Annotated in this window: 43 protein-coding genes (1 of these 43 cut by a window edge); 13 read left to right on the top strand and 30 right to left on the bottom strand. The window is 71.2% G+C overall.

The features are described from left to right. Window positions 1-40: 40 nt before the first annotated feature. The 5 genes from ACXYMW_RS01015 to pip form a co-directional block, all read right to left on the bottom strand. Window positions 41-1,594, bottom strand: coding sequence for an ABC transporter substrate-binding protein (locus tag ACXYMW_RS01015; protein WP_459033416.1), 1,554 nt, complete (start codon window positions 1,592-1,594; stop codon window positions 41-43). Between the two features lie 60 nt (window positions 1,595-1,654). Continuing rightward, window positions 1,655-3,292, bottom strand: a complete 1,638-nt coding sequence (locus ACXYMW_RS01010) for an ABC transporter ATP-binding protein (RefSeq protein ID WP_459033415.1) — start codon at window positions 3,290-3,292, stop codon at window positions 1,655-1,657. Window positions 3,293-3,294: 2 nt separating this feature from the next. Further along, window positions 3,295-4,464, bottom strand: a complete 1,170-nt coding sequence (locus ACXYMW_RS01005; protein WP_459033414.1) for an ABC transporter permease — start codon at window positions 4,462-4,464, stop codon at window positions 3,295-3,297. Further along, entirely contained in the window at window positions 4,461-5,456 is a 996-nt protein-coding gene (locus tag ACXYMW_RS01000; protein ID WP_459033413.1) for an ABC transporter permease, read from the bottom strand. Before ACXYMW_RS01000 ends, ACXYMW_RS01005 begins: the two co-directional genes overlap by 4 nt. A gap of 114 nt (window positions 5,457-5,570) precedes the next feature. Further along, window positions 5,571-6,548, bottom strand: a complete 978-nt coding sequence (gene pip / locus ACXYMW_RS00995; RefSeq protein ID WP_459033412.1) for a prolyl aminopeptidase — start codon at window positions 6,546-6,548, stop codon at window positions 5,571-5,573. A 52-nt stretch (window positions 6,549-6,600) separates the two neighbouring features. On the opposite strand from pip, the gene ubiG reads away from it, so the two are divergent. Then, window positions 6,601-7,347, top strand: coding sequence for a bifunctional 2-polyprenyl-6-hydroxyphenol methylase/3-demethylubiquinol 3-O-methyltransferase UbiG (gene ubiG, locus ACXYMW_RS00990; RefSeq protein WP_459033551.1), 747 nt, complete (start codon window positions 6,601-6,603; stop codon window positions 7,345-7,347). On the opposite strand, the gene ACXYMW_RS00985 is transcribed toward ubiG, so the two are convergent. The 5 genes from ACXYMW_RS00985 to ACXYMW_RS00965 all read right to left on the bottom strand — a co-directional run bounded on the left by ACXYMW_RS00985 (window position 7,344) and on the right by ACXYMW_RS00965 (window position 13,868). Next, window positions 7,344-8,072: a ZIP family metal transporter gene (locus tag ACXYMW_RS00985; RefSeq protein ID WP_459033550.1), complete on the bottom strand. Its 729-nt coding sequence runs from the start codon at window positions 8,070-8,072 to the stop codon at window positions 7,344-7,346. The genes ubiG and ACXYMW_RS00985 overlap by 4 nt on opposite strands. Window positions 8,073-8,470: 398 nt before the next feature. Continuing rightward, window positions 8,471-11,035 carry a penicillin-binding protein 1A gene (locus ACXYMW_RS00980; protein WP_459033411.1) on the bottom strand — a complete coding sequence of 855 codons (2,565 nt, stop codon included), beginning with the start codon at window positions 11,033-11,035 and terminating at the stop codon, window positions 8,471-8,473. Window positions 11,036-11,118: 83 nt separating this feature from the next. Then, window positions 11,119-12,351 carry an N-acetylmuramoyl-L-alanine amidase gene (locus ACXYMW_RS00975; RefSeq protein WP_459033410.1) on the bottom strand — a complete coding sequence of 411 codons (1,233 nt, stop codon included), beginning with the start codon at window positions 12,349-12,351 and terminating at the stop codon, window positions 11,119-11,121. Window positions 12,352-12,444: 93 nt separating this feature from the next. After that, complete coding sequence (locus tag ACXYMW_RS00970) at window positions 12,445-12,603, bottom strand: hypothetical protein (RefSeq protein ID WP_459033409.1); 159 nt, start codon at window positions 12,601-12,603, stop codon at window positions 12,445-12,447. 119 nt (window positions 12,604-12,722) lie between these two features. Then, complete coding sequence (locus ACXYMW_RS00965) at window positions 12,723-13,868, bottom strand: pyridoxal phosphate-dependent aminotransferase (protein WP_459033408.1); 1,146 nt, start codon at window positions 13,866-13,868, stop codon at window positions 12,723-12,725. A gap of 104 nt (window positions 13,869-13,972) precedes the next feature. Here ACXYMW_RS00965 and ACXYMW_RS00960 point away from each other — a divergent pair, with 104 nt between their 5' ends. The 3 genes from ACXYMW_RS00960 (at window position 13,973) to ACXYMW_RS00950 (ending at window position 16,113) form a co-directional block, all read left to right on the top strand. Further along, window positions 13,973-14,719 carry a DsbA family protein gene (locus ACXYMW_RS00960; RefSeq protein ID WP_459033407.1) on the top strand — a complete coding sequence of 249 codons (747 nt, stop codon included), beginning with the start codon at window positions 13,973-13,975 and terminating at the stop codon, window positions 14,717-14,719. Then, a complete protein-coding gene (locus ACXYMW_RS00955; RefSeq protein WP_459033406.1) occupies window positions 14,716-15,246 on the top strand; it encodes a glutaredoxin family protein in 531 nt (176 codons plus the stop codon). The genes ACXYMW_RS00960 and ACXYMW_RS00955 overlap by 4 nt, the downstream gene beginning before the upstream one ends. A 93-nt stretch (window positions 15,247-15,339) precedes the next feature. After that, window positions 15,340-16,113 carry a transglutaminase-like domain-containing protein gene (locus ACXYMW_RS00950; protein WP_459033405.1) on the top strand — a complete coding sequence of 258 codons (774 nt, stop codon included), beginning with the start codon at window positions 15,340-15,342 and terminating at the stop codon, window positions 16,111-16,113. A 297-nt stretch (window positions 16,114-16,410) separates the two neighbouring features. Here the strand turns inward: ACXYMW_RS00950 and ispG are convergent, their stop codons facing one another. The 3 genes from ispG to hemA form a co-directional block, all read right to left on the bottom strand. Further along, entirely contained in the window at window positions 16,411-17,541 is a 1,131-nt protein-coding gene (gene ispG / locus ACXYMW_RS00945; protein WP_459033404.1) for a flavodoxin-dependent (E)-4-hydroxy-3-methylbut-2-enyl-diphosphate synthase, read from the bottom strand. 487 nt (window positions 17,542-18,028) lie between these two features. Beyond that, a complete protein-coding gene (locus ACXYMW_RS00940; RefSeq protein WP_459033403.1) occupies window positions 18,029-19,708 on the bottom strand; it encodes a helix-turn-helix domain-containing protein in 1,680 nt (559 codons plus the stop codon). Window positions 19,709-19,852: 144 nt separating this feature from the next. Continuing rightward, a complete protein-coding gene (gene hemA, locus ACXYMW_RS00935) occupies window positions 19,853-21,076 on the bottom strand; it encodes a 5-aminolevulinate synthase (RefSeq protein ID WP_459033402.1) in 1,224 nt (407 codons plus the stop codon). A 401-nt stretch (window positions 21,077-21,477) separates the two neighbouring features. On the opposite strand from hemA, the gene ACXYMW_RS00930 reads away from it, so the two are divergent. From ACXYMW_RS00930 to ACXYMW_RS00920, 3 genes are all read left to right on the top strand, one after another. After that, a complete protein-coding gene (locus ACXYMW_RS00930; RefSeq protein ID WP_459033401.1) occupies window positions 21,478-22,866 on the top strand; it encodes a M20/M25/M40 family metallo-hydrolase in 1,389 nt (462 codons plus the stop codon). 258 nt (window positions 22,867-23,124) lie between these two features. Next, window positions 23,125-23,505, top strand: coding sequence for a hypothetical protein (locus ACXYMW_RS00925; RefSeq protein ID WP_459033400.1), 381 nt, complete (start codon window positions 23,125-23,127; stop codon window positions 23,503-23,505). Further along, entirely contained in the window at window positions 23,502-24,383 is an 882-nt protein-coding gene (locus ACXYMW_RS00920; protein ID WP_459033399.1) for an alpha/beta fold hydrolase, read from the top strand. Before ACXYMW_RS00925 ends, ACXYMW_RS00920 begins: the two co-directional genes overlap by 4 nt. 4 nt (window positions 24,384-24,387) lie before the next feature. Here ACXYMW_RS00920 and ACXYMW_RS00915 read toward each other — a convergent pair whose 3' ends face one another. The 3 genes from ACXYMW_RS00915 to choW all read right to left on the bottom strand — a co-directional run bounded on the left by ACXYMW_RS00915 (window position 24,388) and on the right by choW (window position 27,219). Beyond that, window positions 24,388-25,263, bottom strand: coding sequence for a glycosyltransferase family 2 protein (locus ACXYMW_RS00915; RefSeq protein WP_459033398.1), 876 nt, complete (start codon window positions 25,261-25,263; stop codon window positions 24,388-24,390). Window positions 25,264-25,345: 82 nt separating this feature from the next. Beyond that, window positions 25,346-26,383 carry a choline ABC transporter ATP-binding protein gene (gene choV / locus ACXYMW_RS00910; protein WP_459033397.1) on the bottom strand — a complete coding sequence of 346 codons (1,038 nt, stop codon included), beginning with the start codon at window positions 26,381-26,383 and terminating at the stop codon, window positions 25,346-25,348. Then, on the bottom strand, window positions 26,380-27,219 hold the full coding sequence (gene choW / locus ACXYMW_RS00905; RefSeq protein ID WP_459033396.1) for a choline ABC transporter permease subunit: 840 nt from the start codon (window positions 27,217-27,219) through the stop codon (window positions 26,380-26,382). The genes choV and choW overlap by 4 nt, the downstream gene beginning before the upstream one ends. A 197-nt stretch (window positions 27,220-27,416) precedes the next feature. On the opposite strand from choW, the gene betI reads away from it, so the two are divergent. Continuing rightward, window positions 27,417-27,989 (top strand): choline-binding transcriptional repressor BetI, encoded by a 573-nt coding sequence (gene betI, locus ACXYMW_RS00900; protein ID WP_459033395.1) that lies wholly within the window; start codon window positions 27,417-27,419, stop codon window positions 27,987-27,989. On the opposite strand, the gene ACXYMW_RS00895 is transcribed toward betI, so the two are convergent. The 3 genes from ACXYMW_RS00895 to ACXYMW_RS00885 form a co-directional block, all read right to left on the bottom strand. Further along, complete coding sequence (locus ACXYMW_RS00895; protein ID WP_459033394.1) at window positions 27,986-28,456, bottom strand: lipocalin; 471 nt, start codon at window positions 28,454-28,456, stop codon at window positions 27,986-27,988. The two genes, betI and ACXYMW_RS00895, sit on opposite strands and share 4 nt — an antisense overlap. Continuing rightward, window positions 28,453-29,199: an RlmE family RNA methyltransferase gene (locus ACXYMW_RS00890; RefSeq protein ID WP_459033393.1), complete on the bottom strand. Its 747-nt coding sequence runs from the start codon at window positions 29,197-29,199 to the stop codon at window positions 28,453-28,455. Before ACXYMW_RS00890 ends, ACXYMW_RS00895 begins: the two co-directional genes overlap by 4 nt. 102 nt (window positions 29,200-29,301) lie before the next feature. Then, a complete protein-coding gene (locus tag ACXYMW_RS00885; protein WP_459033392.1) occupies window positions 29,302-30,414 on the bottom strand; it encodes a Ppx/GppA phosphatase family protein in 1,113 nt (370 codons plus the stop codon). Between the two features lie 321 nt (window positions 30,415-30,735). Between ACXYMW_RS00885 and ACXYMW_RS00880 the strand changes: the two genes are divergently transcribed. Next, on the top strand, window positions 30,736-31,410 hold the full coding sequence (locus ACXYMW_RS00880; RefSeq protein ID WP_459033391.1) for an HAD family hydrolase: 675 nt from the start codon (window positions 30,736-30,738) through the stop codon (window positions 31,408-31,410). Between the two features lie 95 nt (window positions 31,411-31,505). On the opposite strand, the gene ACXYMW_RS00875 is transcribed toward ACXYMW_RS00880, so the two are convergent. After that, window positions 31,506-32,279: a 3-hydroxybutyrate dehydrogenase gene (locus tag ACXYMW_RS00875; protein WP_459033390.1), complete on the bottom strand. Its 774-nt coding sequence runs from the start codon at window positions 32,277-32,279 to the stop codon at window positions 31,506-31,508. A 332-nt stretch (window positions 32,280-32,611) separates the two neighbouring features. Between ACXYMW_RS00875 and ACXYMW_RS00870 the strand changes: the two genes are divergently transcribed. Continuing rightward, window positions 32,612-34,426, top strand: a complete 1,815-nt coding sequence (locus ACXYMW_RS00870) for an extracellular solute-binding protein (protein WP_459033389.1) — start codon at window positions 32,612-32,614, stop codon at window positions 34,424-34,426. A gap of 87 nt (window positions 34,427-34,513) precedes the next feature. Here ACXYMW_RS00870 and ACXYMW_RS00865 read toward each other — a convergent pair whose 3' ends face one another. Continuing rightward, on the bottom strand, window positions 34,514-36,448 hold the full coding sequence (locus ACXYMW_RS00865; protein ID WP_459033388.1) for a 3-hydroxyacyl-CoA dehydrogenase NAD-binding domain-containing protein: 1,935 nt from the start codon (window positions 36,446-36,448) through the stop codon (window positions 34,514-34,516). 144 nt (window positions 36,449-36,592) lie between these two features. Here ACXYMW_RS00865 and paaI point away from each other — a divergent pair, with 144 nt between their 5' ends. The 3 genes from paaI to ACXYMW_RS00850 are packed head-to-tail and all read left to right on the top strand — an operon-like array spanning window position 36,593 to window position 39,005. Beyond that, window positions 36,593-37,033, top strand: coding sequence for a hydroxyphenylacetyl-CoA thioesterase PaaI (paaI, locus tag ACXYMW_RS00860; protein WP_459033387.1), 441 nt, complete (start codon window positions 36,593-36,595; stop codon window positions 37,031-37,033). 23 nt (window positions 37,034-37,056) lie between these two features. After that, window positions 37,057-38,367 (top strand): phenylacetate--CoA ligase PaaK, encoded by a 1,311-nt coding sequence (gene paaK / locus ACXYMW_RS00855; RefSeq protein ID WP_459033386.1) that lies wholly within the window; start codon window positions 37,057-37,059, stop codon window positions 38,365-38,367. Window positions 38,368-38,405: 38 nt separating this feature from the next. Then, window positions 38,406-39,005: a TetR family transcriptional regulator gene (locus tag ACXYMW_RS00850; RefSeq protein WP_459033385.1), complete on the top strand. Its 600-nt coding sequence runs from the start codon at window positions 38,406-38,408 to the stop codon at window positions 39,003-39,005. 1,002 nt (window positions 39,006-40,007) lie between these two features. On the opposite strand, the gene paaZ is transcribed toward ACXYMW_RS00850, so the two are convergent. The 9 genes from paaZ to ACXYMW_RS00805 form a co-directional block, all read right to left on the bottom strand. Next, complete coding sequence (gene paaZ, locus ACXYMW_RS00845; protein WP_459033384.1) at window positions 40,008-42,086, bottom strand: phenylacetic acid degradation bifunctional protein PaaZ; 2,079 nt, start codon at window positions 42,084-42,086, stop codon at window positions 40,008-40,010. Window positions 42,087-42,106: 20 nt separating this feature from the next. Further along, window positions 42,107-42,877, bottom strand: coding sequence for a Phenylacetic acid catabolic protein (locus ACXYMW_RS00840; RefSeq protein ID WP_459033383.1), 771 nt, complete (start codon window positions 42,875-42,877; stop codon window positions 42,107-42,109). Continuing rightward, window positions 42,867-43,940: a 1,2-phenylacetyl-CoA epoxidase subunit PaaE gene (paaE, locus tag ACXYMW_RS00835; RefSeq protein ID WP_459033382.1), complete on the bottom strand. Its 1,074-nt coding sequence runs from the start codon at window positions 43,938-43,940 to the stop codon at window positions 42,867-42,869. Before paaE ends, ACXYMW_RS00840 begins: the two co-directional genes overlap by 11 nt. An 829-nt stretch (window positions 43,941-44,769) precedes the next feature. Continuing rightward, complete coding sequence (paaD, locus tag ACXYMW_RS00830) at window positions 44,770-45,291, bottom strand: 1,2-phenylacetyl-CoA epoxidase subunit PaaD (protein WP_459033381.1); 522 nt, start codon at window positions 45,289-45,291, stop codon at window positions 44,770-44,772. Next, the gene (paaC, locus tag ACXYMW_RS00825; RefSeq protein ID WP_459033380.1) at window positions 45,285-46,148 is read right to left on the bottom strand and encodes a 1,2-phenylacetyl-CoA epoxidase subunit PaaC; all 864 of its coding nucleotides are present in this window, start codon (window positions 46,146-46,148) and stop codon (window positions 45,285-45,287) included. The genes paaD and paaC overlap by 7 nt, the downstream gene beginning before the upstream one ends. After that, window positions 46,148-46,435 (bottom strand): 1,2-phenylacetyl-CoA epoxidase subunit PaaB, encoded by a 288-nt coding sequence (gene paaB / locus ACXYMW_RS00820; protein ID WP_459033379.1) that lies wholly within the window; start codon window positions 46,433-46,435, stop codon window positions 46,148-46,150. Before paaB ends, paaC begins: the two co-directional genes overlap by 1 nt. An 11-nt stretch (window positions 46,436-46,446) precedes the next feature. After that, the gene (gene paaA / locus ACXYMW_RS00815) at window positions 46,447-47,439 is read right to left on the bottom strand and encodes a 1,2-phenylacetyl-CoA epoxidase subunit PaaA (protein WP_459033378.1); all 993 of its coding nucleotides are present in this window, start codon (window positions 47,437-47,439) and stop codon (window positions 46,447-46,449) included. Between the two features lie 22 nt (window positions 47,440-47,461). Continuing rightward, window positions 47,462-48,667 carry a 3-oxoadipyl-CoA thiolase gene (gene pcaF, locus ACXYMW_RS00810; protein WP_459033377.1) on the bottom strand — a complete coding sequence of 402 codons (1,206 nt, stop codon included), beginning with the start codon at window positions 48,665-48,667 and terminating at the stop codon, window positions 47,462-47,464. 87 nt (window positions 48,668-48,754) lie between these two features. Further along, on the bottom strand, window positions 48,755-48,804 hold the 3' portion of the coding sequence (locus ACXYMW_RS00805; RefSeq protein WP_459033376.1) for a PaaX family transcriptional regulator C-terminal domain-containing protein. 898 nt of this gene lie beyond the right edge of the window; the window shows 50 of its 948 coding nt (coding positions 899-948); the start codon falls outside the window, past its right edge — the gene reads right to left on this strand; it ends in the stop codon at window positions 48,755-48,757.

The following is a 48,804-nucleotide window of genomic DNA, read 5'->3' as shown; positions in this document are numbered from 1 at the left end:
GCGCCCCGGCGCGCGCCGCACTCCCCGTCTCAGCGCAAGCTCAGGCCATCCACCAGCGCTCGCCGAGCCGCGAATTGTCCATCTGCCAGAGATTGCCGACGGTCTCGGGCGTGCCGATCTTGGTGGAGACCGCCTGCACCCAGTTGGCGAACATCGGGATCACCACGCCGCCCTCGTCGCGCAGGATGCGCTGCATCTCGCCGTACATGTCCCGGCGTCTGGCGGAATCGAGCTCCGCCCGGGCCTCGACGAGCAGGCTTTGGAACCGCGCGCTGTCCTCCGAATCCCACTGGCTGTCGTTCCACGGCACGCCCTCCTCGTAGGCTGAGGAGAACATCCAGTCCTCGGTGGCCCGGCCGGACCAGTAGCAGGCGCACCACGGCTTCTTGATCCAGACATTGGACCAGTAGCCGTCCGCCGGCTCCTGCACGACGTTGATGTTGACGCCGCCGGGCTTGGCCGAGGCCTGGTAGAGCTGCGCCGCGTCGACCGCGCCCTCGAAGGCCGCCGAGGAGGCCGAGAGGTCGATGTCGAGGCTCGTCATCCCGGCCTCTTTCAGGTGCCAGGCCGCCTTGTCGGGGTCGTAGGGGATGGGCTCGAGCTCGGCCATGTACTGGTTGGCGGGGCCGATCGGGCTGTCGGCGGCGACACGGCCATGGCCGAACAGGATCTTGTCCAGCATCTCCTGCCGGTTGATGCCGTATTTCAGCGCCTTGCGGACGTTGACGTCGTCGAAGGGCGCGATGTTGGTGAGCATCGGGAAGGTGTAGTGCTGGTTGCCCGTCACCTCCTGGATCACCGTGGACGGGTTCGCCTTCAGCAGCTGCTCGGTCTTGAAGTCGATGCGGTTGATGGCGTCGACCTGGCCGGTGAGCAGCGCGTTCATGCGCGCCGTGTTGTCGTTGATGGCGATGAATTCCAGCTCGTCGAACCAGCCCGCCTCGCCGTCCTTGTAGTGGCTGTCGACGCGCTTGCCGACGAAGCGCACGCCGGGATCGAAGCTCTCGACGCGGTAGAGGCCGGTGCCGATGCCCTTGGCGATGGCCTCCTCGATCTGGCCCGCGGGATAGATCAGCAGGTGGTAGTCCGACATCAGGTAGGGGAAGTCGGCATTGCCGGCCTTCAGCACGAACTGCACCTGGTGATCGCCGGTCTTCTTCATCTCCTCGATCGGCTCGACCAGCGGCCGGGCGCCGGACTTGGCGCCCTCGGCGACGTGCAGCTGCAGCGATTCGATGACGTCGTCGGCGCCGAAGGCCTTGCCGTTGTGGAAGGTCACGCCCTGGCGCAGGTTGAAGGTCCAGGTCTTGGCATCGGCCGAGGCTTCCCAGTCGGTGGCGAGCTCGCCCACCAGGCTGCCATCGGCGGCGACCTCGGTGAGGCTGTCGAAGACCGCGCCCTGGGCACAGGCGATCATGTAGAGATCGGAATGCGTCCGGCCGTCCCAGCTGTCCGAGGTATTGGCGCCCGACATGCCGGCCACCAGGCGGCCGCCGCGCTTGGCCTCCTGGGCCCGCAGCGGCAGGCCGGTGGCGGCGAGCACCCCGGCCGCCGCGCCGGTGCGAAGCAATCCGCGTCTGGAAATCCGTGTCATCGTCTTCTCCCTTGGTGGCTTGCTCCGCCGCGTTGCACCGCGGCGGGTCTCGTCATCGTGTCATCGCGGCGCCGCCTCGCCGACATTGTCGCGCCCGCGCGCCTCGAGCAGACGGCTGAGCCAGTCCGGGTCCATCTCCGGCACCGAGCTCAGCAGCAGGTCGGTATAGGGGTGGTGCGGCGGGCGGAACATGTCGCGCTTGGGGCCGCGTTCGACCACCCGTCCGCCCTTCATCACCACCACCTCGTCGGCGATGGCGCGCACGGTCGCCAGATCGTGGGTGATGAACATGTAGGACAGCTTACGCTCGTCCTGAAGCCGCGCCAGCAATTTCAGGATGCCCTCCGCGACAAGTTGATCGAGCGCCGAGGTCACCTCGTCGCAGATCACGACGCGCGGCTCGGCGGCGAGCGCCCGGGCGATGCCCAACCGCTGCTTCTGCCCGCCCGACAGCTCCGAGGGCAGCCGGTCGAGGAACTGCGCCGCCGGCAGCTCGATCTCGTCGAGCAGTTCGGCGACCCGCGCGCGCTTGGCGCGGCCGGTCAGGCCGAGATAGAACTCCACCGGCCGGCCGAGGATCTGGCCGATCGTCTGCTTCGGGTTCAGCGCGGTGTCGGCCATCTGGTAGATCATCTGCACCTGCCGCAGCTGGTCCTTGCTGCGGCGGCGGTAATCGGCGGGCAGCTCCTCGCCGTCGAGCTCGATGCGGCCCGCGCCCGGCGGCAGCAGCCCGGTGATGCAGCGCGCCGCGGTCGACTTGCCCGACCCGCTCTCGCCCACCACGGCGACGGTGCGGCCCTCGTGGATGTCGAAGCTGACCTCGTGCAGCACCGGCACCCGGCCATAGGCCGCGTCGATCTCCTGCAACGACAGGACCGGGCGGGCATCGAGCGCCGGCGCGGGCTTCTCGGGCCGCTGGAAGCTGCGCACCGCCCAGAGCGAGCGGGTATAGTCCTGCTGCGGCGCCGCCAGCATGTCGCGGGTCGGCGCCTCCTCGACCTCGTCGCCGCGCAGCAGCACCTTGATGCGGTCGGCCATCTGCGCCACCACCGCGAGGTCGTGGGTGATGTAGATCGCCGCGGTGCCGAACTGCTCGACGATGTCGCGGATCGCCGCCATCACCTCGATCTGGGTGGTGACGTCGAGCGCCGTGGTCGGCTCGTCGAAGATGATCAGGTCGGGCCGGCAGGACATCGCCATGGCCGTCATCGCGCGCTGCAGCTGGCCGCCCGAGACCTGGTGCGGGTAGCGCAGGCCGATGCGGTCGGGATCGGGCAGGCGCAGCGCGCCGTAGAGCCGCTCGGCATCGGCCGCGCTCTCGCCCCGCGGCATCACGCCATGCGCCACCGGCGCCTCGACATGCTGATCGATCAGCCGGTGCGCCGGGTTGAAGCTCGCCGCCGCGGATTGCGCCACGTAGGCGATGCGCCGTCCGAGCAGGCGCCGGCGCTCTGCCAGCGGCGCGGTGACGAGATCAGTGCCGTCGAACTCCACCCGGCCGCCGGCGATGCGCACGCCGTCGCGGGTGAAGCCCATCGCGGCGAGGCCGAGCGTCGACTTGCCGGCGCCACTCTCGCCGATCAGGCCCAGCACCTCGCCGCGGTCGAGGTCGAGATCGACGCCGTTGACGATCGGGTGCCAGGCCTCGTCGGCCCGGCCCTCGATGCGCAGATCGCGGATGGTCAGCAGGTTGCCCATGCTCAGTCCTTCAGCCCCGAGGAGCGGTGCAGCATCCAGTCGACGACGAAGTTCACCGCCACGGTCAAAAGCGCGATGGCCCCCGCCGCCATCAGCGGCAGCGCCGCGGCCAGCGGCGAGAAGGCGGCGAAGTTGATGAACTGCGCGAGGTCGCGCACCATGGTGCCCCAGTCCGCCAGCGGCGGCTGGATGCCCACGCCGAGGAAGGACAGCGCCGCGATGGTCAGGAAGACGAAGCAGAAGCGCAGCCCGAACTCGGCCAGGAGCGGCGCCGTGGCGTTCGGCAGCACCTCGCGGAAGATCAGGTAGCCCATGCCCTCGCCGCGCAGCTTGGCGGCCTCGATGTAGTCCATCACGACGATGTTCTGGCCCACCGCGCGGGCCAGCCGGAACACCCGGGTGGAATCGATCACCGCGATGATCAGCACCATGTAGAGCGTCAGCTGCCATTGTTGGGACCCCGCCCAGGCGCTGGCGATGGTCATCAGCAGGAGCGCGAAGATCAGCGACGGGATCGCCATCAGCACGTCCATCAGGCGGGCCAGGGCGTTGTCGAACCAGCCGCCGATCACCGCGGCGAGAAAGCCCAGGCTGCCGCCCAGCAGGAAGGCCAGGCAGGTGGTCACGAAGGCGATGCCGACGGTGTTCTGGGCGCCGTAGATCAGCCGGGACAGGAGGTCGCGGCCGATCTGGTCGGTGCCCAGCGGATGCGCCGGATCGCCGCCGGCGGCCGGGTCGCCGCCGGGCAGCACGTTGACCGCGGCGAAGACCTCGGACTGCCCGTAGGGCGCGATCAGCGGCGCGAAGATCGCCAGGACGGCGTAGAGCGCGATGGTCAGGAGCCCGAAGGCCGCGGTGAGCGGCATGCGCCGGAAGGCCCGCCGGGTGGCGCCGGGGCCGATCCGGCGCCCGGCGGTCCGGAAGAGCAGCGCGGCGAGCAGCGCCGCGGCGAAGAACTGCACCGCCCAGCGGAAGAACACCGCGCCCGGCTGGAGCCACAGCCAGACCGCGCCGAGAAGCCCCGCCGCGGCCACCGCGTAGCCCAGGGCGGCGGCGAAGCTCATGTCGCGGAACGCGGGCGCCCCGCCGGTGGCGGCGCGGCCCGCCGCGCGCAGCGCCCAGGCGGCGGCCAGGAGGCCGGCCAGCGCGGCCAGGGTCCAGGCCAGGATCATCGCGGATGCCTCAGCCGGGGATTGGACAGGATCGACAGGATGTCGGCGGCGAGGTTGAGCAGGATGTAGGCGGCGGCGAAGATCAGGCAGCAGGCCTGCACCACCGGGATGTCGCGGATCTTCACGCTGTCGACGAAGAGCTGGCCGATGCCCGGATAGACGAAGACCACCTCGACCACCACGACGCCGGTGATCAGGTAGGCGAGGTTGAGCGCGATGACGTTGATGATCGGCGCCAGCGCGTTGGGCAGGGCGTGGCGCAGGATCACCCGCATCGGCGACAGGCCCTTGAGCCGGGCCATCTCGATATAGGGGCTGGCCAGCAGGTTGATGATCGCCGCCCGCGTCATCCGCATCATGTGCGCGGTGACCACCAGGGTCAGGGTCAGGGCCGGCAGCAGCGTGCGCTCCAGCCGCTCGCCCAGGCCCATCCCGGCATAGATGTTCGACAGCGACGGCAGCACCGGGTTGAGCACCGCGAGAAACAGGATCAGCACGTAGGCGAGGAAGAATTCCGGCGACGAGATCGAGGTCAGCGCGAAGATGTTGGCGCCCTTGTCGAAGGCCGAGTTGCGAAAGAGCGCGGCGAGCAGACCCAGCCCCACCGCGAAGGGCACGGCGATCGCCGCGGTCACCCCGGCGAGGAACATCGTGTTGGCGAAGCGCGGCGCGATCTGGTCCAGCACGGTGACCGCCTGGGCGTCGCTGGCGCCCACGAAACTGGCGAAGTTGGCCTGTGCGAAGGAGGTGCCGAGATCGCCGGTCAGGACCCCGCCGAGCCAGCTCAGGTAGCGCGTGAGCAGCGGCTCGCCCAGGCCCAGATCGCGGCGGATCGCCGCCACCGCCTCGGGCGTGGCGCCCTGCCCGAGGATCACCTCGGCGAAGTCGCCGGGCAGCATGTTCACGGCGCCGAAGATCACGATCGAGACGATGAAAAGCGTGAGAAGCCCGAGCAGCAGACGTTGCAGTACGATGGTCAATACACTGGACACACAGAGAAACCGTTGCCGTTGGCGGGGTGGGCTAGCCTAACCGCTGGCGCAGGTATGTAAACCCGGTATGGCGAATAACGGTGGTGCGCCGCGGCACGGGCGGCGCGGCCCCGGTCAGGCCAGGTTCTGTGCGATCTCGTCCATCACCCGCACCAGCTCGGCGCTGATCCCCGGCTCCGACAGGGCATGGCCGGCATTGCGGATCATCCGCAGGTCCGAGGCCGGCCAGGCGCGCGACAACTCCCAGGCGCGGCGCGGCGGGCAGATCATGTCGTAGCGGCCCTGCACGATGATTCCGGGGATGTGCTGGATGCGGTCGATGTTCTTGAGGATCCAGTTGTCCTCGTCGAGGAAGCCGCGGTTGGAGAAGTAGTGGTTCTCGAGCCGGGCGAAGGCGCGGGCGTAATCGCCCGGCGCCTCGCCGCCCTGCCCCGAGGAATAGACCGAGGCGAGCGCGTTCTCCCAGGACGACCAGGCGCGGGCAAAGCGCGTCTCCTCGCGCAGGTCGCCCGAGAACAGGCGCCGGTGATAGGCCGCGATCAGGTCGCCGCGCTCCTCCTGAGGCACGAGCTCGGCAAAGCGCGCCCAGGTCTCGGGCCAGAACTGCCCGGCGCCGCCGCCGTAGAACCAGTCAAGCTCGGCCCGGGTCATCAGGAACACGCCGCGCAGCACCAGGTGGCGCACCGCCTGCGGGTGGCTCAGCGCGTAGACCAGCGCCAGGGTGGCGCCCCAGGAGCCGCCGAACACCGTTCCGGGGCCGAGCTCGAGCGCGGCGCGGATGCGCTCGATATCCTCCACCAGGTGCCAGGTGGTGTTGTCGGTGACGCTGGCATGCGGCCGCGAACGGCCGCAGCCGCGCTGGTCGAACAGCACGACGCGGTAGACCCGCGGGTCGAAATAGCGCCGCATCGCCGGCGAGCAGCCGCCGCCCGGGCCGCCATGCAGCACGATGACGGGATGCCCCTCGGGGTTGCCGCATTGCTCGACATAGACGGTGTGTCCGTCCCCCACATCGAGCATCCGCGAGTCGAAGGGATCGAGGGGAGGATAGAGGTATTGCACCGCGCGTTTTTGGCCCAGGTCCTTGTCCATGCCCAAGCTATATGAGACCTCGACACCGAATGACCATGGGAATTTCACCGCGATGCCGAACGCCAACGTCGATGCCGCCGAAGTCGCCAAGTTCGAGGCCATGGCCGCCGATTGGTGGGACCCCGCAGGCAAGTTCCGGCCGCTGCACCAGATGAACCCCTGCCGGCTCGACTACGTGGTGGCCCAGATCGCCGCGGAGTTCGGGCGCGACACTTCCGCGGCGCGGCCCTTCGACGGTCTCGCGATGCTCGATGTCGGCTGCGGCGGCGGCCTGCTGTCGGAGCCCATGGCGCGGCTCGGCGCCGCGGTCACCGGCATCGACGCCTCGCCCGGCAGCGCCGAGGTGGCGGCCGCGCATGCCGCGCAATCCGGGCTCGAGATCGAGTACCGCACCGCCACCGCCGAGAGCCTCGCGGACGAGGCGCGCCGCTTCGACGTGGTGCTGGCGATGGAGGTGATCGAGCACGTGGCCGACCCGCGGGCCCTGCTGGCGACCTGCCGGGCGCTGCTGAAGCCCGGCGGGCTGCTCCTGGTCTCGACCCTGAACCGGACACCCAGGAGCTTCGCCGCCGCCATCGTCGGCGCCGAATGGCTGCTGCGCTGGCTGCCGCGCGGCACGCATGACTGGCGCCGCTTCCTGACCCCGGAGGAGACCTGGTCCGCGCTGCAGGCGGCGGGGCTCGACCCGGTCGACCGCAAGGGCTTCGTCTACGACCCGTTCTCGGGGCGCTGGTCGGTCTCCGACCGCGATCTGTCGGTCAATTACGTGGTCGCGGCGCTGGCGCCCGACGCCGCCTAGCCGCCCAGCCAGACGTCGAGGAACAGCATCGCCACGAGCCCCAGGGACAGCCCCAGCGTGGCCTTCTTCTGATGCCCGGCGCGGTGCGTCTCGGGGATGATCTCGTGGCTGATGACATAGAGCATGGCGCCGGCGGCGAAGGCCAGGCCCCAGGGCAGCAGTGGCTCGGCCACGGTGATCACGCCGGCGCCGACCAGCCCGCCCAGCGGCTCGACCAGCCCGGTGGCCAGCGCCACCGCCCAGGCGCGCAGCCGGGTGTAGCCCTCGCCCAGGAGCGACACCGCCACGGCGAGCCCCTCGGGGGCGTTCTGCAGGCCGATGCCGATGGCCAGCGGCATGCCGTCGGCGGCGCCGCCGCCGCCGAAGCCCACCCCCACCGCCAGCCCCTCGGGGAAGTTGTGGATGGTGATCGCGAAGACGAAGAGCCAGACCCGGCGCAGCGCCACCGCGTCCGGACCCTCGCGCCCGGTCTTGAAATGCTCGTGCGGCAGGCGCTCGTTGAGCAGCGCCACCGCCGCCATGCCGAGCAGGATCGCCGCGCTGACGATGGCCGCCGGCGCGGCCCCGGCCTCGAAGCGGGGCTCTGCGGCGTCGAGCGCCGGGATGATCAGCGAGAAGAACGACGCCGCCAGCATGACCCCCGCGGCAAAGCCCAGCGACATGTCGCGGAAGGCCCGCCCGGGGCGCCGGCCCAGCAGCACCGGAACCGCGCCCACGCCGGTCATCAGCCCGGCGGCGAGCGCCGCCAGCGTGCCCAGAACGATCGAATCGAGGTTGTCCAAGCCAGTCTCCCGCGCCGCGTGTCGCGCAGGACCTAGACCGTCCCCGCCCGGAGGCGAGCGCCGCGGCCCGGCCGGAGGCTCCGCCGCCCCGCCGTTCCGCCCCCGCCGCAGGCCCGGCCGGAGATGCCGATCCCGGTCCCCCGCGCGCCGGCCGCAGCAGCGCGGTGCCGACCTGCCCGCACCCCGCGCCAGGCCGCCAGGCCGGCAGCACCCCGCCGCGCCGCCGCGGCCCGCACCGCCGCGCGCGCTGCCCGCTTCTTCTGAGCCGAAATATCCCGGGGGTCCGGGGGCAGCGCCCCCGGTCCGCGCCCGCCGCCCGGCGCCCCGCCCGGACCGCCGCCCTAGTAGAGCCCGCCCGAGGACATGGTGCCGAAGGTCGCCTTGGGCCCCACCACCGCCTTCTTGCCGGTGGAGGTGGTGACCTGCTTGGCCGGCCGGGTCGAGCGTCCGTCGGGCTGGATCACGTCGAAGCCCGAGCCCATGGCCCAGCCGCCATCCATCTGGATGCCGAAGATCGGCTCCTCGCCGGCGCGGAAGCATTCCGACACGACGTTCTCGCCGGCCGCGCCGTCGCCCAGCCGCGAGCCCGAGAAGCGGTCGATGTTGATGAAGGTGCAGGCCTCGGGGACCTTGAACTTGCCGCCGCCGTATTTCTCCGTGGCGCGCTCCATGAAGGCCTGGAAGACCGGGCCGCACATGGTGCCGCCATAGGCCGAGGAGCCCAGCGTGCGCGGCTGGTCGTAGCCGATATAGCAGCCGGCGACGATGTTCGAGGTGAAGCCGATGAACCACACGTCCTTGGCGTCGTTGGTGGTGCCGGTCTTGCCGGCGGTCGGCACCGGCAGGTTGACGATGCCGGCGGCGGTGCCGCGCTCGACCACGCCCTGCATCATCGAGGTCAGCTGAAAGGCGGTGACCGGGTCCATGATGCGGTCGCGGTTCGACACGATGCGCGGCCCGTAGCCGGGCGCCACGTCGGGATCGTCGCAATCGACGCAGTCGCGCTTGTCGTGGCGGTAGACGGTGTTGCCGTAGCGGTCCTGGATGCGGTCGACCAGGGTCGGCTCGACGCGCTCGCCGCCATTGGCGAACATCGCGTAGGCCGCCACCATCTTGAACAGCGTGGTCTCGTCGGCGCCCAGCGAATTGGCCAGCACCCGGCCCATATTGTCGTAGACGCCGAAGCGCTCGGCATAGCGCGCCACGGTGTCCATGCCGATCTCCTGGGCCAGGCGGATGGTCATCAGGTTGCGCGATTTCTCGATGCCGGTGCGCAGCGGCGTCGGGCCGTAATAGGTGTTCGAGGCGTTCTTCGGCCGCCAGACGCCCTGCGGCGTGTCGATCTCGATCGGCGCGTCGACCACGATGGTGGCCGGCGAATAGCCGCTGTCGAGCGCCGCGGCATAGACGAAGGGCTTGAAGGACGAGCCCGGCTGACGCTTGGCCTGGGTGGCGCGGTTGAACACCGAATGCTGGTAGGAGAAGCCGCCCTGCATGGCCAGCACGCGGCCGGTATTGACGTCCATCGCCATGAAGGCGCCCTCGACCACCGGCACCTGGCGCAGCGTCCAGCGGATGAAGCTGCCATCCTCGTCCGAGGTCATCTTGCGCACCATAACCACGTCGCCCACCGCGACGAGGTCGCCGGCGGTCTCGGCCTTGCCCTCGAGCTTGTCGGTCTCGAAGTTCCACTTGCGCGCCCATTGCACGTCGGCGGCGGGGATCCAGTGGCCGTCCTCGTCCTCCTCGACGCCCTCGATGCCGATGCGGGCGTCGCTGGCGCCGACCTCGAGCACCACCGCCGGGTGCCATTCGCTTTCGAGGAAGATGTCGCGCGGCACGTCCATGTCGGCCAGCGCGGCGCGCCATTCGGCCTCCGAGCCCAGCCGGTCCTCGGGGATGCTCTGCCGGGTGCCGCGCCAGACCCCGCGCGAGCGGTCGTAATCCTCGAGCGCGCGGCGCAGCGCCTCGGCGCCGACATCCTGCATCTCCGGGTCGAGCGTGGCGCGCACGCTGAGACCGCCGGAGAAGAACTCCTCCTCGCCGAAATCGTCGGTCAGCTGGCGCCGGATCTCGTCGGTAAAGTAGTCGCGCGGCGGCAGGCCGCGGTTCCAGGGCTCGATGTCGCCCGACTGCACGGTGCTGAGCGGCGCCGCGATGGCGCGCGCCATCGTCGCCTCGTCGAGGTAGCCGTTCTCGAACATCTCCTCGAGCACGAAGTCGCGCCGCGCCACCACGCGCTCCTTGTTGCGCACCGGGTGGTAGTCCGAGGGCGCCTTGGGCAGGGCGGCGAGGAACGCCGCCTCTTCCGGCGACAGCTCCACCAGCGCCTTGTTGAAGTAGGTCTGGGCCGCCGCGGTGACGCCGTAGGAGTTCTGCCCGAGGAAGATCTCGTTGAGGTAGAGCTCGAGGATCTTGTCCTTCGACAGCGTCTGCTCCAGCCGGTTGGCGAGGATGATCTCCTTGATCTTGCGCTCCACCCGGCGGTCGCCGCCGAGCAGGAAGTTCTTCATCACCTGCTGGGTGATGGTGGAGGCGCCACGGATGTCCTGCCCGCGCGAGCGCACCGCCTCGACCGCGGCGGCGGCGATGCCGCGCAGGTCGTAGCCCTCGTGCTGGTAGAAGTTCTTGTCCTCGGCCGAGATGAAGGCCTGCTTGACCAGGTCGGGGATCTCGGCGGCCGGGGTGAAGAGCCGCCGCTCGCGGGCGAACTCGTCGATGATCCGGCCCTCGACGGAATAGATCCTGCTGATCGTCGGGGGGGTGTATTGCGCCAGGCTCTCGTGGCTGGGCAGGTCGCGGCCGTAAATCCAGAAGACCGCGCCGATCGACAGCGCCACCATGCCGATGCCGAGCGTCAGCAGCGAGAAGATGCCGCCGAAGAACGAGAAGATGAATCGGAACATTGGGGGTCCCCCGGAAACGTGGTCCCGCCGCCAGTATAGCGAAGCGGCAGCGCAGTCAAAACACGGCTCTGCAAGACGGCGTTCTAGCGCCGGCGCAGCCCGGCGAGCGCGGCGTCCTCGGCCGCCCAGGCGCGCAGCCCGTCGCGCAGTCCGGCCGCCATCCGGGCGCGCCAGTCCGGATCGCGCAGGTTTTCGAGATCGGCCTGGGTGGAGAGGAAGCCCAGTTCCACCAGCACCGAGGGGATGTCGGCGGCCTTCAGCACCGAGAAGTCGGCATGCCGCAGCGGGCGCTTGTGCACCGGCGCGGTGGCGCCGCGGATGCCGTCGAGCAGATGCGCCGCCAGCGCCCGGCTGCGCGGCGCGTTGTCGAGCCGCGCGAGGTCCATCAGCACCGAGGCGACCCCGTCATCGGCATCCGAAAGGTCGATCCCGGCCAGCAGGTCCTCGCGCTCGTGGCGCTCGGCCAGCGCCGCCGAGGCCGCGTCCGAGGCCTCCTCGGCCAGCACGTAGACCGCGGCGCCGCGCGCCACCCCCTCCTCGAGCGCGTCGGCATGCAGCGACACGAAGACGTCGGCGCCCGCCTCGTGCGCCGCCGCCACCCGCGCCTCGAGCGAGACGAAGACATCGGCCTCGCGGGTCATCGCCACCTCGAAGCCGCCGGTGCGCAACAGCACCTCCTTGAGCTCGCGGGCGAAGGTCAGCATCAGGTCGGCCTCGGTGCCGTCCGCCACCTCGGCCCCGGGATCGAGCCCGCCATGGCCGGGATCGAGCATCACCCGCAGCCGGCCGCCCCGCGGCGCCCGCTCCGGCGCCACCGCCGCCGGCTCGGGCAGGTCCCAGCGCGGATCGCGCGGCGCCCCGGCGCGGGCCGCGAAGCTCTCCGGATCGGACGGGGAGAGCACCACGCCGAGGGTCGCGCCGCTGCCATCCGGCGCCGGGCGCAGCCCGGCCCGGTCGAGCGTCATCGGGCCGGCGAGTTCCGCCACCAGCCGCGACCAGCCGGGGCGGAAGGTGCCGAAGCGCAGGGCGCCCACGCGGTCGGTCTCGAGCAGCGCCGCGGCCTCCGCCGCGCCCCAGTCGACCTCGCGGAAATCCAGCACCAGCCGCGGCGGCGCGTCGAGGGTGAAGACCCGCCACGGCACGCCCTGGCTGAGCTCCAGCACGATCTCCACGCCGGCCCCGGCGGCGCGCACATGCGACGCCGCGGCGTCGAACCGCGCCAGCCCGCCCATGTCCTGGGCCAGCGCCGCGCCGCCGGCCGTCACCATGCCCGCGGCCGCCGCCAGGGCCCGCATCGTCTTGCCAAGAATCGTCATCCGCCCTGCCCGGCCTGCTCTCGCGGCGCTTCTAGCGCGGCGCCGCGGGATTCGCACCCCGGAGCGGCGCCCGGCCGCGCCCGGGGCGAGAGATCACAGCGCCAGCCCGGCCGCGCGGCGCGGCGCGGCCGGCGCCTCCGCCGCCGCCGGGTGCAGGCCGGCGGGAACGGTGGCCTCCTGCGGCGGGACCGCTGCCCTCAACGAAAAGATGAGCGCCGCGACCAGCGCCACGGCGGTGAGAATGCTGCTCATGTCTGCTCTGCCTGTCGTTTGTTTTTGTGTCGACAAGCCTAGCCGATTCTCGCGCCCCGATCTCGGGCCGGCTGCCCGGGCCGCCGGGGATGCGCGGGCTTCCGCGCATCCTCCGCGGTTCAGCCCCGCGCCGCCATGAAGGCCTCGAGCCGGGCCAGACCCTCGCGGATGTCGGCGGTGGCGCGGGCATAGGAGAAGCGCAGCGTGCCGGCGCCGCGGGCCGGGTCGAAATCCAGCCCCGGCGTCACCGCCACCCCCGCCTCGTCGAGGATCTCGCGCGCCAGCTGCCGGCTGTCCCGGGTCAGGTGCGACACGTCGGCATAGACGTAGAAGGCGCCGTCGGGCGGCGCGATGCGGTCAAAGCCGGCCCGCGGCAGGCCTTCGAGCATCAGCCGCCGGTTCTCGGCATACACCGCGAGGTTGGCCTGCAATTCCTCCTCCGCGTCGAGCGCCCCCAGCGCTGCCACTTGGGCCGCATGCGGCGCGCAGATGAACAGGTTCTGGGCCAGCCGCTCGACCTGGCGCAGCTGCGCCTCGGGCACCACCATCCAGCCGATCCGCCAGCCGGTCATGGAGAAATACTTGGAGAAGGAATTGATCACGCAGACCTCGTCGGAGATCTCCAGCGCGGTGACCGGGCGCGCCTCGTAATCGATGCCGTGATAGATCTCGTCCGACAGGAAGGCCGCGCCGCGCTCCTGGCAAAGCCCGACCAGCGCGCCCAGCTCGGCGCGGCCCAGCATCGTGCCGGTGGGATTGGCGGGCGAGGCCATCATCAGCCCGTCGAAGCGGTGCGGCTCCAGATCCGCCGGGGTGAGCTGGTAGCGGTTGGCCTCCGCCGCCTCGATCTCCAGCGCCTCGAGGTCGAGCGCGCGCAGGATCTGGCGGTAGGACGGGTAGCCCGGCCGCCCCAGCGCCACCCTCTGGCCGGCATCGAACAGGGCCGTGAAGGCGAGGATGAAGGCCCCCGAGGAGCCCGGCGTGATCACCACCCGCGCCGGGTCGAGATCGACGCCGTACCATTCGCCGTAGAGCCGCGCGATGCGCCGCCGCAGCGCCGGCAGGCCGAGCGCCACGGTGTAGCCCAGCGAGTCCTCCCGCATGGCCCGCGCCAGGGCGTCGCGCGCGGCTTGCGGCGCCGGCGTGCCGGGCTGGCCGACCTCCATGTGGATGATCGAGCGGCCGGCCTCCTCGGCGGCGCGCGCGGCCTCCATCACGTCCATCACGATAAAGGGATCGACGTCCCCGCGGGTTGAGTTTTGCATGCCGCCCTCTCTATGCTCCGCGCGAAACTGGAGGCGCGGCCGGACAAGGTCAACCGGACCGGCACGCCGCCCCGCAGGCCATCCCCGACAGGAGAGACATCCGCATGAAGACCGCCCTCGCCGCCGCTGCCGTGGCGCTTGCCGCCGCCCCTGCCCTGGCCTTCGAGATCACCGATCTGTCGCAGGCCGAGCGCGAGGCGTTCCGAGCCGAGGTGCGCGACTACCTGATGGAGAACCCCGAGGTGATCCTCGAGGCGGTGGAGGCGCTGGAAGAGCGCCAGGCGGCCAGCCAGGCCGAGGCCGACAAGGAGATGGTGGCCGAGAACGCCGAGGCGCTGTTCTCCGACGGCCGGTCCTGGGTCGGCGGCAATCCCGAGGGCGACGTGACCCTGGTCGAGTTCATGGATTACCGCTGCGGCTATTGCCGGCGCGCCAAGCCCGAGGTCGAGGAGCTGGTGGCCTCGGACGGCAACATCCGCTTCGTGGTCAAGGAGTTCCCGATCCTCGGCGAAGCCTCGGTGACGATGTCGCGCTTTGCCGTGGCGGTGCGCGAGGTGGCCGGCGACGAGGCCTACAAGGCCGCACATGACGCGCTGATGGAGATGAACGGCGATCCCAGCGAGACCGTCCTGCGGCGCCTCGCGGACTCGCTCGACCTCGATGCCGAGGCGGTGCTGTCGGCGATGGACGACGAGGGCATCACCGAGGAGCTTCAGGCCAACCGCGCGCTGGCGCAGGAGATGGGCATTTCCGGCACCCCGACCTTCATCATGGGCGACGAGATGCTGCGCGGCTACCTGCCGCTCGACGACATGCAGATGATCCTCGACGACGTGCGCGAGCGGGGATGAGGCAGGCCCTCGCCGTCGCGGCGCTCGTCGCCGCCACCCCGGCCGCGGCCGGGCCCTTCGACACGCTTGAGGCGCGCGCCGCGCTCGGCGAGGAACTGCGCGAGCTGTTCCGCGACGAGCCCGAGCTGGTGCGCCCCGCCCTGGGGCTCACCGCGCCGCAGCTGACCGCGATCGCGCAGGATCTCTATGCCGACGAGATCGCCGCCGATCTGGGCCGCATTGAGGCCGAGGCGGCGCGGCTCTTCGCCCCGGACCGCCCCGGGCCCGGCCCCGAGGGCGCGCTGCCGGCGATCGCGCTCCTGGTGGGGCCCGACTGCCCGGATTGCGCCGCGGCGCAGGCGGAGCTGGACGCGCTGGCCCGGCGGCTCGGCCTGCGGGCGGCGGTGATCGACGTCGCCGCCGACCCTGCCGACCGCGCGATGATGGAGCGGCTGACCCTCGACATGGTGCCGTCCTATGTCATGCCCGACCGGATGATCCGCGGGCACATGCCGCAGGTCGTGCTGGAGCGCTACCTGACCGAATGACCGGCCTGGACCGGCCGTGTCGCCGCGACGCCGTGCCCCGGGGCCGGAGCCGCGGCCCTTGCCATTGACCCCACGAGGAGCCGGGAGACCGCGATGCTTCTGAAGATCGACGTCACGCTCGATTACGCCCTGCCGGCCGCCGCCGATTGCCTGGTGCAGATCAAGGCGGCGGCGCTCACGGATCAGCGCGTGCTATCGGAAACGCTGGAAACCGGCCGCACGGCGCCGCGCGCGACCCCGGCCGAGGACGGCATCGGCGAACGGCTCTGGGTGCGCGCGGAGCGCGACCTGGTCTGGCAGTACCACGCCGAGGTGGCGGTGGAGCGCGAGGCCGCCGACATCGCCGCGCTGACCGCCGCCGCCCCCGGCGATCTGCCCCCCGAGGTGGTGAAGTATCTCTTCCCGTCGCGCTACTGCCCGTCCGACAAGTTCCTGAGCTTCGTCGCCACCGAATATGGCGGCCTGACCGGCGGCGCGCAAATCGCCGCCCTGCGCGATTTCGTGGCCCGGCATTTCGCCTACGTGCCCGGCGCCTCGAACGCCGAGACCTCGGCGCTCGAGACCTTCGTGCTGCGCCAGGGCGTGTGCCGGGACTTCGCCCACATGCTGATCACCCTGGCCCGCGCGGCCACGGTTCCGGCGCGCTTTGCCAGCGTCTACGCGCCCGGGGTCACGCCGCCCGACTTCCACGCCGTGGCCGAGGTCTGGCTCGGCGGCGCCTGGCATCTCATCGACCCCACCGGGATGGCGCATGCCGGCGACATGGCGCGGATCTGCGTCGGCCGCGACGCCACCGACGTGGCCTTCCTGACCAGCTACGGGGCGGTGGAGCTGCGGCGTCAGAAGGTCAGCGTGACCGCAGCCTGAGCACGCCGCGGCCCCGGCCCGCCTTGAGGCAGAGGCCGGCCGGAGCAACCCCTGGGGGGACGGGGGCGGCGGCGCCGGAAGGTCAGCCCGGTCGCGGACGGGGCGCGCCGCGCTCGTGGACCCGGGCGATGGCCTGCCGGACCGGCCGGAAAGGCGCGGGGCTTCGGCGCCGGAAGGTCATTGACACGGCAACCGCGGCCGCGGCCCCCAGCGGGCGATGGCCTGCCGGCCCGGGTGCGGCGGAACCGGGCGGCAAGGCCCCGCGCTGCGAGGACAGGGGACGGCTTCGACCGGGCCTTACTCGGCGGCGTCCTGGGCCGCGGCGGCGGCCTCGATCTCGGCGGCCTTCTTCTCGACCTCCTCGACGATGTGGTCGACCATGGCCTCGTTCGACATGCGGTGGCTCTGCTTGCCGGCCAGGTAGACCATGCCGTGCCCGGCACCGCCGCCGGTGAAGCCGACATCGGTCATCAGCGCCTCGCCGGGGCCGTTGACCACGCAGCCGATGATCGACAGCGACATCGGCGTGCGGATGTGTTCGAGCCGCTGCTCCAGCACCTCCACCGTCTTGATCACGTCGAAGCCCTGCCGGGCGCAGGACGGGCAGGAGATGATGTTGACGCCGCGATGGCGCAGGCCGAGGCTCTTGAGGATCTCGTAGCCGACCTTCACCTCCTCGACCGGGTCGGCCGAGAGCGAGACGCGGATGGTGTCGCCGATGCCCATCCACAACAGGTTGCCGAGGCCGATGGCGCTCTTGATCGTGCCCGACATCAGCCCGCCGGCCTCGGTGATGCCGAGATGGATCGGCGCGTCGGTGGCGTCCGCGATGCCCTGATAGGCGGCCGCGGCGAGGAACACGTCCGACGCCTTCACGCTGATCTTGAACGCGTGGAAGTCGTTGTCCTCGAGGATGCGGATATGTTCGAGCCCACTCTCGACCATGGCCTCCGGACAGGGCTCGCCGTACTTCTCCAGGAGGTGCCGCTCGAGGCTGCCGGCATTGACCCCGATGCGCATCGAGCAGCCGTGGTCGCGCGCCGCCGCGATGACCTCGCGGACCCGGTCGGGGCTGCCGATATTGCCCGGGTTGATGCGCAGGCAGGCCGCGCCGGCCTCCGCCGCCTCGATGCCGCGGCGGTAATGGAAGTGGATGTCGGCGACGATCGGCACCGGGCTTTCGCGCACGATCTCCTTCAGCGCCCGGGCCGAGGCATCGTCGGGGACCGAGACGCGGACGATGTCGGCGCCGGCCTCTGCGGCGGCCTGCACCTGCGCCACGGTGGCGGCGACGTCGGTGGTCGCGGTGTTGGTCATGGTCTGCACCGAGATCGGCGCGTCACCCCCGACCGGCACCGGGCCGACCATGATCTGCCGCGACTTCCGGCGCGCGATGCTGCGCCACGGGCGGACGGAATTGAGGCTCATGATCGCGGGCTCCTTGCGGTCCTGACGGCAGGCGGGACGGCGTCATCCCGGTGCCAGAGCTATGTGCAACCGGCGCCGCCTGCAAGCCGCGCGGACGGTCGGGGGCGGTTTGCGAGGGTCGCCGGGCGGCGCGGGGGGTTTGCGCTCGGCGACGACACGGCAGGCCTGCCGGGCCGCGGACAACTGCGCTGAAAGCTGCGACGGCTGGTGGTGCCCCCGGCGCGGGATCAAGGCCGCAGGCCGCCGCGCATCGCCGGGCCGCCCCCTTTCCCGGCGAATTGTTTGGCTTGGCGCTCAGCTTCCGGCTTCTCCGGACTTGGCAGGGACAAAGCGAGGGATTTCGCGGTCGGCATCGCCGCGGCCTGGCGATGCGCGGCGTCGCTCTGAAAGGCCAAGGTTCGCCCTTTCCGTGCCCCGGGCCAGCCACAGGCCAGTGGCTCGGCGCTCCGCCCACCCTGCCCGCCTTTCACGGACCCGGCAGCGCCCCTTACTGGGCGCTGTCGGCGGCGCCGGCGGGCTCGGGGGCGGCGGCGGGGGTGGCGAGCTCGGCCACCACCTTGGCCAGGGTCTGGTTCTGCGCCGGATCGGCCGTCTGCAGCGACTCGGCAACCTGCACGCCCGACAGGGCGAGGTTGTCGGCGATGGCGCCGTTGCTGCCATAGGGCCCGTAGGTCTGCCCGTTGGCGGCGAAGTAGATCGCCCCGGCATTGCCGGTGCGGATCGTCGGCGCCTGCTCCATCTGCGGCACCTGCCAGGTGTCGCCGGGCCGCATCACCGCCTCGTAGAGCGTGGTGCCGCCGGCATCGCGGACCCGCACCCAGGCCTCCGCGGTGGCGACGATGGTGACGCCGCCGGCGCCCTGTTCGAGCACCCGCGGCTGGCCTGGCACCGCCTCGGCCTCCGCGACCCGACGCACCAGCGGCGAGACCGGGCCGAGCTCGCCCGCGACGCGCTGGAAATCGGCGTCGGCGGCGGGATCGGCGGTCTCGAAGCGCTGCGTCAGTTCGCTTTCGGTCAGGCGGATGCCCGAGGTCACGGTGCCGCGCGGGCCGGCCGGGCCATAGGCCTCGCCGTCCACGGCGAAATAGATGGCGCCGGATTCGCCGACCTGCAGGATCGGCTGCGCGGCGCCGGCGGGCGGCGTCCAGGTGTCGCCGGCATTCATGATGCCCTCGTAGAGCGTGCCCTCCGGACCGGTCACCCGCACCCAGGCCGGGCGCACCGCGATCAGGGTGACGCCGTCGGCGCCGCCGCCGGTCCCCACGCCGAGCGCCGCCTCGGGCGCCAGGCTGCCGAGCGCGCCGGCCAGCTGCTGGGTCACCGCCTCGGCGGCGGTGCCGGTGGGCTGCACCGCCGGCAGTTCGGTCTCCCGCGCCTGGGCGAAGACGCCGACGCGGCTCGGGTCGAGGGTGGAGATCGGCGCGTCGCGCGCCACCAGAACCGGCACGTCGAGCGCCTGCGGCCGGTAGAGCCGGTCGAGCGCCTCGTTCGAGGGCGGCGAGAACGGCCCCGCCCCGGCGGTCTCGACCGCCTCCCCGGACGCGTCCTCGGGCTGCGCATCCTCGGCCACCGGGTCGAGATCGGACAGCACCACCGGGGTCTGGTCGACCGGCGTGACCTGGACCCGCTGGACCTCCTGGAGCACTGTCCAGCCGCCGTAGCCGATGCCGCCGATCAGCGCCACCAGCACCAACATCGAGCCGATGGCACCGGGCTCGATCCGCGACAGCAGCGAATCCGAATGCGGCGCGAAGGGCAGCGCGGGCTGGGTGAAGGGATCGCGCGCCACCGGCGCCTTGGCCGCGGGCTCGGGCTTCGGCCGCTTCACGCTGGAGGCCTGCGCCGACATGCCATGCGCCACCGCAAAGCCGCTCTCCGAGCAGAAGGCGGCATAGGTCTCGTCGGGGTCCATGCCGAGATAGCGGGCATAGGAGCGCACGTAGCCGGCAATGAACCCGGGCGTGTCGAAGGCCGTGGGGTCGGAATTCTCGATCGCCGCGATGTAGCTCGCCTTGATGCGCAATTCGCGCTGCACGTCGAGCAGCGACTTGCCCATCGTGGCGCGTTCGCCGCGCATCACGTCGCCCAGGCGCAGCTCGAAATCGTCGAAGCTGCGCGGGGTCTCATCCGGCTTTTTCGATTGCGCCCAGCTGGTCCGCGAACTCATAGCGGCTGCCCTACCCTCACCGACGATGTCCCAAGCCTGCCCGTGGCGCGCCTTTCGCGGGGTCCCTCAACCGGAGACCCACGAGTCGCGCTCTCGTTCAGGGCAGAATAGCACACCGCCGGGATTTGGACAGTGTATCCGGTATCAGGCGCTCAACTCGGCACGATTCAGCGCACAATGTGCCCAGAGCTCGTCCATTGCGCGCACCAGCCGGTTGACCTCGTCCGGGCCGTGGACCGGCGAGGGGGTGAAGCGCAGCCGCTCGGTGCCGCGCGGCACGGTGGGGAAGTTGATCGGCTGCACGTAGATGCCGTAACCCTCGAGAAGCATGTCGGAAAGCTTCTTGGTGTGGATCGGGTCGCCGACGATCACCGGGACGATATGGCTGCCATGGTCGATCAGCGGCAGGCCCATCGCCTTGAGCCGGGTCTTCAGAATGCGGGCCTGGGTCTGGTGGCGGTCGCGCAGCGCCTGGTCGTGTTTCAGATGCGCCACAGAGGCCGCCGCCCCGGCCGCCACCGAGGGCGGCAGCGAGGTGGTGAAGATGAAGCCCGGCGCGTAGGAGCGGATGGCGTCGCACATCTTCGCCGAGGCGGCGATGTAGCCGCCCATCACGCCGTAGGCCTTGGCCAGCGTGCCGTTGATGATGTCGATGCGGTGCGCCAGCCGGTCGCGCTCGGTGACGCCGCCGCCGCGCGGGCCGTACATGCCGACGGCATGGACCTCGTCGATATAGGTCAGCGCGCCGAATTCCTCGGCGAGATCGCAGATCTCCTCGATGCGGCCGAAATCGCCGTCCATGGAATAGACCGACTCGAAGGCGATGAGCTTGGGCGCGGCCGGATCGTCGGCGGCCAGCAGCTCGCGCAGGTGGTCGACGTCGTTGTGCCGGAAGATCCGCTTGGCCCCGCCGTTGCGGCGCACGCCCTCGATCATGCTGGCATGGTTCAGCGCGTCGGAATAGATGATCAGGCCGGGAAACAGCCGCGGCAGGGTCGACAGCGTGGCGTCGTTGGCGATGTAGGCGGAGGTGAAGAGCAGCGCCGCCTCCTTGCCGTGCAGATCCGCCAGCTCGGCCTCGAGCTGCTTGTGGTAGACCGTGGTGCCGGAGATGTTGCGCGTGCCGCCCGACCCGGCGCCGGTCGAGTCCAGTGCCGCATGCATCGCCTCGAGCACCGCGGGATGCTGCCCCATGCCGAGATAATCGTTGCCGCACCACACGGTGATCGGGGATTCGCTGCCGTCGGAATGGGTCCAGGTCGCGTGCGGGTAGTGGCCCCGCCGACGCTCGATGTCGATGAAGGTGCGGTAGCGCCCCTCCTCGTGCAACCGCGTGATGGCGCGATCGAGTTGCAAGGTGTAGTCCACCCGGCCCTCCTGTGTCTTGCAGCGCTTACGCCCGCCCTGCGGCGGCCGACGGCCGTCTCTCCAGTTTGGAATGAATATAATCTCGCTGCGCCTCAGGCAACCGCCGCGGCGGGACGCGTCGTCGCAGGCGGACCCCGCCGGCGTGCCGATCGGAAACTTCCTCTCCTCACCCTTTCCGACCCCGACGCGGGGCCGGCCTCCTCAGAGTCCAGCCAACCAGATCCGGGCTTGCGGGGCCAGTGCGGCAAAGGTCGGTAACGCGAACGTGGCGCGGCGCGACCCGGGAATGCGGCCGCCCGCGCGCCAACCGGTCCCCGGGCGCCGCCACTGGGCCGCCACTGGACAGTGCCGGCGCCGCTGCTAGCCTCGCGCGCAACCATCCCCGAAGGAGCCATTCGCGCATGACGCTTGACGCCGTTCTCTCCCGCATCGACGCCGACCTGCCCGCCGCCACCGACCGGCTTCTCGACCTCCTGCGCATCCCGTCGATCTCCACCGATCCCGCCTATCGCGGCGATTGCGACCGCGCCGCCGACTGGCTGGTGGCCGATCTCGCCTCCTTCGGGGTAGCGGCCGAGAAGCGGCCCACCCCGGGCCACCCGATGGTCGTCGGCCAGGTGCCTGGCGACGGGCCGCACCTGCTGTTCTACGGCCATTACGACGTGCAGCCGGTGGACCCGATCGAGCTCTGGCGGCGCGACCCCTTCGACCCGGCGCTCGAGGACACGCCCAAGGGCCGGGTGATCCGCGGCCGCGGCGCCTCGGACGACAAGGGCCAGCTGATGACCTTCGTGGAGGCCTGCCGGGCCTGGGCGGCGGAACATGACGGCCGCCTGCCCTGCCGCATCACCTTCTTCTTCGAGGGCGAGGAGGAATCCGGCTCGCCCTCGCTGGTGCCGTTCCTGAAGGAGAATGCAGAGGAGCTGTCCGCTGATCTGGCGCTGATCTGCGACACCGGCCTGTTCCAGAGCCGCACCCCGGCCATCGTCACCATGCTGCGCGGCCTCCTGGGCGAGGAGATCGTCATCACCGGGCCCGACAAGGACCTGCATTCCGGCATGTATGGCGGCCCGGCGATGAACCCGATCCGGGTTCTGACGCGCATCCTCGGCCGGCTCCACGACGATGCCGGCCGCGTCACCCTGCCGGGCTTCTACGACGGCGTGCCGGACCTACCCGAGGAGATCGCCGCGCAATGGCGCGGGCTCGAGTTCGACGCCGCGGGCTTTCTCGGCGAGGTCGGCCTGCGCCACCCCGCGGGCGAGGCCGACCGGACCGCGCTCGAGACCATCTGGTCACGGCCCACGGCCGAGATCAACGGCATCCAGGGCGGCTATACCGGCGACGGCTTCAAGACCGTGCTGCCGTCGCGCGCCTCCGCCAAGGTCAGCTTCCGACTGGTGGGCGAGCAGGACCCGCACGCCATTCGCGAGACCTTCCGCGCCTGGGTGGCCGAGCAGGTGCCGGAGGATTGCACGCTGGAGTTCCACGGCCACGGCGCGTCGCGCGCCTCCACCATGGCCACCGACCACCCCGGCTTCGAGGCCGCGCGCCGGGCGCTGTCGGACGAATGGCCGGATCCAGCCGCCTTCGTGGGGTCCGGCGGGTCGATCCCGGTGGCCGGGCATTTCAAGCGCCTGCTCGACATGGACGCCATGCTGATCGGCTTTGCCAAGGACGACGACGCGCTGCACAGCCCGAACGAGAAATACGATGTCGAGAGCTTCCATCGCGGCATCCGCAGCTGGGCCCGGATTCTCGAAGCGCTGACGTCAGGTAATGTGGGCTGAATGCAGAACAACCCAAGGTAGACATGAGGATACGGGAAATACCGTAATGCACGATCTTGGCGGGTTCTGAACATGATCCCGCCATATTCCTCAACAATCCTCAATTGCATGGGATACGCAGTCAAAAAACAAACCATCGAGGATTTCAAGCGGCGGGTAAGCCGCGTCGATCCTCACTTTGCGCAGAGCGGCGGGCGGCCAAGACGCCCGACGCCACGGCCCCGGGTCCTGCCCTGGGCGCTGGCCGGGTTCGGATGGATGTATCTCGTCGCCGGACTGGCCAGGAACCAAGATTACCTCCGGGACAGCCTGGCGCAGAGCGTGCTGACCCCGGCGGGCCAGAACATCGTCATGGCGGCGCTCGGCGCGCTTCTGGCGGTCTCGGCGATCCTCATCCTGCTGCATATCGGCCGCTTCCTGCTGCGGCCGCGGGGGGCGCGCGGTCCGAGCGGCCCGCTGCTCGGCGGCGTGCTGGGGGCGCTGGCGGTGATCTACACGCCGCCCGGGATGGTCGATTTCGGCCTCACCCTGATCGACGACAATTCGCGCTCGCTGCTCTCGGCCGCAAACGGTAAGGTCGAGGACACCATGGGCATCTCGCTGGAGAAGGTGGCCTTCGTGACGGCACTCAATCGGTGACAGCGGCGGCGCCGCACAGGATCGATCTCGACGGCCAGCGCATCGCCTATGAGCGCGCCGGCGACGGCCCGCCGCTGCTGCTGCTGCACGGCTTTCCGCAGATGCGGGCGATGTGGCGCCCGCTCCTGCCGCAACTGGCGCGGCACTTCACGGTGATCGCGGCCGATCTGCGCGGCTACGGCGACAGCCCGGCGCCGCCCGAAGAGACCGGCGCCGCGGCGATGAGCTTCCGCGCAATGGGCGCCGACATGCTGGCGCTGATGACCGCGCTGGGCTTCGCGCGCTTCCATCTTGCCGGCCACGACCGCGGAGCCCGCACCGCGCACCGCATGGCGCTCGATGCCGGCGACCGGATCGGCTCGCTCACCCTTATGGACATCGTGCCGACGCATCACCTGCTGACCACGCTGAGCCACGATGTCGCCCGGGCCTATTACCACTGGTTCTTCCTGGCCCAGCCCGCGCCCTTCCCCGAGACCCTGATCGGCCACGATCCCGACGCCTATTTCGAACGCTGCCTGCTGGGATTCGGCAAAGCCAGCCTGGAGGATTTCGCCCCCGACCTGCTGGCCGAGTACCGGCGCTGCTGGCGCGACCCGGCGGCGATCCGGGCGATGTGCGACGATTACCGGGCGGCGATCGATGTCGACCTGCCGGCCGACGCGGCCGATCTGGGACGGCAGGTCCGCAGCCCGGCCCAGGTGCTCTACGGCGCCGACGGCGCCATGGCGCGGCGGCTCGACGTCGCCGCGACCTGGCGCGACCGGCTGGCGGACATGACCCACGGCGCCATGCCGGGCGGGCATTTCTTCCCCGACCAGGCGCCCGGCGCCACCGCCGCGGCGCTGATCTCGTTCCATTCGCGCTACGTGCTCTGAGCCGTCAGACCAGCCCGTCGAACCGCTCGGGGAGGCGGTATTGCAGCCGGTAGTCGGGCCGCGCGAAGGCCCAGAGCCCGTTCTCCCGCGGCGCCCAGCTGTCGTGCATCTTGCGGCGCGCCCAGGCGGTGCGGAACCCGTCGCGCATCTCGAGCCGGGCGAAATCGGCGAAGAGGGCGGCATCCTCGCCGCGCGCCTCGGCGAACCAGTGCCGGCCGATCATCGCCTCCTGCATTCCCGCCCCGGTCGCCGCGACCAGCGCGTTGCGCCGGTCCATGGTGCGCCGATAGAGGTCGAGGTCGCAGTATTTCAGGTGCAGCAGATAGAGATGCTCGGGCGTGCTCAGCGTCTCGTGCTGGGTGAAATGGCCGCCGCGGGCGATCTTGCTGCCGAGGCCCAGCACGCAGGGCTTGGAGTAGTGCGGCGCCAGCCGGACATGGCGGCGCGGGCCCAGCACCCGGTCGCCAAGCGGGGCCGGCTCGAGCTCCGGGCGGTGGATGACCTCGAGCCCGAGCGGCGTGTGCACGGCACGGCGCTTCAGCGTGGCCAGGTAGCCGAGGAGGTCGAGGCCGCTGGCCGGGTCGGCCACGACCAGTTCGTCGACATCGCCCACCACGACGAAATCGGTATAGGCCGACAGCCCCGCCACCAGCCCGTTCAGGAGCCGCCAGCGCTTGGCGTCGAACTTGGGATGCGGATCGCCGGGAATGCCGATCAGGTTGCAGCCCGCGGCGAGAGCCGCGACCGCCGGCTCGCGGCCGTGATTGACGATGTAGCAGTTCTCGCGCCCGAAGGCGGTGCCGTAATGGCGCAGCCACAGGGCGAGGAATTCGGGATCGTCCCGCACCATGGTGATCGCCGCGGCGCGGATCTGTGCCATCCCGTTCCGGTCCCTGCCTGCCTGGTGCCCTGCCCGTAAGGCAGGCTAGACCCGGGCGGGCCGCCCGGCAACCGCGCCGGGGTCAGCCGGGCTGGGCGCCGCGCGGGTCGATCAGGCGGCGCATCACGCCGGGCCCGTCCACCGTGCCGATGACGCGGCCATCCTCCTCGACGCCGAGCGGGCCGCCGCCCTTGGCAAGCGCCTCCATCACCGCCGCGACGGGGCTGTCGGCGGCGATCCGAGCAGCGCAGGGACCGTCGCCCGGCCCCATCACGTCGCGCGCGCAGAGCACCCCCAGAGGGTTCATGTGCGCCACGAACTCCGCCACGTAATCGTCTGCTGGATTGGCATAAATTTCCTGCGGACGCCCCAGCTGGACGATCCGTCCGCCCTCCATGATGGCGATCCGGTTGCCGATCTTGAAGGCCTCGTCGAGGTCGTGGGAGACGAAGACGATGGTGCGCTTGAGCTCGCGCTGCAATTCCAGAAGCTCGTCCTGCAGCTTGGTGCGGATCAGCGGGTCGAGGGCCGAGAACGGCTCGTCCATCAGCAGGATCGGCGCTTCGGTGGCGAAGGCACGGGCCAGGCCCACGCGCTGCTGCATGCCGCCCGAGAGGTCGCCCACCTTGCGGTCGCCCCATCCGTCGAGCCCGACCAGCTTGAGCTGGCGGTCGACCTTCTCGCCGCGCTCGGCCCGGGACATGCCGCCGAGCTCCAGCCCGAGCCCGACATTCTCGCGCACGCTGCGCCAGGGCAGCAGGCCGAATTGCTGGAACACCATGGCCACGCGCTGCAGCCGGATGCGCCGCAGCTCGGCCGCGCTGGCATGGGTGACATCGACCATGCGGCCGCCGTCATTGACCTCGACCTTTCCCCGAACGACGGGGTTCAAGCCGTTGATCGCGCGCAGCAATGTGGACTTTCCGGAGCCCGAAAGCCCCATCAGGACGAGGATCTCGCCCTCCTCGACCGCGACCGAGCAATCGTGCACCCCCAGCACCTGGTCGGTGCGCTGCTGGATGGTGGCGCGGTCAAGTCCCTCGTCCATCAGCGGCAGGGCCTGCTCGGGCTGGTCGCCGAACACGATGGAGACGTTGTCGATCTTCACGGCGGCGGTCATTTGCGGTCTCCCACATTGAGCATCCGGTCGAGCATGATGGCGACGACGACGATCACGAAGCCGCTCTCGAAGCCGAGCGCGGTGTTGACCTGGTTGAGCGCCCGGACCACCGGCACACCGAGCCCGTCGGCACCGACCAGCGCCGCCACCACCACCATCGACAGCGACAACATGATGGTCTGGTTGAGCCCGGCCATGATCTGCGGAAAGGCCGAGGGCATCTCGACCTTCCACAGCACCTGCCGCGGCGTGGCGCCGAAGGCGCGGGCCGCCTCGAGCAGCGCCTGCGGCGTCGAGGCGACGCCGAGATAGGTCAGACGGATCGGCGCCGGGACGACGAAGATCACCGTGGCGATCAGCCCCGGCACCATGCCGATGCCGAAGAACACGATGGCCGGGATCAGGTAGACGAAGGTCGGCAGGGTCTGCATCAGGTCGAGCACCGGGCGCAGCGCGGTGTAGAGCTTCGGCCGGTGCGCCGCGGCGATGCCGATCGGCACGCCCACCCCCATGCAGACCACGCAGGCCGAGATCACCAGCGTCAGGCTCTCCAGCGTCTCCTCCCAGTAATCCTGGTTGAGGATGAAGAGAAAGCCCACCGCCACGAAGGCGGCGATCTTCCAGTTGCGCTGGAGCCCCCAGGTGAGCGCCACGAAGGCCGCGATGACGATCAGCGGATGCGGCGTCTCGAGCACCCAGAGAATGCTGTCGATCAGCACCTCCATGGCCAGGGAGAGCCCGTCCAGCAGCCAGCCGCCATGGGCGCGGATCCAGTCGAAGACCGTCTCCGCGGCCTCGCCCACCGGGATCTTGTTGTCGGTCAGCCAGTCGAGCACGTGCCGTCCCCCTTTCGCGTCGTGATGCTTCGCGTCGTGTTGGGCGCCGTCCCGGCCCCGCCGCTTGGCGCCCGCCCCGCGGCGTGGCAGGGTGGGCCACCTTGCCCGGCCCGGGCGACAAAAGTTGATTGACGAGTCAATTAATCGTTCAATACGATCCGCCCTGCAACAGAATTCTTCGGAGGCGCGTCAGAGAGATGGCAAAAGAGCTCGTGCGCCGGCGCGACCTGATCGCCGCCACCATCCGCGAGATCGGCGAAACCGGCACGCTGAACGTCACGGTGGGCCAGATCGCCCGGCGCGCCGGCGTCTCGCCGGGGCTGGCCTTCCACTATTTCGGCGACAAGGAGGCGCTGTTTCTGGCCGCGATGCGCGCCATCCTGCGCGATTACGGCACCGAGATCCGCGCCGCCCTGCGCGCCGCGACCTCGCCGCGCGGCCGCATCGAGGCGGTGCTCCGCGCGAGCTTCGCGCCGGGCAATTTCCGCGACGGCGCGGTGGCGGCCTGGCTGAACTTCTACGTTCTGGCGCAGACCTCGGCCGAGGCGCAGCGCCTGCTGACGCTCTATCACCGCCGCCTGCATTCCAACCTGGTGCACGACCTGGCGCCGCTGCTCGGCGGCCGCGCCGCCGCGGAGCGCTCGGCCGTGCGGCTGGCGGCGCTGATCGACGGGCTCTACCTGCGCTGCGCGCTGAACCGCAAGGTGGTCGACAGCGCCGGCGCCGAGGCGCAGATGCTCGACGCGCTGGTGGCGGAACTGGCGCGCTAGCGCAGCGCGCCGAGGTCGTAGCCGTACCAGTCGAGAATGGTGCGCGCCGCGGCCAGCCGCTCGCCGGGGCGGCCCTCGCGGTCGATCACGAAGACCCAGGCCCCGCCCGGATCGCCCAGCGCCGCGGTGCGGGCATCGGCGTCGAGCCAATGCACCCAGAGCGGCCGGCCGGCCACCGCGAAGCGCCCCGGGCCCAGCGTGTCGAGGGCATGCTCGGTGCCGGCGATGGTCACCCGGCCCGGCGCGAAGCGCAAAGCGGCGCCGGGCGGCAGGCCGGCCCCCTGCACGACCCGCCACTCGCCGGCCAGCCGCTCGGGCCCGGCATCGACCTGCGCCGCCACCGGGGCCGCGGGATCGCGCAGCCCCGCCGCCGCGGGGGACGGCACCGGGCTCTCGGGGTTCCGCGCGCAAGCGGCGAGCAGCGCCAGCGCCAGCACGGTGCCCCAGCGGGCGCGGCGCGGCGTCACGCCTCGGCGCCTTCGCCGCCGGCGCGGCGGCCGCGAAAACCGGTCGCCACCACGAACTTCTCCGACGAATCGGCGCGGCTGGCCGGCGGCTTGACGTTGGCGACCTTGGTGAAGTTCTGCTTGAGGATCTTCTGCAGGCTGTCCTCGGCGCCGCCCGCCAGCACCTTGGCAACGAAGGTGCCGCCCTCCTCGAGCACGTCGAAGGCCAGCTCCGCGGCGGCCTCGCAGAGCGCCACGATGCGCAGATGGTCGGTCTGCTTGTGCCCCGAGGACGACGCCGCCATGTCCGACATCACCACGTCCGCCGGCCCGCCGAGCCAGTCCTTGACCTTGTCGTCGGCGCCGTCCTCGAGGAAGTCGAGCTGGTGGATCTCGGCGCCGGCGATAGGCTCGACCTCCTGCAGGTCGATGCCCAGCACGGTGCCGCGGGCCTTGCCCGACTTCTCGCCCAGCGCGTTGACGCGGGCCACCGCGACCTGGCACCAGCCGCCCGGCGCGCAGCCCAGATCGACCACCCGCGCCCCCGGCACCAGGAAGCGGAACTGCTCGTCGAGCTCGAGAATCTTGAAGGCGGCGCGGCCGCGGTAGCCCTCGGCCCGGGCGCGCTTCACGTAGGGATCGTTGAGCTGGCGCTGCAGCCAGCGGGTCGAGGACAGCTTGCGCCCGCGCGCCGTCTTGACCTTGACCTTGAGGTCGCGCTCGCCGCGTCCGGAAGTGTTCTTGCCGCTGGGTTTCTTCGCCATCTCGTCCGCCTCTCGGGCCGTGCCGCGCCCGCCTTGCTGAAAGCCGTCCGCCGGCTTACCGCCCCCGGCGCCGAAGGTGCAAGCGCCGCGCGCCGGCAGGCCTCAGATCGGCGCGTTCTCGAGCACCCCGTCGGCGGTCATCTGGGCGTAGAGCAGCCCCTCGCGCAGGCCGCGATCGGCCACCGACAGCCGGTCGGTCGGCCAGCAGCGCAGCAGCGCCTGCAGGATCGCCGCGCCCGACATGATCAGCGCCTGCCGGTCCTGGCCGATGCGCGGATCGCGCCGCCGCCCGTCCGGGCCGAGCTCGAGATAGCGCCGGATCACCGTCTCGATCTGGTCCGAGGTCATGCGCAGCCCGTCCACCTTGGTGCGGTCGTAGCGCTTCAGCCCGAGATGCGAGGCCGCCACCGTGGTCACCGTGCCGGAGGTGCCGACGATCTGGAAGCCCTCGCGCCGCTGCTCGTCCTTGTAGGGCGCGAACTCGGCCAGGTTCTCCTCGAAATACCACGACATCAGCGCGTAGCGCGCGGCGTCGTCCTCGACGTCGGAGAACTGGTCGCGCAGCGTCGCCACGCCCAGCGGCACCGAGATCCAGTCCACCACCTTGGCGGCGGGGAACGGGCTGTCGACGGTGTGGAAGCCGGCATGCAGCCGCATGATCGCCCGCGGGCGCTCGCGCTGCGGCACCGAGGACAGGTCGATCCAGACCAGCTCGGTGGAGCCGCCGCCGATATCGACCACCAGGAGCTGCTCGGTGCGGGTGGAGACCAGCGGCGCGCAGGAGATCACCGCCAGCCGGGCCTCCTCCTCGGGCTGGATGATCTCGAGCTGCAGCCCGGTCTCGCGGCGCACCTGCTTGATGAAGCCCCTCGCATTGAGGGCGCGGCGGCAGGCCTCGGTGGCCACCAGCCGCATGCGCTTGACGTTGTGGCGCCGGATCTTCTGCTGGCAGACCCTCAGCGCCGCCACCGTGCGCCCCATCGAGGCACGCGACAGCCGCCCCGTGCGCTCGAGCCCGTGGCCCAGCTGCACGGATTTCGAGAAGCTGTCGACCACATGGAACTGACTGCCCTTGGGTTGGGCAATCAGCATGCGACAGCTGTTCGTGCCCAGATCCAGCGCGGCATACAGCTCGCTCGAATCCGGGGTATCGGGCGCGGAGCTCTCGACCGGTTTCGGGAAAGCGCCCGCACCACCGGGACGCTCTGGCGCCATGACATGCGCCTTTCCGATTTCAACTTGGCTTCACGTTATTACGCCGCGCCGCACCGCGCAAGCCTGACGCGGCGGCGGGATGAGGGGCATCGCGCAGGCATATGGGATCAAACGAGAATCCGCCGTTTCGCATGCCGCGGACGCGCGCCGCGCCGGGGATCGGCGATGGCCCGGCGCAAGCGGCGCGCCGGCCGCCCGGACCGGCGACTCCGGGGCCCATCGGGCGCGGTGCCCGCCGCGGCGCCGCCCGGGGCCGGCGGTTGCCGCCCCGGCCCGCTCCGGCTATGCAGCGCCGTCCGTTCCGGCCCGGAGGCCCGCCCCATGACCCTTGCCCTGCTCTTCGATCTCGACGGGACGCTGATCGATTCCGACCCGCTGCATGTCGCGGTGTTCCGGGAGTTCTTCGCCCGCCTGGGGCGCGAGATCGACGAGGCGCATTACCTCCGGCACATCCACGGCCGGCACAATCCCGACATCTTCGCCGAGGCCTTCCCGGGACAGGACGCGCAGGCCCTGGGCGAGGAGAAGGAGGCGCTGTTCCGCGCCCGCCTGCCGGCCCGGGTGCCGCCGGTGGCCGGGCTGACGGCCCTGCTCGACCGCGCCGAAGCCCGGGGCTGGCCCTGCGCCGTGGTCACCAACGCGCCGCGCGCCAATGCCGAGGCGATGCTGGCGGCGCTGGGGCTTTCCGAACGCCTGACCCATCTGGTGATCGGCGACGAGGCGGCGCGGCCCAAGCCCGACCCCGCGCCCTACCGCGCGGCGATGGCGGCGCTGGGCGTGGCGCCGTCGCGCGCTTTGGCCTTCGAGGACAGCCCTTCGGGGCTGCGCGCGGCGCGCGCCAGCGGCGCCTTCACCATCGGCATGGGCTCGAGCCTGGCCCCGGACCGGCTGCGCGAGGCCGGCGCCCAGGCCTGCCTGAAGGACTTCGCCGATCCCCGTCTCGAGCCGATCCTCGCGGCGCTGGAAGAGGGCCGCCGCCCGCCCGGCGCCGGCTGAGCGCCGCGCCCGAACGCCCCGCGCCCGACGCGCCCGGCCCGCCCGGGCCGGGCTCCGCCGGACCGGACCGCGGAGGTCCCGCGGCCCGCGCGCCCTCAGAGCGCCGTCCAGCCGCCATCCACCGACAGCGTCGTGCCGGTCATCTGCGCCGCTGCGGGCGAGCACAGGAACACCGCCAGCCCGCCCAGCTGCTCGACGGTGGCGAACTCCTTCGAGGGCTGGCGGTCGAGGATGACCTTCTCGATCACCTCCGCCTCGCTCATGTCGTATTTCTTCGCGGTGTCGGGGATCTGCGCCTCGACCAGCGGGGTCTTCACGTAGCCCGGGCAGATCGCGTTGGCGGTGATCGCCTCGCGCGCGGTCTCCAGCGCCACCACCTTGGTCATGCCGACGATGCCGTGCTTGGCCGCGACATAGGCCGCCTTGTAGGGCGAGGCGGTGAGCCCGTGCGCCGAGGCCACGTTGATCACCCGCCCCCACCCGGCCGCGCGCATCAGCGGCAGCGCCGCCGCGGTGGTGTGGAAGGCCGAGTTTAGGTTGATCGCGATGATCGCGTCCCATTTGTCCTCGGGGAACTCGTCGATCGGCGCCACGTGCTGGATGCCGGCATTGTTCACCAGGATGTCGCAGCGCCCCGCCGCCGCGATCAGCGCCCGGCATTCGGCACCTTTCGACATGTCGGCCCGGACGTAGCGCACCGCGACGCCGTGGCGCGCCGCCATCTCCTCGGCCAGCCGGTGGTCCTCGTCGCGGTCGGTGAACGAGTTCAGCACCACGTCGGCCCCGGCCCGCGCCAGCTCCTCGGCGATGCCGAGCCCGATGCCGGAATTCGACCCGGTGACGACGGCTTGCTTTCCCTTCAGCGACATGGTCTGCGGCTCCTCTGGCTTGCTGCAGGCGCGAAGGTATCACGCCGCGCCGCGGAGGAAAGCCGCCCCGTGCGCCCTCCGCATGCCCCCGTGCACCGGGTCCGGCCGGATCGGCCCGCCCGACCGGCCGACCAAAAAAAACGCCGGCACGAGGCCGGCGTTAAGTTATTGAGGCAGGTTTCATACAGGCAAGAAACCTATCGAGCAGTGCTTCATACATAGACCCTCCCGATCAGGAATCCAAGCTAAAAGTTTGATTAGCCACGGAAGCGCCGATAGACACGGGGGCGGCACCCGCCCAATCCCGCCGCCCGGAAAGGATCGTCGCCGAAATGCGCCTCGCTTATTACCTTAAGTTGTGCGGCACGGGGATCGCCCTGGCCTTGGCCGCGCTCTCCGGCCCCGCCTCCGCCGAGCCGCAGCACGGCATCGCCATGTATGGCGAGCCGGCCCTGCCGCCGGATTTCGAGGCCCTTCCCTACGTCAATCCCGACGCTCCCAAGGGCGGCCGCATCGTGCTCGGCGAGACCGGCAGCTTCGACAGCCTGAACCCGCACATCCTCAAGGGCAGCACGCCCTGGCAGCTGCGCTTCCTGGCCTATGAGAGCCTGATGGGGCGCAGCTACGACGAGCCCTTCACGCTCTACCCGCTGCTGGCCGAATCGCTCGACGTGGCCGAGGACCGCTCCTGGATCGCCTTCACCCTGCGCGAAGAGGCGCGTTTCTCCGACGGCAGCCCGGTCACGATCGAGGACGTGATGTGGTCCTACGAGACGCTCGGCACCGAGGGCCATCCGCGCTATCGCGGCATCTGGTCCCAGGTCGAGGCGATGGAGCAGACCGGGCCGCGCACGCTGCGCTTCACCTTCAACGACCCGAACCGCGAACTGGCGCTGCTGATCGGCATGCGGCCGATCCTCAAGAAGGCGCAATGGGAGGGAAAAAGCTTCGCCGAATCGGGGCTCGACGTGATCCCCATCGCCACCGCTCCTTACGTGGTCGAGGATTTCGAGGCGGGGCGCTACGTCACCCTGCGCCGCGACCCCGATTACTGGGGCGCCGACCTGCCCTTCATGCGGGGCCAGGCCAATCTCGACGAGATCCGCATGGAATTCTACGCCGACGCGCAGGTGCTGTTCGAGGCCTTCAAGGCCGGCCAGATCACCTCCCTGCGCGAGACCAACGCCGAGAAATGGGCCACCCAGTACGATTTCCCCGCCGTCCAGCGCGGCGAGATCGTGCTGTCGGAGATCCCGCATCAGCGCCCGACCGGGATCACCGGCTTCGTGATGAACACCCGCCGGGCGCCGTTCGACGACTGGCGCGTGCGCGAGGCGCTGATCCAGGCCTTCAACTTCGAATTCATCAACGAGACGATGACCGGCGGCCGGCAGCCGCGCATCACCTCGTATTTCTCCAATTCCATGCTCGGCATGCAGCCGGGCCCGGCCGAGGGCCGGGTGCGCGAATTGCTCGAGCCGCTCTCCGACCACCTGCTGCCTGGCGCCCTCGAAGGCTACGACCTCCCCGAGGGCGACGGCACGGCGCGCAACCGCGGCAGCCTGCGCCGCGCCACGCAGCTGCTCGAGGAGGCCGGCTGGCAGGTCGAGGGCGGGGTGCTGCGCAACGCCGCCGGCGAGCCCTTCGCCTTCCGCATCCTGCTGCCCCAGGGCAGCCCGGAGATGGCCTCGATCGTCGATCTCTACGTCCAGGCGCTGGAACGCCTCGGCATCCGCGCCGGGATCGACCTCGTCGACAGCGCCCAGTTCGCCGAGCGCACCAACGCCTTCGCCTTCGACATGACCTACTACACCCGCGGCCTGTCGCTGAGCCCGGGCACCGAACAGAAGCTCTACTGGGGGTCGGCGGCCGCCGACCAGCCGGGCTCGATGAACTGGATGGGCGCCCGCAACAAGGCCATCGACACCCTGATCGACACCCTGCTGACCGCCGAGAGCCGCGAGGATTTCGTCGCCGCGACAAGGGCGCTCGACCGGGTGCTGACCACCGGGCGCTACGTCATCCCGATCTACCAGTGGCGCGAGAGCCGCATCGCCCACGACGCCAACCTGCACTACCCCGACACCCTGCCGATCTACGGCGATTTCCTGAACTTCCACCCCGACGTCTGGTGGTACGAGGAATGACTCCCGGGGCCTTCTTCTGAGCGGAAATATCCCGGGGTGAATTGCGCGGCCCGCCGCGCAAGAGGGGCAGCGCCCCTCCCCCGCCGCTCACCCGCGCCCGGACCAGAACATCGGGCCGCCCTTCCAGCGCGGGAAGCCGTAGCCGTGGATCTCCACGAGGTCGATGTCGGAGGCGCGCTCGGCGATGCCCTCCTCGAGGATCGCCGCGCCCTCCTCGGCCATGCCGCCGAAGAGCCTTCGGGCGATCTCCTCGGGGTCCATCTCGCGCGCCGGGGCGACGCGGCCGGACAGCAGCTCCGCGACCGCGGCGGAGGGCTGCGGGCGGCGGTCGCCCGCGGCGTAATCGTACCAGCCGGCCTGCGTCTTCTGGCCCTTGCGCCCGGCCCGGACGAGGATGTCGCCCAGCGTCTCGGGGATGTCGCGGCCGGCCGTCCGCGCCGCCTCGCGCTGCGCGAAGGAGATGTCGAGACCGGCCAGATCCTGCATCTCGAACAGCCCCATGCGGAAGCCGAAGCGCTTGATCGCGGCGTCGATCTCGGCCGGCGCCACCCCGGCCTCGACCAGCGCCTCGCCGTCGCGGCGGTAGCGCTGCAGGATGCGGTTGCCGATGAAGCCCTCGCAGATCCCCGCCTGGACCGGGATCTTGCCCAGCCGCTTGGCCAGGGCGAAGGCCGCAGCCAGCACCTCGGGCGCGGTCTCGGGGACCGGCACGATCTCGAGCAGCTTCATCACATGGGCCGGGCTGAAGAAGTGCAGGCCGATGAAGCGCTCGGGCCCGGGCAGGCCCTCGGCGATGGCGCGGGGATCGAGATAGGAGGTGTTGGTGGCGAGGATGGCATCCGCGCGGCAGGCCTCGGCCAGCGCCGCAAAGACCGCGCGCTTGACGCCGATCTCCTCGAACACCGCCTCCACCACGAGGTCGGCCTCGGCCATCAGGGCGTAATCGGCGCCGGCGGTGAAGGCGGCCTCGGCGGCGGCGCGGGCGCCGGTATCGAGCTTGCCGCGCTTGGCGGCGCCGTCGAGGATCGCCAGCACCCGGTCGCGCCCGGCCGATGCGGCCTCGGCGTCGCGCTCGACCATGGTGACCGCGAGCCCCGCGAGGAGCCCGGCCGCGGCGATGCCCGCGCCCATCGTGCCGCCGCCGACGACGCCCAGCCGCGCGACCTTGCGCGGCGTCACGCCCTCGATCGCCGCCGGCCGGTAGACCGCGCGCTCGGCGAAGAAGACGTGCCGCAGGGCGGCCGCCTCGTCGGACTCGCGCAAGGCCAAGAAGGTCTCGCGCTCGCGCGCCAGGGCGGTGCGGAAATCGTCCTCCGCGGCGCCGCGCAGGCAGTCGAGCGCCTTCAGCGGGGCCTGGTGGCCGGGCTTGGCCGCGGCCTTGCGCGCCGCCTCCCAGAAGCTGTCCGGCTGCGCCGCGACCGGGCGTTCGGAGACCGGCGTCGGCAGGTCGCGCTCCAGCGCGGCGCGCAGGAACTCGACCGCGCCGGCCACCAGCTCGCCCTCGACCACTTCGTCGAGCAGCCCCGCCTCCCGGGCCCGTTCGGCGCCCCAGGGCGTGCCCCCGGTGACCAGCTCGACCGCCGCCGGCAGCCCGGCCAGCCGCGGCGTGCGCACCGTGCCCGAGGCGCCCGGAACGATGCCGAGATTGACCTCCGGCAGCCCCACCCTTGCATCGGCCGCGGCGACCCGGAAGCGGCAGCCCATGGCGATCTCGAACCCGCCGCCCAGCGCGCTGCCGTGGATCGCCGCGCACCAGGGCGTCGCGGCGCCCTCGATGCGGTCCACGACATCGGGCAGGTGCGGCTCCACCGGCGGCTGGCCGAACTCGCGCACGTCGGCGCCGGCGATGAAGGTGCGCCCGGCGCAGGCCAGCACCACGCCGCGGACCGCCTCGTCGGCGTCGAGCTCGGCCACCGCGTCCCAGAGCGCCTGCCGGACCGCCGCGGAAACCGCGTTGACCGGCGGATTGTCGAGCGTCACCACGGCGATCCCGCTCTCGCGGCGAATGGTCAGAACCGGCATCGGCCTCTCCCCCAAATCCGAACTCCTCGGCGCCAGACTTGCCACGAAAGCGATATATGCACAATCATTGACCGGTCGGACGGTTTATGACATCTTGCGGCAACGCGCGCCGGGGGGAGCCGGGGCGGCGAGGGAGGATCTCGAGTGACGGCAGAGGAACTGGCGCGCGCCTGCGCGGCGGCGATGTGGAACGACGACAGCGCCTCGAAGCGGCTCGGCATGGTGCTCGACCATGTCGCCCCGGGCGCGGCGCGGCTGCGCATGACGGTCACCGACCAGATGACCAACGGCCACGGCAACATGCATGGCGGCTACATCTTCACCCTCGCCGACAGCGCCTTCGCCTTTGCCTGCAACACCTACGACCAGGTCACCGTGGCGCAGCATTGCTCGGTCACCTACCTGGTGCCCGGAGCGCTGGGCGACGAGCTGACCGCCGAGGCGCGCGAGATCTCGCGGCGCGGCCGCTCCGGGCTCTACGACGTGCGGGTCAGCCGCGCCGACGGCACCGTGATCGCGGAGTTCCGCGGCCATGCGCGCAGCCTCGGACAGCCCATCCTGAACCAGACCGGCGCGGCCGGGTGACGCTTGCCCCGAGGGAGGACGACATGAAGGATCTCACCCCGCCCCGCGACATCCTCGATCCGATCGAGACCGCCAGCCGCGACGAGATCGCGGCGCTGCAGACCGAGCGTCTGGCCTGGTCGCTGCGCCACGCCTACGACAATTCGCCGTTCTACCGCGCCCGCTTCGACGCCGCGGGCGTACACCCGGACGAGTTCAGGGCGCTCCCCGATCTGGCCAAGTTCCCGTTCACGGTGAAGCAGGACCTGCGCGACAATTACCCGTTCGGCATGTTCGCCGCCCCGCGCGAGGAGATCGTGCGCATCCACGCCTCTTCGGGGACCACCGGCAAGCCCACCGTGGTCGGCTATACCCGCCGCGACATCGAGATCTGGTCGGACATGGTGGCGCGCTCGATCCGCGCCTCCGGCGGGCGGCCCGGCGACATCTGCCACATCGCCTATGGCTACGGGCTCTTCACCGGCGGGCTGGGCGCGCATTACGGCGCCGAGCGGCTGGGCTGCACGGTGGTGCCGGTCTCCGGCGGCATGACCGAGCGGCAGGTGACGCTGATCACCGACTTCAAGCCCCGCATCATCATGGTGACGCCGTCCTACATGCTGTCGATCCTCGACGAATTCCGCCGCCAGGGCCGCGACCCGCGGGACTGCTCGCTCGAGGTCGGCATCTTCGGCGCCGAGCCCTGGACCGATTCGATGCGGCGCGAGATCGAGCAGGCCTTCGACATGCATGCCGTCGACATCTACGGCCTCTCGGAGGTGATGGGGCCGGGCGTCGCCAACGAATGCGTCGAGACCAAGGACGGGCTCCATGTCTGGGAGGATCACTTCTACCCCGAGGTGATCGACCCCGAGACCGGCGCGGTGCTGCCCGACGGCGAGCTGGGCGAGCTGGTCTTCACCACGCTGACCAAGGAAGGCCTGCCGATGATCCGCTACCGCACCCGCGACCTGACCCGGCTCCTGCCGGGCACGGCGCGCACAATGCGGCGGATGGAGAAGATCACCGGCCGCTCCGACGACATGATCATCCTGCGCGGCGTCAACGTCTTCCCGACCCAGATCGAGGAGCAGCTGCTGAAATGCCGCGGGCTGGCGCCGCATTTCCAGATCGAGCTGACCCGGTCGGGGCGCATGGACGCCATGGTGGTGCATGTCGAATGCCTGCCCGACCAGGGCGGCGCCGATTCCCGCGACGCCGCGGCCAAAGAACTGGTGCATCACGTCAAGTCGGTGGTCGGCGTGTCCTGCAAGGTCGTGGTGCACGATCCCGGCCAGGTGGCGCGGTCGGAGGGCAAGGCCAAGCGCGTCGTCGACAACCGCCCGGCGGAATGACCGGGGCGCGGCCCAGTCCGGGCGGCGGGGGCTGAGCCATGGCCCGCACCCGCGCCGCCGATTTCGCCGAGAAGAAGTACGGCCTGCTGCTCGAGGCCGCCCGGGTCTTTGCCGAGCAGGGCATGGAGAAGGCCTCGATGGCGCAGATCGCCGCCGCGGCCGGGGTCTCGAAATCCCTGCTCTACCATTACTACCCCTCCAAGGACGTGCTGATCTACGCCATCATCGCGACCCATCTGGAGCGGCTCGACGCCACGCTGGAGGCGCTCGACGAGCCCGGCCTGGCGCCGGAACTGCGGCTCCGCCGGCTGGTCCGCGGGGTGCTCGACGTCTATCGCGGGGCCGACGATTTCCACCGCGTGCAGCTCAGCGCGGCGGATGCCCTGCCGCCGGCCGACCGCGCCGCGATCCGGGTGCTCGAGCGCCGCATCGTGGCCCGCGTCGCGGCCGCGCTGGAGGCGCTGCGGCCGGACCTCGCCAGTGGCCCGGTGCCGCGGCTGACGGCGGTGACCATGTCGCTCTTCGGCATGCTAAACTGGGCCTATATGTGGTTCCGCGACGGCGGCGCGCTGACCCGCGCGGCCTATGCCGACCTCGCCACCGACCTCGTCCTGGGCGGGATCCGCGGGCTCGAGTGACAACGCGCCGGTCTTGGCCGGGCTCATCGCTCTGCGGGGTGCGTGTCGGCGCGGGACCGGCCGCCCGGGGCCCTGCCCTTCCAGCCGCAGAGCGGAGCCGCGCAGCGACGGGCCGCGGCGCGGCGATCCCGACCGGGGAATTCCTCGATTTATCCCAGCCAGATCCGAAGTCGATCGAAGCTGTGCGCCCAGCCCCACCGTATCGCCGGGCCCGGGGGCGGCCCGGCGATGCGCGGCGGCCTGACGGCCGTGATTCCGCGCCGGGGGCCTTGCCCGACCGCTGGTCGCGCCGATCTGGGCAACGTTCGGACGACATCGCCAAGCCCCTTGCCGGTGATGTTGCGAATCCTGACACGCCGCCTCGAGGACTTCCCAGGGCCCGTCCTGCCCTTCCAGCCGCAGAGCGGAGCCGCGCAGCGACGGGCCGCGGCGCGGCGATCCCGACCTTGGAATCCCTTGGTTTATCCGGCCGAAGCTGCGCGCCCAGCCCTGCCAGATCGCCGGGCCGGGGGGCGGCCCGGCGATGCGCGGCGGCCTGCAACCTTGCTTCCGCGCCGGGTGCCTTGCCCAAGCGCCGGTCGCGTCGACATGCGTGAGGGTTCGGCGGGATCGACGAGCCCCTCGCCGGTGATGTTGCGGATCCAGACAGGCCGCCTCGAGGCCTGCCCAGGGCCCTTTCCTGCCCTCCAAGATTCAGAGCTGAGCCGCGCAGCGACGGGCCGCGGCGCGGCGATCCCGACCCTGGAATCCCTTGGTTTATCCCGGCCAGGTCCGAAGACCATCGAAGCTGAGCACCCAGCCCCACCAGATCGCCGGGCCGGGGGGCGGCCCGGCGATGCGCGGTGGCCTGCGGCCTTGATTCCGCGCCGGGGACACGGACCATCCGACCGCGTCCCTCTGCCTGCTCGTCCGTCCGGACCGCGACGCCCCCGACCGGTCCGCACCGTCGAAGGTACGCCGCACCCTCGGCAGGAAGGAGGCCCCCCGGGAGCCCCCGCCCCCTCAGACCTCGGCGTCCTCGGGCAGCGGCCAGGACTTCGCCACCATGGTCAGCACGTCGTATTGCGCCACCACCTCGTCGTGCTGGTTGCTGACCCGGCAATCCCAGCGCACCTCGCCGTAGACCGCGCCCTCGCGCGGGTTGATCTCCTTGCAGGTCAGCCGCACCCGCAGGCTGTCGCCGAAATAGACCGGCGTCAGGAAGCGCAGGTTGTCGACGCCGTAATTGGCCAGGACCGGCCCCGGGTCGGGCTGCACGAAGAGCCCGGCGGCGAAGGAGGCGATGAGATAGCCATGCGCCACCCGGTCGTCGAAGAACGGGTTGGCCCGGGCGGCGGTGCTGTCCATGTGGGCGTAGAAGGTGTCGCCGGTGAAATGGGCGAAATGCTCGACATCCTCGGCGGTGATCTCGCGCGCCTCGGTGACCACCTGATCGCCCAGACGCAGGGTCTCAAGCGACTTGCGGAACGGGTGCTCGCCGGTCTCGGCGGCGGCGCCGTCGGACCATTGCCCGGTGACCGCGGTCAGCAGATGCGGCGCGCCCTGCACGGCGGTGCGCATCATGAAATGCTTCACCCCGCGCATGCCGCCCATCTCCTCGCCGCCCCCCGCCCGGCCCGGGCCGCCATGGACCAGCGGCGCCAGCGGCGAGCCGTGCCCGGTGGAGCTCTTGGCCGAGGCGCGGTTGCCGATCAGCACCCGGCCGTGGAACGGCGCGAGGCCGCAGACGATCTCGGCCGCCACCGCCGGATCGTCGGTGAAGAGCGAGGAGACGAGGCTGCCCTTGCCCTTGGCCGCCAGCGCCACCGCCTCCTCGGCGTCGTCATAGGCCATCACCGTGGCGACCGGGCCGAAGGCCTCGACCTCGTGCGGCGCGCGGGCATTCATTGGGTCGGGGCAGCGCAGCAGCACCGGGTTGAGGAAGGCGCCCGTCTCGGGATCTCCCGAGACGACGCACACTGGGCCGTCGGGATCGCCCGAGACGATCTCGGCCTCGCGCGCCAGTTCGGCGATCTTGGCGCGCACGCCGTCGCGCTCGCCCAGCGAGGCCAGCGCGCCGATCCGCACCCGGTCGTCGTCCGGCAGGCCCACCGGCGTGTCGGCCAGCCGCGCGCCCAGCGCCTCGATCAGCGCCGCCTCGTGGGCGCGGGGCACGATGACGCGGCGGATGGCGGTGCATTTCTGCCCCGCCTTGACGCCGACCTCGCGCGCCACCTCCCTGACGAAGAGGTCAAACTCCGGCGTGCCCGGCCCGGCTTCGGGGCCGAGGATGGCGGCGTTCAGGCTGTCGGCCTCCATGGTGAAGCGGGTGGCGTTCTCCACCACCGCCGGATGCGCCTTGAGCTTGCGCCCCGTCGCCGCCGAGCCGGTGAAGGTCACCACGTCCTGCCCGGTCACGTGGTCGAGCAGGTCGCCCACCGAGCCGCAGACCAGCTGCAGCGCGCCTTGGGGCAGCACCTCCATCTCGAGGATGCGGCGCACCACCAATTCGGTCAGGTAGGCGGTCTGCGAGGCCGGCTTCACCAGGCAGGGCATGCCGGCGATCAGCGACGGCGCGATCTTCTCCAGCATGCCCCAGACCGGGAAGTTGAAGGCGTTGATGTGCACCGCCACGCCGCGCATCGGGGTCAGGATATGCTGGGCCGAAAAACTGGCATCCTTCGACAGCGGCTCCACCGGGCCCTCGGGGATCACGCGGGCATTGGGAAATTCGCGCCGGGCCCGGGAGGCGAAGGTCAGCATCGTGCCGATGCCGCCGTCGATGTCGATCCAGCCGTCCTTGCGCGTCGCCCCGGTGCGGAAGTTCTCGAGGTAGAACTCCTCCTTCATCTCCATCAGCCGCAGGCCGATCTCCTTCAGCATCAGCGCGCGCTGGTGCAGGGTCAGGCGGCGCAGGGCCGGGCCGCCGGTGTCGCGGCCCCAGCCCAGCGCCGCCGCCATGTCGAGCCCCTCGGCGCCGATATGGGCGACGACCGCGCCGGTGGCGGCGTCGCGCAGCGGCTTGCCGTCACCCGCGCCCGGGCGCCAGGCGCCCGAGACATAGCTTTCGAGACGGCGCGCGGGCGCTCCGGTGTCGAGCATGACGATCTCCCTTTCGCTTCTCAGCCGAACCCGAGCCCAGCCAGTGTCTCGCCCGCGGCGCGCTCCCACTCGGCGCGCAGGGCATCGTTGGGGCGGTGGCGCAGGCCCATCGCCCGCTGCGTCTCGAAACGCGCGGAGCCGGCGGCGCCGAAGGTCGCGGCGACCCGCGGCCACCAATAGGCGACGCTCTCTGTCGCCTCGGCGCGGGCCGCCTCGGTCTCCACGAGGCGCGCCAGCCCCTCCTGCCCGAGCTCCATGTGCCGCTGTTCGCGCGGCGCCACGGCGCGCAGCACCTCGGCCAGCGGCGCGTAGGAGCATTGCGCCAGCTCGGCCAGCTGGATCAGTGTGGCCCGCCCCATCAGCACGTTCATCACCACCGCGTCGGTCCAGCCGGCGAGCGGCGCGTGGAACACCGACAGGCGCATGTCGCCGCCCTGCCGGGCGGCGGCGATCTCGGCCCCGCGGGGCTGCCGCGCGGCCCAGTCATGGGCGCGCTCGTAGCGTGCCACGTCGGTGCCGAACTCGGCCATCAGGTCGAGCACGCGGACGGCGTGGTCGGCCTTTTCCAGCACGATGCGGCTGGCGGCGATGCGCTCCTTGACGCCGGGCGCCCAGTTGATCGCGTCGGCGAAGCCCGCCGAGCCCGCCAGCTCGCTGTCGACGAAGGACGACATCAGCCGCATCAGCTCGCCGCGGTAGCGCGGCGGCGCGTTCTCCGGCGAGGTCAGCTTGCCGCCCTGGGCGAGGTAGTCGGCGATCGGCATGGCGGCGTCGGCGGGATCACTCGTCATAGCTCAGCACCACCCTGTCGGAGACCGGCACGCATTGGCAGGACAGCACGTAGCCCGCGCGCACCTCGTAATCCTCGAGCGCGTGGTTGGTGGCCATCTCGACCTCGCCCTCCAGAACCTTGGCGCGGCAGGTCGAGCAGACCCCCGCCTTGCAGGAATAGGGCGCGTCCATGTCGTTGGCGAGCGCCGCGTCGAGGATCGCGGTGCCGTCCTTGGGCATGCGGAAGCCGCGGGTGGCGCCGTCGAGGGTCACCGAGACCTCGCAATCATGCCCGGCCCGGGCCTCCTGCCGCGACACCGCGCGGGCCTTGGCCCGGCCGGGCTGGGCCGAGGCGAAGAGCTCGAACTTGATCTGGTCGTCGCCCAGGCCGTGGCGGCGCAGGCTGTCGGCGATCGCCAGCATCATCGGCTCGGGGCCGCAGATGAAGGCCAGGTCGACGTCCTCGGCATCGATCCAGAGCCGGAACAAGAGGTCCATCTTCTCGGCATCGACCCGGCCGGTGAAGAGGTCGATCTCCTGCCCCTCCTCGAGGATGTGGATCACCGAGAACCGGCCGAGATGGTTGTTCTTCAGATCCTCAAGCTCCTCGCGGAACATGATCGAGGAGGCCTGCCGGTTGGCATAGACCAGCGTCGCCCGGGCGCCGGGCTCGCGCGCCAGCACGGTCTTGAGGATCGACAGGACCGGGGTGATGCCGGAGCCGCCGGCGAACATCAGGTAGTGCCGTTCGGCGCTGGCATCGAGCGGGGCGTGGAACTTGCCCATCGGCGGCATCGCCTCGAGCGTGGTGCCCGGGGCCAGCTCCTCGTTGGCCCAGGTCGAGAAGGCGCCGCCGTCGACGCGCTTGATGCCGACCCGCAGGACGCCCTCGTCGAGCCCGGCGCAGATCGAGTAGGAGCGGCGCAGCTCGGCGCCGTCGAAGTCGCGGCGGAAGGTCAGGTACTGGCCCTGGGTGAAGGCGAAGGCCTCGGCCGCCGCCTCCGGCGGGCGCAGGGTCAGCACCACCGCGTCGCGGGTGGTCTTCTGCACGTCGATCACCTCGAGCGGATGGAAGCGGGGCATCAGCGGGGTCCTCCTGGGGTGACGGGGTGCGGGCGGGTGCGGGCGGGGCTGTGGCGGGCGAGGCGGGGGTCGGGGGTCGCTGCGGGGACGCGGGTGTGGCGCCGGGTGGCCGCCTGTCGGGCCCGGGCGCCCAGCCCGGGCCGCGCCCGACCCTCCCCCCGGGAGGGCGCTCTGGCGATGTCGTGCACCGCTCGGCGGTCGTTCGGGGCTTGGGAGATAAAGCGCTGACCACAAGCGAGGCGCCGGCGCCTTCCCAGGGTCGTGCGCGCCCCTTCGCGCAAGGGGGCAAATGACATGGCAGCGGATGCGCCCAACGCAGACGCCGCCGCGCAGACCCCCCGAGTCTCGACGCGCGCGGTTGCCACCATTCGGGCCCGGGCGACCAGCCCGGGCCGCGCCCGACCCTCCCCCTGGGAGGGCGCTTTGGCGATGGCGTTGACCGCTCGGCGGTCGTTCTGGGCTTGGAAGATAAAGCGCTGACCACACGAGGACGGTCTGCGCCCTCCCAGGGTCGGGCGCAGCCCTTCGCGCGAGGTGACAGAATGGGTCGGGTCGGTGTTGCGAACTTCGGAGGCTGCGACGCAGACGGCCCGCGTCTCGACGCGCGCGGTTGCCGCCCTCCGGGCCCGGGCGTCCAGCCCGGGCCGCGCCCGACCCTCCCCGCGGGAGGGCGCTTTGGCGATGGCGTTTGCCGCTCGGATGTCGTTCGGGGCTTGGAAGATAAAGCGCCCATCACAAGCCGGAAGCCAGCGCCTTCCCAGGGTCGGGCGCGGCCCTTGGTGGCGGATGGCGGGGCTGTTACGGGGCCTGCGCGTCATTGCCCGGCCCCTCAATGGCACTTGAAGTAGTCGAAGGGCTCGAGGCAGTCGCGGCAGCGCCAGGCCGCCTTGCAGGGCGTCGAGCCGTACTGGCTGACCCGCTCGGTCTCGCCCGAGCCGCAGCGCGGGCAGGCGACGCCGAGATTGCCGCCCGAGAGCCGCGCCACCCGCCCCGCGAGGCGCCCGTCGGCGGCGGTGCCGTCGACCGGCGGTGCGATGCCGTAGGCGCGGAGCTTCTCGCGCGCCTCCGCACCGATCCAGTCGGTGGTCCAGGGCGGCGACAGCCGGCGCTCCACCCGCACCTTGCCGATCCCCCGCGCCTCGAGATGCCGCGCGATGTCGAGATCGATCACCGCAAGCGCCGGGCAGCCGGAATAAGTCGGCGTCACCGCCACCACCAGCGTGTCGCCCTCCCAGCGCAGATCGCGCACCATGCCGAGATCGGTGACCGAGATCACCGGGATCTCCGGGTCCGGGACCTCGTCGAGCCAGGCCCGCACCTCGGCGAGGGAGGGCAGCGTGTCGCTCACCATTCCGCCCCCGGATAGGCGCGCTGCAGGAACTGCATCTCGGCCAGCAGGTAGCCCAGATGCTCGGTGTGCCGGCCGGTGCGGCCGCCGCGCTTGAGGTGCGAGGCCGCCGCCGCGGGCTCCGGCATTTCCAGCGTCGCCTCGGCCAGCACCTCGGCCACCACCCGGTCCCAGGCCGCGCGCAGATCCGTGGGGCGCGGCGCGATGCCGGCCTCGGCCACCGCCGCGTCGGCGGCATCGGTCACGAAGAGCTCGGCGGTGTAGGGCCAGAGATGGTCGAGCGCCTCGGCCATGCGGCGGTGGCTCTCCCCGCTGCCGTCGCCCAGCCGCACCACGAGGTCGGCGGAGCGCTCGACATGGTAGGCCACCTCCTTGCGCGCCTTGGCGGCGATCTCCGCCACCCGCGGCGAGGACGAGGCCTCGAGCGCGCCCAGCAGCTCGAAATGCCAGACGTCGAAGAGGAACTGGCGCATCGTGGTGACCGCCATGTCGCCCTTCGGCAGCTCGACGAGCAGCAGGTTGCGGAAGCCCATTGCGTCGCGCAGATAGGCAAGGTCGTCGGCGCTGCGGCCGGCATCCTCGACCTCGGCGGCGAGACCGAGCCACATCTGGGTATGGCCGATCAGGTCGAGCGCCACGTTGGCGAGCGCGATGTCCTCCTCCAGCGCCGGGCCCTTGCCGCACCATTCGGACAGCCGGTGGCCCAGCACCAGCGTGCTGTCGCCCATGCGGCAGAGGAACTCGAAGAAGGCGGGCTTCAGCTCGACATCAGTCACGTGTGGGTCCGGCCGCGGCGCCCCGGCGGCGTCGCGGGCCAGTTCGGTCACGTTCGGCGTGGTCATGTCCGGCAGCGACGGCATCACATGTGCCCCACATCGTCGGGGATGTCGTAGAAGGTCGGGTGGCGGTAGACCTTGTCCTCGGCCGGATCGAAGAGCGGCCCCTTCTCGGACGGGCTCGAGGCGGTGATGTCGGCGGATTTCACCACCCAGATCGACACCCCCTCCTTGCGGCGGGTATAGACGTCGCGGGCATTGCGGATCGCCATCTCGGCATCGGGCGCGTGCAGCGAGCCCACATGCCGGTGGTTCAGCCCGTGCTGGCCCCGGATGAAGACCTCCCAGAGCGGCCATTCCTTCCTCGACATCGCGTCCTCCCTCACTCGGCGGCGGTGCGGGCCGCGGCGCGGCGGCGGGCGGCCTTCTCGGCATGGGCGGTGAGCCCGTCGCGGAACCACGCGCCCTCCTCCCAGGCCCGGACCCGGGCGCCCAGCCGCTCGCGGTTGCACGGCCCGTTGCCCTTGATCACCTCGAAGAACTCGGCCCAGTCGGGCTCGGTGAAGTCGTAGCCGCCCTTCTCCTCGTTCCAGCGAAGCCCCTCGTCGGGGACGGTGAGGCCCAGGAACTCGGCCTGCGGCACCGTCTCGTCGACGAATTTCTGCCGCAGCTCGTCATTGGTGTTCATCTTGATCTTCCACGCCATCGACTGCGCGGAATGCACCGAGTCCTTGTCCGAGGGGCCGAACATCATCAGCGCCGGGAACCAGAAGCGGTCGAGCGCATCCTGCGCCATGGCCTTCTGCTCGGGCGTGCCGCGGGCCATCTTCATCATGATGTGGTAGCCCTGCCGCTGGTGGAAGCTCTCTTCCTTGCAGATGCGGATCATGGCGCGGGAATAGGGCCCGTAGGAGGTGCGCTGCAGCGGCACCTGGTTCATGATCGCGGCGCCGTCCACCAGCCAGCCCACCGCGCCCATGTCGGCCCAGGTCAGGGTCGGGTAGTTGAAGATCGAGGAATACTTCATGTTGCCCGAATGCAGCCGCTCGAAGAGCTCGTCGCGGCTGATCCCCAGCGTCTCGGCGGCGGAGTAGAGGTAGAGGCCGTGGCCGGCCTCGTCCTGCACCTTGGCCAGCAGGATCGCCTTGCGCTCGAGCGTGGGCGCGCGGGTGATCCAGTTGCCCTCGGGCAGCTGGCCGACGATCTCGGAATGGGCGTGCTGGCCGATCTGGCGGATCAGCGTCTTGCGGTAGCCCTCGGGCATCCATTCCTTGGGCTCGATCTTCTCGCCGGCGTCGATGCGCGCCTGGAAGGCCTTTTCCTCCGGCGTCAGCTCGCCGGAATTGCCTTCGGACTTCACCATCTGGGCATACATGGCCGATCCTCCCTTTCGAGGTTCAAACGCGTTCCAGAACCATCGCGATCCCCTGCCCCACGCCCACGCACATGGTGCAGAGCGCATAGCGCCCGCCGGTGCGCTGAAGCTGGTAGCTGGCATGCAGCACCAGCCGGGCGCCCGACATGCCGAGCGGGTGGCCCATGGCGATGGCGCCGCCATTGGCGTTGACGTGCTCCGCGTCGTCCGGCAGGCCGAGCTCGCGCAGCACCGCGAGGCCCTGCGCCGCGAAGGCCTCGTTGAGCTCGATCACGTCCATCTGCTCGAGGCTCAGCCCGGCGCGGTCGAGCACCCGGCGCACCGCCGGGACCGGCCCCACGCCCATCACCCGGGGCGCCACGCCGGCGGCAACCATCGCCACCACGCGGGCGCGCGGCGTCAGGCCCTGGCTGCGGGCCATCGCCTCGGAGGCCACCACGACCGCGGCGGCGCCGTCATTGACGCCCGAGGCATTGCCGGCGGTGACGCTCAGATCGGGGCCGTTGACGCCCTTCAGGCCGGCCAGCTTCTCGGCGGTGGTGCCGGGGCGCGGATGCTCGTCGGTGTCGACGACCAGCGGCTCGCCCTTGCGCTGCGGGATGGTCACCGGGACGATCTCCTCGGCGAAGATCCCGGCCTTCTGGGCGGCGTCCCAGCGCGCCTGGCTGCGTTCGGCGAAGGCGTCCTGGTCCGCGCGGCTGACGCCGTAATCGGCCGCCACGTTGTCGGCGGTCTCGGGCATCGAATGGGTGCCGTGCGCCTTGGCCATCTTCGGGTTGACGAAGCGCCAGCCGATGGTGGTGTCGTAGATCTCGGCCTTGCGGGCGAAGGCGCTGGTGGCCTTGGGCATCACGAAGGGGGCGCGGCTCATGCTCTCCACCCCGCCGGCCAGCAGCAGGTCGGCATCGCCGGCGCGGATCGCCCGGGCCGCCATGCCGATGGCGTCCATGCCCGAGCCGCAGAGCCGGTTGATCGTGGTGCCCGGCACCGCCTCGGGGTAGTCGGCCAGGAGCACCGCCATCCGCGCCACGTTGCGGTTGTCCTCGCCGGCCTGGTTGGCACAGCCCAGGATCACGTCGTCCACCCGCGCCCAGTCGACCGCGCCGTTGCGCTCGCGCAGGGCCGCCAGCGGGATCGCCGCCAGGTCGTCGGCGCGGACCTGCGACAGCGCGCCGCCATAGCGGCCGATCGGGGTGCGCACCGCGTCGCAGATGAATGCTTCGGTCATGTATCCTCCGTGGCAGAACCGTTGCGGACACGGGGCAATGCCCGGGCGTGCCCCGTGTATAGCCGAAAAAGCATCACAGGAAAAGTCTCATTTCTGTATTTCTGTGATGCTTTCAGGTGTCGGGCCTCCCCGCGCCT

It is taken from the genome of Roseivivax sp. CAU 1761, assembly GCF_054482755.1.
The sequence above is the reverse complement of the archived record's forward strand: the minus strand, read 5'-3'. Positions and strand labels throughout refer to the sequence as shown.

Bases quoted from the DNA above. Each gene is read 5' to 3' on its own strand.
- ACXYMW_RS01015 (WP_459033416.1), bottom strand. From the start codon at position 1,594: ATGACACGGATTTCCAGACGCGGATTGCTTCGCACCGGCGCGGCGGCC.
- ACXYMW_RS01010 (WP_459033415.1), bottom strand. From the start codon at position 3,292: ATGGGCAACCTGCTGACCATCCGCGATCTGCGCATCGAGGGCCGGGCC.
- ACXYMW_RS01005 (WP_459033414.1), bottom strand. From the start codon at position 4,464: ATGATCCTGGCCTGGACCCTGGCCGCGCTGGCCGGCCTCCTGGCCGCC.
- pip (WP_459033412.1), bottom strand. From the start codon at position 6,548: ATGGACAAGGACCTGGGCCAAAAACGCGCGGTGCAATACCTCTATCCT.
- ubiG (WP_459033551.1), top strand. From the start codon at position 6,601: ATGCCGAACGCCAACGTCGATGCCGCCGAAGTCGCCAAGTTCGAGGCC.
- ACXYMW_RS00985 (WP_459033550.1), bottom strand. From the start codon at position 8,072: ATGACCGGCGTGGGCGCGGTTCCGGTGCTGCTGGGCCGGCGCCCCGGG.
- ACXYMW_RS00980 (WP_459033411.1), bottom strand. From the start codon at position 11,035: ATGTTCCGATTCATCTTCTCGTTCTTCGGCGGCATCTTCTCGCTGCTG.
- ACXYMW_RS00975 (WP_459033410.1), bottom strand. From the start codon at position 12,351: ATGACGATTCTTGGCAAGACGATGCGGGCCCTGGCGGCGGCCGCGGGC.
- ACXYMW_RS00970 (WP_459033409.1), bottom strand. From the start codon at position 12,603: ATGAGCAGCATTCTCACCGCCGTGGCGCTGGTCGCGGCGCTCATCTTT.
- ACXYMW_RS00965 (WP_459033408.1), bottom strand. From the start codon at position 13,868: ATGCAAAACTCAACCCGCGGGGACGTCGATCCCTTTATCGTGATGGAC.
- ACXYMW_RS00960 (WP_459033407.1), top strand. From the start codon at position 13,973: ATGAAGACCGCCCTCGCCGCCGCTGCCGTGGCGCTTGCCGCCGCCCCT.
- ACXYMW_RS00955 (WP_459033406.1), top strand. From the start codon at position 14,716: ATGAGGCAGGCCCTCGCCGTCGCGGCGCTCGTCGCCGCCACCCCGGCC.
- ACXYMW_RS00950 (WP_459033405.1), top strand. From the start codon at position 15,340: ATGCTTCTGAAGATCGACGTCACGCTCGATTACGCCCTGCCGGCCGCC.
- ispG (WP_459033404.1), bottom strand. From the start codon at position 17,541: ATGAGCCTCAATTCCGTCCGCCCGTGGCGCAGCATCGCGCGCCGGAAG.
- ACXYMW_RS00940 (WP_459033403.1), bottom strand. From the start codon at position 19,708: ATGAGTTCGCGGACCAGCTGGGCGCAATCGAAAAAGCCGGATGAGACC.
- ACXYMW_RS00930 (WP_459033401.1), top strand. From the start codon at position 21,478: ATGACGCTTGACGCCGTTCTCTCCCGCATCGACGCCGACCTGCCCGCC.
- ACXYMW_RS00925 (WP_459033400.1), top strand. From the start codon at position 23,125: ATGTATCTCGTCGCCGGACTGGCCAGGAACCAAGATTACCTCCGGGAC.
- ACXYMW_RS00915 (WP_459033398.1), bottom strand. From the start codon at position 25,263: ATGGCACAGATCCGCGCCGCGGCGATCACCATGGTGCGGGACGATCCC.
- choV (WP_459033397.1), bottom strand. From the start codon at position 26,383: ATGACCGCCGCCGTGAAGATCGACAACGTCTCCATCGTGTTCGGCGAC.
- betI (WP_459033395.1), top strand. From the start codon at position 27,417: ATGGCAAAAGAGCTCGTGCGCCGGCGCGACCTGATCGCCGCCACCATC.
- ACXYMW_RS00890 (WP_459033393.1), bottom strand. From the start codon at position 29,199: ATGGCGAAGAAACCCAGCGGCAAGAACACTTCCGGACGCGGCGAGCGC.
- ACXYMW_RS00885 (WP_459033392.1), bottom strand. From the start codon at position 30,414: ATGGCGCCAGAGCGTCCCGGTGGTGCGGGCGCTTTCCCGAAACCGGTC.
- ACXYMW_RS00880 (WP_459033391.1), top strand. From the start codon at position 30,736: ATGACCCTTGCCCTGCTCTTCGATCTCGACGGGACGCTGATCGATTCC.
- ACXYMW_RS00875 (WP_459033390.1), bottom strand. From the start codon at position 32,279: ATGTCGCTGAAGGGAAAGCAAGCCGTCGTCACCGGGTCGAATTCCGGC.
- ACXYMW_RS00870 (WP_459033389.1), top strand. From the start codon at position 32,612: ATGCGCCTCGCTTATTACCTTAAGTTGTGCGGCACGGGGATCGCCCTG.
- ACXYMW_RS00865 (WP_459033388.1), bottom strand. From the start codon at position 36,448: ATGCCGGTTCTGACCATTCGCCGCGAGAGCGGGATCGCCGTGGTGACG.
- paaK (WP_459033386.1), top strand. From the start codon at position 37,057: ATGAAGGATCTCACCCCGCCCCGCGACATCCTCGATCCGATCGAGACC.
- ACXYMW_RS00850 (WP_459033385.1), top strand. From the start codon at position 38,406: ATGGCCCGCACCCGCGCCGCCGATTTCGCCGAGAAGAAGTACGGCCTG.
- paaZ (WP_459033384.1), bottom strand. From the start codon at position 42,086: ATGCTCGACACCGGAGCGCCCGCGCGCCGTCTCGAAAGCTATGTCTCG.
- ACXYMW_RS00840 (WP_459033383.1), bottom strand. From the start codon at position 42,877: ATGACGAGTGATCCCGCCGACGCCGCCATGCCGATCGCCGACTACCTC.
- paaE (WP_459033382.1), bottom strand. From the start codon at position 43,940: ATGCCCCGCTTCCATCCGCTCGAGGTGATCGACGTGCAGAAGACCACC.
- paaD (WP_459033381.1), bottom strand. From the start codon at position 45,291: ATGGTGAGCGACACGCTGCCCTCCCTCGCCGAGGTGCGGGCCTGGCTC.
- paaC (WP_459033380.1), bottom strand. From the start codon at position 46,148: ATGCCGTCGCTGCCGGACATGACCACGCCGAACGTGACCGAACTGGCC.
- paaB (WP_459033379.1), bottom strand. From the start codon at position 46,435: ATGTCGAGGAAGGAATGGCCGCTCTGGGAGGTCTTCATCCGGGGCCAG.
- paaA (WP_459033378.1), bottom strand. From the start codon at position 47,439: ATGTATGCCCAGATGGTGAAGTCCGAAGGCAATTCCGGCGAGCTGACG.
- pcaF (WP_459033377.1), bottom strand. From the start codon at position 48,667: ATGACCGAAGCATTCATCTGCGACGCGGTGCGCACCCCGATCGGCCGC.